This is a genomic window from uncultured Ramlibacter sp., from assembly GCF_936925435.1.
Taxonomy (GTDB): domain Bacteria; phylum Pseudomonadota; class Gammaproteobacteria; order Burkholderiales; family Burkholderiaceae_C; genus Ramlibacter.
Map to the genome: position 1 here is coordinate 1 of NZ_CAKZHQ010000025.1, position 54,347 is coordinate 54,347.

At 68.2% G+C, this 54,347-nt stretch carries 54 protein-coding genes and 1 pseudogene (1 of these 55 running past the window's edge); 23 read left to right on the plus strand and 32 right to left on the minus strand.

All coding sequences use genetic code 11. From position 1 onward, the window contains the following. The 5 genes and pseudogenes from Q0632_RS13400 to Q0632_RS13420 all read right to left on the minus strand — a co-directional run. Positions 1-386: pseudogene (locus tag Q0632_RS13400) on the minus strand (DUF898 family protein); the annotation flags it as partial. A 1-nt stretch (position 387) separates the two neighbouring features. Continuing rightward, a complete protein-coding gene (locus Q0632_RS13405; RefSeq protein WP_298930719.1) occupies positions 388-1,401 on the minus strand; it encodes an ABC transporter permease subunit in 1,014 nt (337 codons plus the stop codon). Positions 1,402-1,455: 54 nt separating this feature from the next. Beyond that, entirely contained in the window at positions 1,456-3,132 is a 1,677-nt protein-coding gene (locus Q0632_RS13410) for a long-chain-fatty-acid--CoA ligase (RefSeq protein ID WP_298930722.1), read from the minus strand. 247 nt (positions 3,133-3,379) lie between these two features. Next, positions 3,380-4,792 carry a Re/Si-specific NAD(P)(+) transhydrogenase subunit beta gene (gene pntB / locus Q0632_RS13415; protein ID WP_298930727.1) on the minus strand — a complete coding sequence of 471 codons (1,413 nt, stop codon included), beginning with the start codon at positions 4,790-4,792 and terminating at the stop codon, positions 3,380-3,382. Between the two features lie 11 nt (positions 4,793-4,803). Further along, entirely contained in the window at positions 4,804-6,381 is a 1,578-nt protein-coding gene (locus Q0632_RS13420; RefSeq protein ID WP_298930730.1) for a Re/Si-specific NAD(P)(+) transhydrogenase subunit alpha, read from the minus strand. A 140-nt stretch (positions 6,382-6,521) separates the two neighbouring features. Here Q0632_RS13420 and Q0632_RS13425 point away from each other — a divergent pair, with 140 nt between their 5' ends. Both Q0632_RS13425 and Q0632_RS13430 read left to right on the plus strand, forming a co-directional pair. After that, entirely contained in the window at positions 6,522-7,661 is a 1,140-nt protein-coding gene (locus Q0632_RS13425; RefSeq protein ID WP_298930733.1) for a metallophosphoesterase, read from the plus strand. A gap of 85 nt (positions 7,662-7,746) precedes the next feature. Then, positions 7,747-8,469 (plus strand): hypothetical protein, encoded by a 723-nt coding sequence (locus Q0632_RS13430; RefSeq protein ID WP_298930736.1) that lies wholly within the window; start codon positions 7,747-7,749, stop codon positions 8,467-8,469. Here the strand turns inward: Q0632_RS13430 and Q0632_RS13435 are convergent. The 3 genes from Q0632_RS13435 to Q0632_RS13445 are packed head-to-tail and all read right to left on the minus strand — an operon-like array spanning position 8,466 to position 10,166. Then, a complete protein-coding gene (locus tag Q0632_RS13435; protein WP_298930739.1) occupies positions 8,466-8,894 on the minus strand; it encodes a biopolymer transporter ExbD in 429 nt (142 codons plus the stop codon). The genes Q0632_RS13430 and Q0632_RS13435 overlap by 4 nt on opposite strands. 7 nt (positions 8,895-8,901) lie before the next feature. Next, positions 8,902-9,321: a biopolymer transporter ExbD gene (locus Q0632_RS13440; RefSeq protein ID WP_298930741.1), complete on the minus strand. Its 420-nt coding sequence runs from the start codon at positions 9,319-9,321 to the stop codon at positions 8,902-8,904. After that, positions 9,318-10,166: a MotA/TolQ/ExbB proton channel family protein gene (locus Q0632_RS13445; RefSeq protein ID WP_298930744.1), complete on the minus strand. Its 849-nt coding sequence runs from the start codon at positions 10,164-10,166 to the stop codon at positions 9,318-9,320. The genes Q0632_RS13440 and Q0632_RS13445 overlap by 4 nt, the downstream gene beginning before the upstream one ends. 42 nt (positions 10,167-10,208) lie before the next feature. Here Q0632_RS13445 and Q0632_RS13450 point away from each other — a divergent pair, with 42 nt between their 5' ends. After that, positions 10,209-10,700, plus strand: a complete 492-nt coding sequence (locus Q0632_RS13450) for an NUDIX hydrolase (protein ID WP_298930747.1) — start codon at positions 10,209-10,211, stop codon at positions 10,698-10,700. A gap of 63 nt (positions 10,701-10,763) precedes the next feature. Here Q0632_RS13450 and Q0632_RS13455 read toward each other — a convergent pair whose 3' ends face one another. The 10 genes from Q0632_RS13455 to Q0632_RS13500 form a co-directional block, all read right to left on the minus strand. Next, positions 10,764-11,750 (minus strand): tripartite tricarboxylate transporter substrate binding protein, encoded by a 987-nt coding sequence (locus tag Q0632_RS13455; protein WP_298930750.1) that lies wholly within the window; start codon positions 11,748-11,750, stop codon positions 10,764-10,766. A 12-nt stretch (positions 11,751-11,762) separates the two neighbouring features. Further along, entirely contained in the window at positions 11,763-12,740 is a 978-nt protein-coding gene (locus Q0632_RS13460; protein WP_298930753.1) for a tripartite tricarboxylate transporter substrate binding protein, read from the minus strand. Positions 12,741-12,821: 81 nt separating this feature from the next. Next, positions 12,822-13,577, minus strand: coding sequence for an SDR family oxidoreductase (locus Q0632_RS13465; RefSeq protein ID WP_298930756.1), 756 nt, complete (start codon positions 13,575-13,577; stop codon positions 12,822-12,824). A gap of 22 nt (positions 13,578-13,599) precedes the next feature. Then, entirely contained in the window at positions 13,600-14,586 is a 987-nt protein-coding gene (locus tag Q0632_RS13470; RefSeq protein ID WP_298930759.1) for a D-2-hydroxyacid dehydrogenase, read from the minus strand. Beyond that, a complete protein-coding gene (locus tag Q0632_RS13475; protein WP_298930962.1) occupies positions 14,583-15,518 on the minus strand; it encodes a tripartite tricarboxylate transporter substrate binding protein in 936 nt (311 codons plus the stop codon). The genes Q0632_RS13470 and Q0632_RS13475 overlap by 4 nt, the downstream gene beginning before the upstream one ends. A gap of 47 nt (positions 15,519-15,565) precedes the next feature. Continuing rightward, entirely contained in the window at positions 15,566-16,354 is a 789-nt protein-coding gene (locus Q0632_RS13480) for a class II aldolase/adducin family protein (protein ID WP_298930762.1), read from the minus strand. Between the two features lie 18 nt (positions 16,355-16,372). Next, a complete protein-coding gene (tcuB, locus tag Q0632_RS13485; protein ID WP_298930765.1) occupies positions 16,373-17,533 on the minus strand; it encodes a tricarballylate utilization 4Fe-4S protein TcuB in 1,161 nt (386 codons plus the stop codon). Next, positions 17,520-18,923 carry an FAD-dependent tricarballylate dehydrogenase TcuA gene (gene tcuA, locus Q0632_RS13490; RefSeq protein ID WP_298930768.1) on the minus strand — a complete coding sequence of 468 codons (1,404 nt, stop codon included), beginning with the start codon at positions 18,921-18,923 and terminating at the stop codon, positions 17,520-17,522. The genes tcuB and tcuA overlap by 14 nt, the downstream gene beginning before the upstream one ends. A gap of 58 nt (positions 18,924-18,981) precedes the next feature. Then, complete coding sequence (locus Q0632_RS13495) at positions 18,982-19,920, minus strand: LysR substrate-binding domain-containing protein (protein WP_298930771.1); 939 nt, start codon at positions 19,918-19,920, stop codon at positions 18,982-18,984. Positions 19,921-19,950: 30 nt separating this feature from the next. Beyond that, positions 19,951-21,039 (minus strand): hypothetical protein, encoded by a 1,089-nt coding sequence (locus tag Q0632_RS13500; protein WP_298930774.1) that lies wholly within the window; start codon positions 21,037-21,039, stop codon positions 19,951-19,953. 32 nt (positions 21,040-21,071) lie between these two features. On the opposite strand from Q0632_RS13500, the gene mnmA reads away from it, so the two are divergent. Further along, positions 21,072-22,184 carry a tRNA 2-thiouridine(34) synthase MnmA gene (gene mnmA / locus Q0632_RS13505; protein WP_298930777.1) on the plus strand — a complete coding sequence of 371 codons (1,113 nt, stop codon included), beginning with the start codon at positions 21,072-21,074 and terminating at the stop codon, positions 22,182-22,184. A gap of 43 nt (positions 22,185-22,227) precedes the next feature. Here mnmA and Q0632_RS13510 read toward each other — a convergent pair whose 3' ends face one another. From Q0632_RS13510 to Q0632_RS13530, 5 genes are all read right to left on the minus strand, one after another. Further along, positions 22,228-23,097, minus strand: a complete 870-nt coding sequence (locus tag Q0632_RS13510; protein ID WP_298930780.1) for an amino acid ABC transporter substrate-binding protein — start codon at positions 23,095-23,097, stop codon at positions 22,228-22,230. A 48-nt stretch (positions 23,098-23,145) separates the two neighbouring features. Then, positions 23,146-23,787 carry a DUF2238 domain-containing protein gene (locus Q0632_RS13515; RefSeq protein WP_298930783.1) on the minus strand — a complete coding sequence of 214 codons (642 nt, stop codon included), beginning with the start codon at positions 23,785-23,787 and terminating at the stop codon, positions 23,146-23,148. A gap of 23 nt (positions 23,788-23,810) precedes the next feature. Further along, positions 23,811-24,200 (minus strand): VOC family protein, encoded by a 390-nt coding sequence (locus Q0632_RS13520; protein WP_298930786.1) that lies wholly within the window; start codon positions 24,198-24,200, stop codon positions 23,811-23,813. 77 nt (positions 24,201-24,277) lie between these two features. Then, positions 24,278-24,802 (minus strand): single-stranded DNA-binding protein, encoded by a 525-nt coding sequence (ssb, locus tag Q0632_RS13525; protein ID WP_298930789.1) that lies wholly within the window; start codon positions 24,800-24,802, stop codon positions 24,278-24,280. Between the two features lie 36 nt (positions 24,803-24,838). Beyond that, positions 24,839-26,047: an MFS transporter gene (locus tag Q0632_RS13530; RefSeq protein WP_298930965.1), complete on the minus strand. Its 1,209-nt coding sequence runs from the start codon at positions 26,045-26,047 to the stop codon at positions 24,839-24,841. 172 nt (positions 26,048-26,219) lie between these two features. Here Q0632_RS13530 and uvrA point away from each other — a divergent pair, with 172 nt between their 5' ends. Then, positions 26,220-29,240 carry an excinuclease ABC subunit UvrA gene (uvrA, locus tag Q0632_RS13535; protein WP_298930792.1) on the plus strand — a complete coding sequence of 1,007 codons (3,021 nt, stop codon included), beginning with the start codon at positions 26,220-26,222 and terminating at the stop codon, positions 29,238-29,240. A 19-nt stretch (positions 29,241-29,259) separates the two neighbouring features. Here uvrA and pyrF read toward each other — a convergent pair whose 3' ends face one another. Beyond that, positions 29,260-30,084, minus strand: a complete 825-nt coding sequence (gene pyrF, locus Q0632_RS13540) for an orotidine-5'-phosphate decarboxylase (RefSeq protein ID WP_298930795.1) — start codon at positions 30,082-30,084, stop codon at positions 29,260-29,262. A gap of 48 nt (positions 30,085-30,132) precedes the next feature. Between pyrF and Q0632_RS13545 the strand changes: the two genes are divergently transcribed. Beyond that, on the plus strand, positions 30,133-31,020 hold the full coding sequence (locus Q0632_RS13545) for a DMT family transporter (RefSeq protein ID WP_298930798.1): 888 nt from the start codon (positions 30,133-30,135) through the stop codon (positions 31,018-31,020). Between the two features lie 210 nt (positions 31,021-31,230). Next, complete coding sequence (locus tag Q0632_RS13550) at positions 31,231-32,988, plus strand: DUF4214 domain-containing protein (RefSeq protein WP_298930800.1); 1,758 nt, start codon at positions 31,231-31,233, stop codon at positions 32,986-32,988. A 1-nt stretch (position 32,989) separates the two neighbouring features. Here the strand turns inward: Q0632_RS13550 and Q0632_RS13555 are convergent, their stop codons facing one another. Beyond that, positions 32,990-33,826, minus strand: coding sequence for a M48 family metallopeptidase (locus Q0632_RS13555; protein ID WP_298930803.1), 837 nt, complete (start codon positions 33,824-33,826; stop codon positions 32,990-32,992). A gap of 31 nt (positions 33,827-33,857) precedes the next feature. Between Q0632_RS13555 and Q0632_RS13560 the strand changes: the two genes are divergently transcribed. Further along, positions 33,858-35,246 (plus strand): MFS transporter, encoded by a 1,389-nt coding sequence (locus tag Q0632_RS13560; RefSeq protein WP_298930806.1) that lies wholly within the window; start codon positions 33,858-33,860, stop codon positions 35,244-35,246. On the opposite strand, the gene Q0632_RS13565 is transcribed toward Q0632_RS13560, so the two are convergent. Further along, entirely contained in the window at positions 35,243-36,715 is a 1,473-nt protein-coding gene (locus Q0632_RS13565; RefSeq protein ID WP_298930809.1) for a class I adenylate-forming enzyme family protein, read from the minus strand. The genes Q0632_RS13560 and Q0632_RS13565 overlap by 4 nt on opposite strands. Before the next feature lie 95 nt (positions 36,716-36,810). Here Q0632_RS13565 and Q0632_RS13570 point away from each other — a divergent pair, with 95 nt between their 5' ends. From Q0632_RS13570 to Q0632_RS13580, 3 genes are all read left to right on the plus strand, one after another. After that, complete coding sequence (locus Q0632_RS13570; RefSeq protein WP_298930817.1) at positions 36,811-37,524, plus strand: response regulator transcription factor; 714 nt, start codon at positions 36,811-36,813, stop codon at positions 37,522-37,524. Further along, entirely contained in the window at positions 37,521-38,702 is a 1,182-nt protein-coding gene (locus tag Q0632_RS13575) for an ATP-binding protein (RefSeq protein WP_298930820.1), read from the plus strand. Before Q0632_RS13570 ends, Q0632_RS13575 begins: the two co-directional genes overlap by 4 nt. A 660-nt stretch (positions 38,703-39,362) precedes the next feature. Next, positions 39,363-39,836, plus strand: a complete 474-nt coding sequence (locus Q0632_RS13580) for a helix-turn-helix domain-containing protein (protein ID WP_298930823.1) — start codon at positions 39,363-39,365, stop codon at positions 39,834-39,836. 22 nt (positions 39,837-39,858) lie between these two features. On the opposite strand, the gene Q0632_RS13585 is transcribed toward Q0632_RS13580, so the two are convergent. The 6 genes from Q0632_RS13585 to radA all read right to left on the minus strand — a co-directional run bounded on the left by Q0632_RS13585 (position 39,859) and on the right by radA (position 44,595). Beyond that, positions 39,859-40,470, minus strand: a complete 612-nt coding sequence (locus tag Q0632_RS13585) for a carboxymuconolactone decarboxylase family protein (protein WP_298930825.1) — start codon at positions 40,468-40,470, stop codon at positions 39,859-39,861. 13 nt (positions 40,471-40,483) lie between these two features. Beyond that, positions 40,484-41,479 carry a lipopolysaccharide heptosyltransferase II gene (gene waaF, locus Q0632_RS13590; RefSeq protein WP_298930828.1) on the minus strand — a complete coding sequence of 332 codons (996 nt, stop codon included), beginning with the start codon at positions 41,477-41,479 and terminating at the stop codon, positions 40,484-40,486. 81 nt (positions 41,480-41,560) lie between these two features. Then, positions 41,561-41,770 carry a zinc-finger domain-containing protein gene (locus tag Q0632_RS13595; protein WP_298930832.1) on the minus strand — a complete coding sequence of 70 codons (210 nt, stop codon included), beginning with the start codon at positions 41,768-41,770 and terminating at the stop codon, positions 41,561-41,563. Positions 41,771-41,774: 4 nt separating this feature from the next. Continuing rightward, positions 41,775-42,710: a branched-chain amino acid transaminase gene (locus Q0632_RS13600; protein ID WP_298930835.1), complete on the minus strand. Its 936-nt coding sequence runs from the start codon at positions 42,708-42,710 to the stop codon at positions 41,775-41,777. A gap of 38 nt (positions 42,711-42,748) precedes the next feature. Then, positions 42,749-43,171 (minus strand): glycerate kinase, encoded by a 423-nt coding sequence (locus tag Q0632_RS13605; RefSeq protein ID WP_298930838.1) that lies wholly within the window; start codon positions 43,169-43,171, stop codon positions 42,749-42,751. A 47-nt stretch (positions 43,172-43,218) separates the two neighbouring features. Continuing rightward, positions 43,219-44,595, minus strand: coding sequence for a DNA repair protein RadA (gene radA, locus Q0632_RS13610; RefSeq protein ID WP_298930841.1), 1,377 nt, complete (start codon positions 44,593-44,595; stop codon positions 43,219-43,221). 112 nt (positions 44,596-44,707) lie between these two features. Here radA and hpaR point away from each other — a divergent pair, with 112 nt between their 5' ends. The 12 genes from hpaR to Q0632_RS13670 all read left to right on the plus strand — a co-directional run. After that, on the plus strand, positions 44,708-45,139 hold the full coding sequence (gene hpaR / locus Q0632_RS13615) for a homoprotocatechuate degradation operon regulator HpaR (protein WP_298930844.1): 432 nt from the start codon (positions 44,708-44,710) through the stop codon (positions 45,137-45,139). Next, positions 45,136-45,780, plus strand: a complete 645-nt coding sequence (locus Q0632_RS13620; RefSeq protein ID WP_298930847.1) for a fumarylacetoacetate hydrolase family protein — start codon at positions 45,136-45,138, stop codon at positions 45,778-45,780. Before hpaR ends, Q0632_RS13620 begins: the two co-directional genes overlap by 4 nt. Next, positions 45,777-46,523 carry a fumarylacetoacetate hydrolase family protein gene (locus tag Q0632_RS13625; protein ID WP_298930849.1) on the plus strand — a complete coding sequence of 249 codons (747 nt, stop codon included), beginning with the start codon at positions 45,777-45,779 and terminating at the stop codon, positions 46,521-46,523. Before Q0632_RS13620 ends, Q0632_RS13625 begins: the two co-directional genes overlap by 4 nt. A 3-nt stretch (positions 46,524-46,526) precedes the next feature. Then, positions 46,527-47,984: a 5-carboxymethyl-2-hydroxymuconate semialdehyde dehydrogenase gene (gene hpaE, locus Q0632_RS13630; RefSeq protein ID WP_298930852.1), complete on the plus strand. Its 1,458-nt coding sequence runs from the start codon at positions 46,527-46,529 to the stop codon at positions 47,982-47,984. 2 nt (positions 47,985-47,986) lie between these two features. Further along, positions 47,987-48,859: a 3,4-dihydroxyphenylacetate 2,3-dioxygenase gene (gene hpaD, locus Q0632_RS13635; RefSeq protein WP_298930855.1), complete on the plus strand. Its 873-nt coding sequence runs from the start codon at positions 47,987-47,989 to the stop codon at positions 48,857-48,859. Between the two features lie 23 nt (positions 48,860-48,882). After that, positions 48,883-49,290 (plus strand): 5-carboxymethyl-2-hydroxymuconate isomerase, encoded by a 408-nt coding sequence (locus Q0632_RS13640; RefSeq protein WP_298930858.1) that lies wholly within the window; start codon positions 48,883-48,885, stop codon positions 49,288-49,290. Positions 49,291-49,294: 4 nt separating this feature from the next. Then, entirely contained in the window at positions 49,295-50,095 is an 801-nt protein-coding gene (gene hpaH / locus Q0632_RS13645) for a 2-oxo-hept-4-ene-1,7-dioate hydratase (protein WP_298930862.1), read from the plus strand. Between the two features lie 12 nt (positions 50,096-50,107). Further along, positions 50,108-50,920 carry an HpcH/HpaI aldolase/citrate lyase family protein gene (locus Q0632_RS13650; protein ID WP_298930864.1) on the plus strand — a complete coding sequence of 271 codons (813 nt, stop codon included), beginning with the start codon at positions 50,108-50,110 and terminating at the stop codon, positions 50,918-50,920. A 74-nt stretch (positions 50,921-50,994) separates the two neighbouring features. After that, positions 50,995-51,990: a Bug family tripartite tricarboxylate transporter substrate binding protein gene (locus Q0632_RS13655; RefSeq protein ID WP_298930867.1), complete on the plus strand. Its 996-nt coding sequence runs from the start codon at positions 50,995-50,997 to the stop codon at positions 51,988-51,990. A gap of 23 nt (positions 51,991-52,013) precedes the next feature. Then, positions 52,014-52,781, plus strand: a complete 768-nt coding sequence (locus Q0632_RS13660; protein WP_298930869.1) for a class II aldolase/adducin family protein — start codon at positions 52,014-52,016, stop codon at positions 52,779-52,781. 44 nt (positions 52,782-52,825) lie between these two features. After that, positions 52,826-53,800, plus strand: a complete 975-nt coding sequence (locus Q0632_RS13665) for a 2-dehydropantoate 2-reductase (protein WP_298930872.1) — start codon at positions 52,826-52,828, stop codon at positions 53,798-53,800. Then, positions 53,801-54,347 carry the 5' portion of a DMT family transporter gene (locus tag Q0632_RS13670; RefSeq protein WP_298930876.1) on the plus strand. The gene runs 356 nt beyond the window's last position, so only the first 547 of its 903 coding nucleotides appear in the window; the start codon lies at positions 53,801-53,803; the stop codon falls past the right edge of the window.

Genomic DNA, 54,347 nt, shown 5'->3' on the forward strand with positions numbered 1-54,347 from the left:
AGGCCGCGCCAGCTGGTGTTGGCCATGCGAAAGGCCATCGACGAGCGCCACAGGGCGGGCCAGAGCGCCGCCAGCGCCACAAAGATCGTGACCTGCGCGCCGTAGATCAGGCGCGACAGGATGTCGCGGCCGATGGCGTCGGTGCCCAGCAGGTAGGAGGCCGAGCCGCCCTCCTGCCAGGCCGGTGGCTTGAGGAAGATGGCGGGGTTGGTCTGGTCCGGCAGGTGCGGCGCCAGCAGCGGCGCGAACAGCGCCACCAGCAGCAGGCCAACCACCACCACCAGGCCGGCCACCGCGCCCTTGTTGGCCGAGAACGCCAGCCAGAATTCGCGCAGCGGGCCAGGCGGCGCGGCGGCCACCACAGGGGTGTTCAGGGTCTGGGCCATCTCAGTGACCTCCTTGGCGGATGCGCGGATTGATGATGCCGTAGGTCACGTCGACCAGCAGATTGACCAGCATCACCACCACGCCCAGCAGCAGCATGCCGCCTTGCAGCACAGGGTAGTCGCGCCGGTTGATCGCCTCGATCAGCCACTTGCCCACGCCCGGCCAGGAAAAGATGGTCTCGGTCAGGATGGCGCCGGTGAACAGCACGCCCACCTGCAGGCCGATGACCGTGACCACCGGGATCAGCGCATTGCGCAGCGCATGCACGCCGACCACGCGCAGCGGCGGCAGGCCCTTGGCGCGGGCGGTGCGGATGTAGTCCTCGCCCAGCACCTCCAGCATGGCCGAGCGCGTCATGCGCGCCACCACCGCCAGCGGGTTGGTGCCCAGCACGATGGTCGGCAGGATCAGGTGCTGGGCGGTGGACCAGAAGGCGCCCTTGTCGCCCGTCAGCAGCGAGTCGATCAGCAGGAACCCCGTGGTCGGCTCGATGTAGTGCTGCACCGAGATGCGGCCCGACACCGGGGTCCAGCCCAGTTGCACCGAGAACAGCAGGATCAGCAGCAGGCCCCACCAGAAGATCGGCATGGAGTAGCCGGTCAGCGAGGTCGCCATCACCCCGTGGTCGAAGACCGAGTTGCGGCGCACGGCGGCGATGATGCCGGCCGGGATGCCCAGCAGCAGCGCGAACACGATGGCGCACAGCGCCAGCTCGATGGTGGCCGGGAACAGCGTCAGGAATTCATGCAGCACCGGCTCCTGGGTGATGATGGATTTGCCCAGGTCGCCCTGCAGCACGCGGCCGATGTAGATGCCGTACTGCACCAGCACGGGCTTGTCCAGGCCGTACTCCTTGAGCAAGGTGGCGTGGCGCTCGGCATCGATGCCGCGCTCGCCGGCCAGGGTCTCGATGGGATCGCCCGGCACCAGGCGGATGAGAAAGAACGCCAGCAGCGTCATCCCGAAGAACGTCGGGATGACCAGGGACAGGCGCGTCAGCAGAAAACGGAACATACGGAAGTCAATGCAAGAAAAGTACCCGGCCGCTGACGGCCAGTTCAGCGCGCCTTACTTCTTGTCCCGAAGTTCGCGCCGCAGGATCTTGCCGACCGGCGTCTTGGGCAGGTCGGTGCGGAACTCGATCACCCGCGGCTGCTTGTAGCCGGTCAGGTTGGCGCGACAGAACTCACGCACCTGTGTCTCCGTCAGCTCGGGCGTCTTCCTGACGATCACCAGCTTGACCGCTTCACCGGTCTTGTCGTCGGCCACGCCCACGACGGCGCACTCGAGCACGCCGTCGAGGCCGGCCACCACGTCCTCGACCTCGTTGGGATAGACGTTGAAGCCCGAGACAAGCACCATGTCCTTCTTGCGGTCGACGATCTTGAAGTAACCACGCTCGTCCACCGTGCCGATGTCGCCGCTCTTGAAGAAGCCGTCCGGCGTCATGACCTTGGCGGTCTCGTCGGGCCGCTGCCAGTAGCCGGCCATCACCTGCGGGCCCTTGATGGCGATCTCGCCGGGCTGGCCGTGCGGCACTTCATTGCCGTCGTCGTCCAGCAGCTTCATGTAGGTGCTGGGCAGGGGCAGGCCGATCGAGCCGGTGTACCCGGTGTTGGTCACCGGGTTGCAGCTGGCCGAGGGCGAGGTCTCCGACAGGCCGTAGCCCTCGCAGATCGGGCAACCGGTCTTGTCCAGCCAGAGCTTGGCCACCGCGCCCTGCACCGCCATGCCGCCGCCGACCGAGACCTTGAGGTTCTTCCAGTTGACGGTGAGGAAGTCCGGGTGGTTGGCCAGGCCGTTGAACAAGGTGTTCACGGCCGGGAAGCTGTGGAAGGTGTGCTTGCTCAGCTCCTTGAGCACGGCCGGCAGGTCCCGCGGATTGGGGATCAGGATCAGCTTGCCGCCGGTGCGCAGCGACAGGAACATGCCCACCGTGAAAGCGAAGATGTGGTACAGCGGCAGCGCGCAAACGCCGGTGGGCTGCTCGCCCGCGGGCACCTTGCCCATGGCCGGATGGTTCCAGGCCTCGGACTGCAACACGTTGGCGATGACATTGCGGTGCAGCAGCACGGCCCCCTTGGAGACGCCGGTGGTGCCGCCGGTGTACTGCAGCACGGCCACGTCGTCGGGTTTGATGTCCGGCTTCTTGAGCGTGCCGCGCGTGCCCTGGGCCACGGCGTCGTTGAAGCGCACCGCGCCGGGCAGTTTGTAGGCCGGCACCATCTTCTTGACGTTGCGCACCACATAGTTGACAAGCGCGCCTTTGAGCAGGCCCAGCTGGTCGCCCATGGCGGTGAGCACCACGTGCTTGACCGGCGTGTTGGCGATGCACTGCTCCAGCGTGTTGGCGAAGTTCTCGATGATGACGATGGCCTTGGCACCCGAGTCCTTGAGCTGGTGCTCCAGTTCGCGCGGGGTGTACAGCGGATTGACGTTGACCACCACCATGCCGGCGCGCAGGATGGCGGCCACGGCCACCGGGTACTGCGGCACGTTAGGCATCATGATGGCCACGCGGTCGCCCTTGGCCAGGCCCAGGCCCTGCAGGTAGGCGGCGAAGGCACGGCTGAGCGAATCGGTCTGGCCGAAGCTCACCTCCTTGCCCATGAAGCTGTAGGCGGTGCGGTCGGCGTTCTTCTGGAAGCTTTCTTCCATCAGCTGCACCAGCGACGCGTACTGCGACGCGTCGATGTCGGCCGGCACGCCGGGCGAATACGAACTGAGCCAGGGGCGGTCCATCATCTTTGTCTTCTCCAGGTCCATACTTTTTTGCTTGAGGCTGCGGATTGTGTCGCCCGTGCCGCGGCGGGGTGATTGTGTTTTCCCTAGGGTTTGCCAGGGGACTGCCTCTAACGAAACGGGTGGCGAAAAGGAAAAACGCGGCCATGAGGCCGCGTTCCTTGCACCGGACACCGGGGGTGAATTTTATTCCATCGCCCCGGCCTGGTCCCCGGCCGCCTTTTTCGCGCCGCGCCAGGCCATCAGGCCTTCAGGCCTTCAGGGCAGTCAGCACTTCGTCCAGCATTTTCTTGGCGTCGCCGAACAGCATGCGGTTGTTCTCCTTGTAGAACAAGGGGTTGTCGACCCCGGCATAGCCGGACGCCATGCTTCGCTTCATGACGATGGAGGTCTTGGCCTTCCACACCTCCAGCACCGGCATGCCGGCGATGGGGCTGGCCGGATCGTCCTGGGCGGCGGGGTTGACGATGTCGTTGGCGCCGATGACCATGGCGACGTCGGTGGCCGGGAAATCGTCGTTGAGTTCGTCCATTTCCATGACGATGTCGTAGGGTACCTTGGCTTCGGCCAGCAGCACATTCATGTGGCCCGGCATGCGGCCGGCCACCGGGTGGATGCCGAAGCGGATGTTGACGCCCTTGTCGCGCAGCAGCCTGGTGATCTCATACACCGTGTGCTGGGCCTGGGCCACGGCCATGCCGTAACCGGGAACAATGATCACGCTCTTGGCGTCCTTGAGCAGCTCCGCGGTTTCCAGGGCGCTGATGGGCGCCACTTCGCCGACCGGTTGCGCCGCCTCACCCTTCTTGGCCGCCACCGGCGCGCCACCGCCGAAGCCGCCGGCAATGACGCTGATGAAGTTGCGGTTCATCGCCCTGCACATGATGTAGGACAGGATGGCGCCGGAGGATCCGACCAGGGCGCCGACCACGATCAGCAGGTCGTTGGACAGCATGAAGCCGGTCGCCGCCGCCGCCCAGCCCGAATAGCTGTTGAGCATCGAGACCACCACCGGCATGTCGGCTCCGCCGATCGCCATCACCATGTGGACGCCGAACAGCAGCGCGATCACGGTCATGACGATCAGCGGCGTCATGCCCGCTTCGATGCTGGGCGCGTTGATGAATTCGCGGCCGAACCAGACCACGGCCAACAGCCCGGCCAGGTTGAGCCAGTGGCGCGCCGGCAACAACAGCGGCTTGCCGCCGATCTTGCCGTTGAGCTTGCCGAAGGCGATGAGCGAGCCGGCGAAAGTCACGGCGCCGATCAGGATGCCAACATAGATCTCCAGCTCGTGGATGGTCTTTTCGACGCCGGTCAGTGGATGCGAGGTGTCGATGTAGCTGGCGAAGCCGACCAGGCAGGCGGCCAGGCCGACCAGGCTGTGCATCAGCGCCACCAGCTCGGGCATCTGTGTCATCTTGACGACGCGGGCCGCATACAGGCCGATGCCGCCGCCGGCCACGAGGGCAGCAACGATCCACGGAATGCCGGCCGCCGTCACGCGCGGGCCAAACACCGTGGCCAGCACGGCCAGGGCCATGCCCAGCATGCCGAACAGGTTGCCGCGCCGTGCGGTCTCGGGATTGGACAGCCCGCCCAGGCTGAGGATGAAGAGGATGGTGGCGCCGATGTAGGCGCCGATGGCCAGGTTTGCAGACATGAATCGAATTCCTACTTGCGGAACATGGCCAGCATGCGCTGCGTCACGGCGAAGCCGCCGAACATGTTCACCGCTGTGAGCACGATGCCGCCGACAGCCAGCCAGCGTATCCATTGGTCGGGCGCCGCGCCGCCCGCGAGCGGCGGCGCGATCTGCACCAGGGCGCCGATGGCGATGATGCTGGAGATGGCGTTGGTCACGCTCATCAGCGGCGTGTGCAGCGCCGGTGTCACGTTCCACACCACCATGTAGCCGACAAAGCAGGCCAGCACGAAGACCGTGAAGTGGCCCAGGAAGGCCGTGGGCGCGTTGGCGCCGACAAACCAGAACAGCGCCGCCGCGACACCGAACATGATGGCCAGCTTGTTGTTCGACATCGGCTCGCTGGGCGCGCCGTGGCCATGGCCCTTCTTCGCAGCAGGCGCTGCTGCAGCCGGCTTGGCTGCCGGCACGGCTGCCGCCTTGATCGGCGGCGCGGGCCAGGTGATGTCGCCCGCCTTGACCACCGTCAGGCCGCGGATCGCGTCGTCGTCCATGTTGACGTCGATCACGCCGTCCTTGGTCTTGCAAAGCTCTTCGCTCAGGCGGAACAGGTTGCTGGAGTACAGCGTCGAGGACTGGCGCGCGAGCCGGCTGACCAGGTCGGTGTAGCCGACGATGGTCACGCCGTGCTTGACCACGGCCATGCCGGGCTCGGTCAGCTCGCAATTGCCGCCCTGCTCGGCCGCCATGTCGACGATCACGCTGCCCGGCTTCATGCTTTGCACCATCTCTGCGGTGATCAGCCGCGGCGCGGGCTTGCCGGGAATCAGGGCCGTGGTGATGATGATGTCCACCTCACGGGCCTGTTTGGCATACATCTCGCGCTGGGCGTGCTGGAAGCCCTCGCTCATGACCTTGGCGTAGCCGCCGCCGCCCGAGCCCTCCTCCTCGTAGTCGACCTTGACGAATTCACCGCCCAGGGACACGACCTGGTCGGCCACTTCGGCGCGGGTGTCGTTGGCGCGCACGATGGCGCCCAGGCTGGCGGCCGTGCCGATCGCCGCCAGGCCGGCGACACCGGCGCCGGCGATGAACACCTTGGCCGGCGGCACCTTGCCCGCGGCCGTGATCTGGCCGCTGAAGAAGCGGCCGAAGGCGTTGGCCGCCTCGATCACGGCGCGGTAGCCGGCAACGCCGGCCTGCGAGGTCAGGGCGTCCATCTTCTGGGCGCGCGAGAGCGTGCGCGGCAAGGCGTCGATGGCCAGCACGGTGGCCTTCTTCGCGGCCAGCTGCTGCATCAGCTCGGGGTTTTGCGCCGGCCAGACGAAGCCGATCAGCGTGCCTCCTTCGCGCATCAGCGCCACTTCCTGCGGGCTGGGCGGACGCACCTTGAACACGATGTCCGACTGCGCCCAGAGCGCGGCGGCGGTCGGCACGATGGCGGCGCCGACAGCGCGGTAGGCCTGATCGTCGAAGTTCGCGCCATCGCCGGCGCCAGTTTCCACAGCCACCGAGAAGCCCAGTTTGATGAGCTTTTCCACCACATCGGGGACGGTCGCGACGCGTTTTTCGCCCGCCATGGTTTCGGCAGGTACACCAATCTGCATGGAACTCGTCTCCTCGAGTGAATGAAATGCTTGTAGCTTGTAATTTGGAAGCTGAACACAAGCTTACATGAAGAGCCTGCCGGCGCCGCTTGACGGCGGACAAGGTTTGCGAACTTCTGTTTTGCTCCCAAGTGAAGGCCATGTCCCTGTCTTTCCTGTACGGCCTGTCCGCCCTGCTCCATCTCTACCTGGCAGCGCGCCTGCTGCCGGCCCAACCCGGCACCTGGCCGGGCGTCACGCTGGCGGCCGTGCTGGCGCTGTCGGCGCTGGCCATGCCGCTGGGCCTGGTGGCGCGCCGCTTTGCGCGCGGGCCGCGGGCCGACGCGCTGGCCTTTGCCGGCCTGCTGTGCATGGGCCTGTTCTCCTCGCTGCTGGTTCTGACCCTGGCGCGTGATGGGGTGCTGCTGCTGGCGTGGCTGGCCGGCTGGCTGGCCGCCGCGCCCTGGCCCGGCCCGCAGCTGGTGCAGGCCACGGCCGTCGGCGTGCCCCTGCTGGCGCTGGCCGTGACGGCGCTGGGCTACCTTAACGCGCGGCGCACGGCCCGCGTGGTGACGGTGGACATCCCCGTGGCCGGCTTGCCGGCCGGCCTGCACGGCTTTCGCATCGCCCAGATCAGCGACATCCACGTCGGCCCGACCATCAAGCAAGCCTACCTGGACGGCATCGTCGACGCCGTCAACGCCCTGCGGGCCGATCTGGTGGCCATCACCGGCGACCTGGTGGATGGCACGGTGGCCGAGCTGGCGTCCCATGTGGCGCCGCTGGCCCGCTTGCAATCGCGCGAGGGCAGCTTCTTCGTCACCGGCAACCACGAGTACTACTCGGGCGCCGGGCCCTGGCTGGCCGAGTTGGCGCGCCTGCAGGTGCGCACGCTGATGAACGAGCATGTGCTGATCGAGCGCGACGGCGCCACCCTGGTCCTGGCCGGCGTGGCCGACTGGGGTGCCCACCATTTCGACATCTCCCACAAGAGCGACGCGGCTGCGGCCTTGCACGGCGCGCCGGCCGGTGCGGCGCTGCGCATCCTGTTGGCCCACCAGCCACGCTCCGCGCCCGCGGCGGCCCAGGCCGGTTTCGACCTGCAGCTGTCGGGCCACACCCATGGCGGCCAGTTTCTGCCCTGGAACCTGTTCGTGCGCTTCCAGCAGCCGTTCACGGCCGGGTTGCACAGGCTGGGCCGGCTGCAGGTTTATGTCAGCCGCGGCACCGGCTATTGGGGCCCGCCCAAGCGGCTGGGCGCACCCTCGGAAATCACCCTGCTGCGCCTAGTGTCGGTTTAAAGCGACTCAGCGCCAGCCCTGTCCTACAGGCAGGCAAGGCCAAGTCCCACATGGCTGAGCTTGCCCGCGGCGAAAGACTGGCTGCATGGCCCGCCCTGCATCACTGTCCTCCCCCCTGACCGGCGCGCGCGCCAGCAACGTCAGTTACCTGGGCGCAGCGCGCTGCCGCCGCAAATTCGAGCTGTACTACCCCGAAGGCTTTCGCGACGAGACCTATCTGGTGGCCGAGCGGTCCTCGCGCGAGCGCGCCCACCTGGAATGGCAGGCCGAGTTGGGGCCGGTGGCCTTGCGCAAGCTGTTGGCGCGCGGTGAGTTCCGCAGCATCGCCGACGCAGCCGTGCGCATCGAGTCGCGCACCAACCTGCTGTCCTCATTCGAGAAGATGGCCTTGCGCGATGCGCTCAAAAGCACGGCCGGCGCCAGGCTGTTCGCCCATGAGCTCTATGCCTTTTTGTACGGCCGGGGCGCGCCGGCGACGCGCTTTGCCGACTGGGTCCAGGCCCTGGCGGAACTGCCCAGCCAGCGCAGCCGGCTGCTGACCTGGCCGGTGGCCACAGTGTTCGGCTTCCTGGCGCGGCCCGACCGCCACATGCTCCTGAAGCCGCGCGTCACCCGCAAGGCCGCGCAGGACTATGGCTTCAACTTCCGCTACAAGAGCACGCCGTCCTGGCCGGTCTACCAGGAACTGCTGACCTTCGCCGCCATCTTGCGGCGCGACCTGGAGCGCCGCAGCACTTTCCGGGTGCGCGATCTGATGGACCTGCAGTCCTTCATCTGGGTGCAGGGCGCGCCAGAGTACGCGGACTAGTTGGCGAACTGCTCCGAGCCCACCAGCCCCAGTTTGACCAGGCCCAGGCGCTGGGCGCTGGTCATGGCGGCGGCCACGGCCTCGTACCTGGCGCCGCTGGCCGGCCGCAGGTGGATTTCCGGCTGCTCGGCCTGGCGCGCCGCCGCCAGCAGCCGCGCCTCCAGCGCTGCGCGATCGGCCAGCGGCTCGCCGTTCCAGACGAACTGGCCGGCAGCGGTCACGTCGACGCGCACGACCTCCGGTTCCACCAGCGACGGCGGCGCGCTGGCGCCGGGCATCTCGATGCTGACCGAATGCAGCTGGACCGGGATGGTGATGATGAGCATCACCAGCAACACCAGCAGCACGTCCACCAGCGGCGTGGTGTTGATGTCGACCATGGGCTGGGCGTCGCCCTCGTCCTCGTCGCGGATGTGGATTGCCATGGCAGATTCAGTTCGCCGGCGGTTCGGTGATGAAGCCGATGCGGGCGATGCCCATCTGCTGGGCCGCGTAGACCACGCGGCCGATCGGCGCGTAGTCGGCACGGGCGTCGCCGCGGATGTGCAGTTCGGGCTGGGGCTGCTGCTGCGCCACCGGGCCCAGGCGATCGAGCAGGGCCTGCTGGCTGGCCAGGGGCGTGTCGAACCAGTAGAGGCCGCCCTGGGCATCGACGGTGACGATGATGTTCTCGGGACGGCTCTCGCGCACCTGGTTAGGCTCGCGCGGCAGGCTGACCGCGATCGAGCTGTTGACCACCGGAATGGTGATCAGGAAGATGATCAGCAGCACCAGCATCACGTCCACCAGGGGCGTGGTGTTGATGGACGCGACCAGCGGGTCCTCGTCGGGATCGCTCTTGTAGCGGATCATGCTTCCCGCGCCGGCGCCTGGCTCTGCTTGGCCACGGCGGCCAGCAGCACGGTGTGCAGGTCGGAGCCGAAGTTGCGCACCGTGTCCATCGCCACCTTGTTGCGCCGCACCAGCCAGTTGTAGCCCAGCACCGCCGGCACCGCCACGGCCAGGCCCAGGGCCGTCATGATCAACGCCTCGCCCACCGGGCCGGCCACCTTGTCGATCGAGGCCTGGCCCGAGGCACCGATGCGCACCAGGGCGTTGTAGATGCCCCAGACCGTGCCGAACAGGCCGACGAAGGGCGCGGTCGAACCAACCGTGGCCAGCACCGCCAGCCCTTCCTGCGTCCGGCTGTGCACCGTGCCGACGGCGCGCTCAATGCTTTGCGTGACCCAGGTGTTGAGGTCCACCTGGCCGATCAGGCCGGTGTGCTTGCGCGTGGCTTCCAGCGCCGACTCGGCGATGAAGCGGTAGGGACTGGCCTTGACCAGGGTGTCGGCGCCCTGGCGCACGGTGTCGGCCTTCCAGAAGCTGTCGTTGGCGGCGCGGCCCTGGCCGCCCATGCGCGACTGCGCGACCAGCTTGCTCACCAGCACATACCAGCTGGCCAGCGACATCAGGGCCAGCACGGCCAGCGTGCCCCTGGCCACGGCGTCGCCCTCGGCCCAGATGGCGCGCAGGCCATAGGGATTGGCGGCGGGCGCAGCCGGCCTGGCCAGCTGCACCGCGCCCAGTGCCGGCGAGGCCGCCAGCGCCGGCGCGCTGGGCTCGCTCTGGCCTTGTGCCATGGCCGGCGCCAGGACTGTTGCAAGAACCACGGAAGCCGCCAGCGCGGCACGTCGAAGCGGGGTGGGCAGGTGCATGCGGCACATTGTGGAGCATCCCGGCCCGCCCATAATCGGGCGATGCAAGCACGATGGAAACCCAGCGTCACGGTGGCCGCGATCATCGAGCGCGATGGCCGCTTCCTGCTGGTGGAAGAACAGACCGCCGAGGGCCTGCGCCTGAACAATCCCGCCGGCCACCTCGACCCCGGCGAGTCGCCGGCCCAGGGCTGCGCACGCGAGGCCCTGGAAGAAACCGCCCAGGCCTTCACGCCGACAGCGCTGGTGGGCATTTACCTCTCGCGCTTCCAGCGCGCGTCCACCGGCGAAGACGTGACCTATCTGCGCTTTGCCTTTTGCGGCGAACTCGGTGCGCGCGAGCCGGGCCGCGTGCTGGACACCGGCATCGTGCGCACGCTGTGGATGACGCCCGAGGAAATCCGCGCCAGCGTGGCGCGGCACCGCAGCCCGCTGCTGCTGCGCTGCATGGAGGACTACCTGGCCGGCGTGCGCCTGCCGCTGTCGGCCATCACCACCGACCCCAGCGTGGTCGATCCGCTCCCGATTTCATAGCGCCTCAGGTCCACTGGCCGGGAGCTACTGGCCGATTTCCTTTGAAAAGCGGGCCGCCGGGCCTCAGTCGGCCTTGATCTGGGCGCGCTTGACGATGTCGCTCCAGGTCTTCTGCTCGCGGCCGATGAAGGCGGCGAACTCGGCGGAGGGGCCGCCGCCGCCCACCGCGCTGTCATGGGCGAAGCGCTCGGTCACCGCGCTGGAGCGCAAGGCCTTGAACGACTCCTCCTGCATCTTCCTGACAACGTCGGGCGGCGTGCCCGCCGGCGCCAGGATGCCGTACCACTGCGAGGTTTCGAAGTCCTTGAAACCCATCTCGGCCACCGTCGGCACATCGGGCAGGGCGGCGATGCGCTGCTGCGTGCCCACGGCGATGGCGCGCAGCTTGCCCGCGCGGATGTGGGCGCCCAGGGCCGGCAGGCCGGCCGACGAGGCCTGGGTGCGGCCGGCCAGCAGATCGGTCAGCTGCGGACCCGTGCCGCGGTAGGGGATGTGGGTGATGAACATGCCGGTCACCAGCTTGAGGTACTCCATCGCCAGGTGGCCGGCACTGGCGTTGCCGGCCGAACCGTAACTGAGCTTGCCGGGGTTTGCCTTGGCATAGGCGACGAACTCCTTGAAGTTCTTCGCCGGCACGTCGGGATGGATGACAAAGACGTTGGGCACCTTGGCCAGCAGCGTGACCGGCACGAAGTCCTTGTTCACGTCGTAGGGCTGGTTGGCCAGCATGTAGGGATTCACCGCCAGCGTGCCCACGTGGCCCAGGATGATGGTGTGGCCGTCCGGCGGCGCCTTGACCGCCTCGACCATCGCCACCACGCCGGCGCCGCCGGGCTTGTTCTCCACATAGACGCTCTGGCCCAGCTGCCTGGTCAGCTCCGCCGCCACCGAGCGGGCGACGATCTCCGAGGTGCCGCCCGGCGCGAAGGGCACGAGAAAGCGCACCGACTTGCTTGGCCAGGCGGTCTGGGCGCGCAGCGAAGGCAGGGCGACGGCGGCCGCCGCGCCCAGGACCAGTCGACGGGTGATGCTGGTGGACGCGAGCGGCATGGTGAGGTCCTTCTATTCGGGCTTGATGTTGCGCTCGCGCACGATCTTTTCCCACTTGACCGACTCCTTGTGCATGAAGTCGTTGAGCTCGGCACGGGTGGTCGGGTGCGCGCTCAGACCGTGCTTGGTCAGCGCCTCGCGGATCGCCGGGTCGTTGAGCACCTTGACGATCTCCAGGTTGTAGCGGTCCAGCAGGGCCGCCGGCATCTTGCTGGAGCCGACGAAGGCATACCAGTTGAGCGCCTCGAAGCCCGGATAGCCCGACTCGGCCACCGTCGGGATGTTGGCCAGGTAGGACGGCCGGGTCAGGCCTGTGGTGGCCAGCGGGATGAGCTTGCCGGCCTCGATGTGCGGCAGCGAGGTCGGCGGCGCCGAGAAGTAGCCGGTGAAGCGGCCGGCCAGCAGGTCCTGCATGGCGGGCGCGCCGCCGCGGTAGGGCACGTGCAGCATGTCCACGCCGGCACGCGAGGCAAACAGCTCGCCGGCCAGGTGCGAGGCCGAGCCGTTGCCGGTGGACGCGTACGAGACGTTGTTGGGCGCCTTCTTCACCGCGGCCGTGAAGTCCGCCATGGTCTTGATGCCCGCGCCCGGATGCACGACCAGCAGGTTGGGGAAGTAGACGCCTCCCGTGATGGGCGCCAGATCCTTGAAGGGATCGTAAGGCAGCTTCATCATGTGCGGCGCGATGGTCAGCGGGCCGACCGAGCCCAGCAGCAGCACCGTGCCATCGGCCAGGCCGGCCGCCACCTGCTGGTGGGCGATGTTGCCACCGGCGCCGGCCTTGTTGTCCACCAGGATGGTCTGGCCGATGTTCTCGCCCAGCTTCCTGGCGATCAATCGGGCCGCGGCATCGGCCGCGCCGCCGGCGGCAAAGCCCACCACCAGGGTGATGGGCTTTTTCGGCGGGAAGTCTTGCGCCTGGGCTGTTCCGGCGAGCAATAGCGACGACAGGGCCAGGACGGTGGTGCGCAGCAGGTGGCGCTTGTTCATGCGGAAATCTCCAGGAAGTAGGTCAAGGGTGCCCGATGGCGGGGTGTGGTGCCATAGGGGAAACAACGGGAAGCGGCCCGCTCAGAACTGGTAGCGGCGCAGGCCGCCGTCCACCGGGATGACGGCGCCTGTGATGTAGCTGGCCTTGGGCGAGGCCAGGAAGCACACCAGGTTGGCCAGGTCTTCGGGCTCGCCGTAGCGGCCCATGGGGATCTCGTTGTCGGCCTGCCACTGGCGGTACTCGGGCGTGTAGTTGCGCAGGATCTGCTCGGAGTGGATGCGCCCGGGCGGGATGCAGTTGACCGTGATGCCGTGCGTGCCAACCATGCGCGACAGGCCCTTGGCCCAGCTGTGGATGCCGGCCTTGGCGCAGAAGGCGCCGTTGACATGCTCGGGTTCGCTCTTGCCTGTGATGTTGACGATGCGGCCCCAGCGCCCGGCGATCATCTGGTCGATCAAGGCGTCGGCCAGCTGGCGCGGCCGGTGGAAGTTCAGCGTCATCGCCTCCTGCCACTGGGCATCGCTCACATGCAGGTCCTTGAAGCTGCGCGAACCGCCGGCGTTGTTGATCAGGATGTCGACCCGGCCCAGGCCGGCGACGGCGGCGGCGGCCAGCGACTGCGAGGCCTGTTCGGCATACAGGTCCGACTCGATCACCACCGGCCGGTGGCCGCCCGCGGCCACGATGGCGTCTGCCACTTCCTCGAGCAGGTTCACACGGCGCGCCGAGATCGCCAGCCGCACGCCCTCGGCCGCCAGGGCGACGGCAATGCCGCGGCCGATGCCAGTGCTGGCGCCTGTGACCAGGGCGGTCTTGTCGGCAAGTTGCAGGTCCATGGTGTCTCCTTTTTTGTGCGGATCAGGGGATGCGGTTGGCCAGCGGCACGCAGTCGCGCCAGCGGGCCAGGTTGTCCAGGAACATGGCGGCCACCCGCTGCGCGTTGGCATCGGAATGGCCGGCCGCATGCGGCGTGACGATGACGTTGTCCAGCATCCACAGCGGCGAGGCCGCAGGCAGGGGCTCGTGCGCGAACACGTCCAGGAAGGCGCCGGCCAAGCTGCCTTCTTGCAGCGCCGCGACCAGGTCGGCCTCGACCACCACTTCGCCGCGTGCCACATTGACCAGACGCGCGCCCGGCGCCAGCGCGGCCAGGGCGGCGGCATCGACCAGGCCGCGCGTGCGCGCACTGAGCGGACAGGCCAGCACCAGCCAGTCGGTGCGCGGCAGGGCCTGGGCCAGGTCTTCGTAGGCGATGGCGGGCACGGCCGCGGTGGCATCGGCCTGGCGCCGCACGGCCGTGCAATGCAGGCCCAGGGCCTGCAGCAGGCGGGCGATCTCCTGGCCCACAGGCCCCCAGCCGACGATGAGCGCGCGCTGGCCGCGCAGGTCGCGCGGCAGCACGCCGCCGGTGGGCGGTGCCCAGCGCCGCTCGCGCTGCGCCGCCATGTACTGCGGGAAATGCCGCGCCAGCGCCAGCACGCCGGCCACGGCGGTTTGTGCCACCACGTCGGCATTGGCGCCGGAGGAGGTGGTGACCTCGACCCCGCGCGCGCGCAGCTCGCCGAAGATGGCACGGTCGGCGCCGGCCGAATGGATGTGCACCCAGCGCAGGCTGGCTGCGCTGCGCAGCGCGTCGTAGAAGCGCTGGGTCGCCGGCAGGATCTCGTGCTTGGTGGAACGGCCGGTGATGTCGCGCGAGACGAAAGCCAGGTCCGCATCGGTGGCGGCGTCCTCGTCCGTCACCAGCAGGTGGGCGCGGCCGGCCAGCACGGCGCCGATCTGCGGCGCCAGCTGCGGCGCAGCGGCGGCCGAGACCAGGATGCGCAAGAGCTGCGGGGAACTCACTCCGCCGTCGCGCCCGAGTCGCGCACGATCACTTTCCACTTCTCGTACTCCTTCTGCACGAACTGGCCGAACTGCGCGGGCGAGCCGCCCACCGGGTCGGCGCCCTCGCGCACCATCTGCGCCTCCAGCGCGGGCAAGGCCTCGTTCACCGCCTTGTTCAACTGCGCGATCACCGGCTCAGGCGTGCCCTTGGGCGCGAAGAAGCCAAACCAGGAGCCGGCCTCGAAGCCGGGAAAGCCACTGTCGGCGATGGTGGGCGCATCGGGCAGCGAGCGCGAGCGCTTGGCGCTGGTGACCGCGATCGCGCGCAGCTTGCCCGCCTGGATGTGCTGGATCACCGACGGGATGGTTGCGAACATGAACTGCAGGCGGCCGGCCAGCAGATCGTTGAGCGCGTCCGCGCCCTTGTAGGGCACATGAACGGTTTCCACCCCCACACGCTTGCTCAGCATGAAGCCCGAGAGGTGGGACGAGGTGCCCACGCCAGTCGAGCCGTAGTTCAGCTTACCGGGATTGGCCTTGGCGTAGGCCAGGAACTCCTCGACGGTTTTGGCCGGCAGGGAGGGATGGACCACCAGGACGTTGGGCACGTCGGCGATCTGCACCACAGGCACCAGGTCGACCAGGGGGTTGATGTTGAGCTTCTTGAACAACGAAGGGTTGACAGCCATCGGCCCGACCGAGTTGACGATCAGGGTGTAGCCGTCCGGCGGGGCCTTCGCGGCCAGCTCGGTGCCGATGTTGCCGCCGCCACCGGGCTTGTTGTCGATCAGGAAGTTCTGCTTGAAGCGCTCGGTGAGCTTCTGGCTCACGGCACGCGCCAGGATGTCGGTGGTGCCGCCGGCGGTAAAGGCCACCACCACGCGCACCGGCTTGTTGGGGTAGTCGGCCGCCTGGGCCAGGGCGTTGCCGGCGGCGCAGGCCAGCAGCATGGCTGCGAATTGGAATCTCATTTTTTGTCTCCTTGCTTTGTCTCTGTTCAGTCGCGAAAACCCGGGTCCATGCGATCGAGTTTGCGCAGCAGGGCCGGCCATTCCATCAGACCGTAGGGCCGGCGCGTGCCGGGCTGGTAGTTGTTCCAGGTCTCTTCCAGCACCTCGGGCGGCACCGGGCGCAGCGGCGTGTTGCAGGACATGGCGCCGATCTGCGAGCGGCAGGCCAGCTCCAGCCTGTGGGTCCAGTTGAAGGCCTCGCCCACGCTGCGGCCAACCACCATGGCGCCGTGGTTGCGGAAGATCACCGCCTCCTTATCGCCCAGGTCGCGCAGCAGCGACTCCTGTTCGGCCGTGTCCAGCACCACGCCCTGGTAGTCGTGGTAGCCGACCTTCAGGAAGCGCATCGCCGTCTGCGTGATGGGCAGCAGGCCACAGTCCAGCGCCGACACCGCCATCGAGGCCCAGCTGTGGGTGTGGATGACGCAGGCCACCTCAGGCCGCGCAGCATGCACCGCGCTGTGGATCACGTAGCCGGCCTTGTTGATGCCGTAGTTGAGGTCGCCGAAATCCGGCTTGGACAGGATCTCGCCCGCCAGGTTGACCTTGATCAGGCAGGAGGCCGTGATCTCCTCGTACATCATCCCGTAGGGGTTGATGAGGAAGGCGCCGGGCTCGCCCGGCACGTGGGAGGAGATGTGGTTGGCCATCATGTCGGACATGCCGAACAGGTCGACCAGCCGGTAGCAGGCCGCCAGGTCGATGCGGGCCTGCCACTCGGCTTCGGAGCAGCGGTCTTTCATGGAGGGGATGGTCAGGACGCCGGGCTTGTGCATGTGGGTTTCTCCTTCAGGTCAGTCCGAGCCCAGTGCCAGCCGGTTGGGCTGGCGCTTCTCGATCGCGTTTTTCAACAGGGCCGCGCTGCGGAAGATGCCGTGCGCGAACTTGCCGTAGGGCAGTGTGAGGAACAGCGCCATCACCACGCCCAGGTGCACCGCCAGCAGCAGGGCCATGGCGCCGGTGTCGCGCCAGGCCAGCAGGGCCAGACCGGTGGCACTGGTCAGCAGCAGCAAGGCAATGAAGCCGCGGTCCATCGGCCGCTGCGCGATGTCGCCGTGCTGCGGGTCACGCCGGAAGTTGAGCCAGAGCAGGCCGGCCGGGCCGACCAGCAAGCCGATGCCACCCAGCGTGCCCAGGATGACGGGCGCGCTGGTCAGCGGGTACGGCGCCTGCTGGCCCAGCAGGTAGTGGTACAGCGTGGCCACGCAGGTCGCGGCAAAGCACAGCATGAAGCCGTAGAAGGTGGCGTGGTGCAAGTGCCGCCGCGCCAGCGAGTAGCGGTCGTCCTCGTTGTTGCAGCCCTCGCCGTGACCGCCTCCAAGGTATTTGAGCCGCAGCGCGTCGTGCGCGGCTTCAGCCACGGCCGCGCCCGGCACACCTTGCGCCGGCGAGACCTCGCGCCAGAAACGCGCCACCCCCATGGCCAAGGCAAGGATGGCCAGGCCGAACACCAGGCCGAACACGGCAGCCAGGAAGTTGTGCGGGAAGATGGCGTAGAAGTTGCCGGCCAGCGGCGCGTGCCACAGGCGCCCGGTCATCGCTACGGCCAGCACAAGGAACAGGGCCAAGCCGCCGGCCAGGGCCAGGGCCACCGTCAGGCCGGCCCGCTTGTAGAGCGCGCCCAGGGCCGGCGGCCAGGCGTAGTCGTGGTAGGTCTGCATGCGCACCTGGGCCATGGCCTTGGGCACGTTGACCGCGAACTCGTGCGGCGGCGCGTACTGGCAGGCGTGCAGGCAGGCGCCGCAGTTGTGGCACAGATTGGCCAGGTAGTGCACGTCGGCCACGCCGAACTCCAGCCGCCGGGTCATGGCCGGGAAGACCGCGCAAAAGCCCTCGCAGTAGCGGCAGGCATTGCAGATCTGCATCTGGCGCGCCACCTCGGCCTCGGCGCCACCCCCAATCCCGCCTTCGGCCAGGGCCACGGCCTCGCGGGCGAGCGCTTCAAGCTGCTGCATGGGCAGCCTCCTTGCGCGCGGCAGCCGCCGCCTGCGTGCCGGCGATGCGGCCGAAGGCCGTACCGATGCTCATGCCCACGCCGGCCGTGTAGCCCTTGCCCAGCACATTGCCGGCCATCATTTCGCCGGCGACAAAGAGATTGTCCGAGGGCTGCCCGCCGAAGCGCACGGCCGCGGTCTCGTCGGTCTTGAGGCCCAGATAGGTGAAGGTGATGCCGGGCCGCAGCGCATAGCCGTAGAAAGGCGCGGTGTCGATCGGCCGGGCCCAGTGGGTCTTGGCCGGCGACAGGCCCTCGGTATGGCAGTCGTCCAGCACCGTGTGGTCGAAGCTGCCGGGCCGGCAGGCGGCGTTGAAGTCGTTCATCGTCTGCATGAAAGTGGTTTCGTCCAGGCCGAGCTGGCGCGCCATCTCGGGCAGCGTGTTGGCCTTCACGCCGGGGAAGACCGGCGGCATGAAGCGGCCGATGGCCTTGCTGTCGATGATGCAAAAGCCGGTCTGGCCAGGCTGCTGGGCCACCAGGCGGCCCCAGATCGCATAGCGCTTGGGCCAGAAGTCCTCACCCTCGTCGTAGAAGCGCTTTCCTTCGCGGTTGAGCATCACGCCCAGCGAGACGCAGTCCACCCGGGTGCAGATGCCGCCGTCGTACAGCGGGGCGCGCGCATCGATGGCCACGCAATGGCCTTGCGAGGGGTCGCCGATGGTGTCGGCGCCGGCGTCCATCATGGCCTTGAGCAACACCCCGCGGTTGAAGCGCGTGCCACGGATCAGGAAGTTGTCGGCCGGCCATTCGCCGCGCTCGTTCTGGCCCCAGGCCTCGCGCAGCCATTCGCGGTTGGACTCGAAGCCGCCGGCCGCCAGCACGCAGGTCTTGGCCTCGATGCGTTCGCTGCCGATGTGCGCGGCGATGAAACGGCCATCGCGGACCTCCAGGCTGTCGACGGTGGCGCCGTAGCGCACCTGCACGCCCAGGGCCTGAGCACTGCGGTAGTAGGCGTTGACCAGGGCCTTGCCGCCGCCCATGAAGAAGGCATTGGTGCGCGACAGGTGCAGGGTGCCGGCCAGCGAGGGCTGGAAATGCACGCCGTGCCTGCGCATCCAGTCGCGGCAGCTGGACGAGGCGCGAATCACCAGCCGGGCCAGCTTCTCGTCGGTGGCGCCGCCGGTCACCTTGAGCAGGTCCTGCCAGAACTCTTCTTCGGGATAGGCTTCCAGCAGCACATCCTGCGGCGCATCGTGCATGCAGCGCAGGTTGCGGGTGTGCTGCGAATTGCCGCCGCGCCACTCTTTGGGAGCCGACTCCAGCAGCAGCACGCTGGCGCCCGCCTCGCGCGCCATCAGCGCGGCGCACAGCGCGGCATTGCCGCCGCCAATCACCAGGACATCGATCATGGGCGCGACTCTAGGCCGCAACGCGGGCGCAGGGAAGCCTGCGCCGCTCACTGGGGTATCACGAATCGTGATGGCTGAGTTTGGCCCCAGCCCAGCGGCCGGTGCGCACCAGCTCGCGCGCCAGCCCAGCCAGCACCACCCGCACGGCCAGCGCCGCCGGTGACAGCTCGTCATCGGACAGGCTGCACAGCGAGTTCAGGCGCCGTGCCTGGGCATCGCCAATCTCCGACATGCGAAAGCGCTCGGCCGCGTCGGCAAAGCGGCCGATGGCGGCCCAGGGCTGCAGCGTGCAGCCCAGGCCGGCGTCCACCGCGTCCATCAGCATGGCCAGGGAGTCGATCTCCGAGGCCAGAGTGGGCTTGAAACGGGCCCGCGCGAACGCCGCATCCAGCGTGCTGCGCAGGCCATGGGGGCCGCTGGGCAGGATCAGCGGCAGGCCCTTGAGCTGGGCCAGCCGGGTGCGCGCCGGCAGCTCGCGCGCCGGATGGCGGGCCGACTGGATCAGGAACAGCTTTTCCTCCAGCAGCGGCGTCACGCTCCAGCGCCGCGCCGGATGGGTGTCGAACAGCACGGCCAGGTCGAGCTGGCGCGCGTTGAGCATGGTCGACAGATGGCCCGACAGGCTCTCCACCATGTGCAGGCGCACGTCGGGATAGCGCTCGTTCATGGCCTGCATCAGCGGCAGGCCCAGCACCGAGGCCGTGGTCGGCGCCAGACCGACCGTGACACTGCCGGACAGCCGCGCCTGCTGGGCCACGCGGCTGGCCTGTTCGGCATGGCGCAGGCTCAGCTGGGCTTCGCGGAAAAAGGCCAGGCCGGCCTCGGTGGGCGTGACGCCCTTGGCGCTGCGTTGCAGGAGGCGCGTTGACAGCTCGCCTTCGAGCCGGCTGATCTGCTGGCTCAGGGCCGACTGCACCACGCCCAGGTCGATCGCGGCGCGGCTCATGCTGCCCATCTCGACGACGCGAACGAAATAGCGTAGCTGGCGTAACTCCATGCGGGCGAGGTTACACCGCTGCGCAGGCCGCTACTTCGCGCAGCGCCCCGACAGCGCGCGCAACGCCAGACCGGGCGCGGCCAGCAGGCCGCCGACGGCGGGTGTGCCTTCGGGCGCATGCAGGCAGTCGTCGACACCCGCGCCCTCGATGCCCTGGGCCAAAGGGTCCTTGCGGTTGCGGCGCAGCTGCTCGTTCGCCATCTCCGCCAGGCTGCGCTGCTGGTTGCGGTAAGGGCCGGGGTGCGGCGCGATCAGGGGCGGGATGGGCGGGATCACCACCGGTGGCCGGGCCACGGGCGGCGTGGCAGGCGCAACAGCCGGCGCGCCCCAGCCCGGCGGCGCCGGCACCAGCACCGGTGTGGCGCTGCCGGCCGCCGGCGAGCCGGCCGGCACAGGCACATCGAGCACCGGGCCTTGCAAGCGTTGCACCGGTGCGGGTGCCGGAGGCGCCGGCGGCGCGGGAGCTGGCGCCGGCGGGGCCGGTGATGCAGGTGCAGGTGACGCCACCGGGGCGGGCGGCGCGGGCACAGGCGCTGGTGCGGGTTCGGTCACAGGCGCGGGCGCTGTTGCCGGCGCAGGAACCGGCGCCGGTGTGGGAACGGGGGCCGGCGCTGGAACGGGCGCAGGTGCGGGCACCGGCACAGGAGCAGGCGGTGGCGCCTCCTCGGGGACGGGCGTGGGCGCAGGCGGGGCGGGCGCCACGGGCACAGGCGCCGGGGGCACCGGCACAGGCAGAGGCGGCGACGCCTCCCTGGGCGGCTGGGGCGCGGGTGCTTCGGCCGGCGCGGGCCGCGGCGCCGGGCTGGGCACCTGCACCGTGTCGGGCAGTTGCGTGGTGGTTTTCAACGGCACGCTGGACTCCGGCACCTTGGAAAACACAGACAGGTTGTCGGTGGAGCGCAGCGCCACCTGGGGCCGCGGCGTGATGGCGCGGCTGGCGTCTGCCCCCGGGCTGATCGCCTGCACGTACTGCACCACCACATAGCGAATGGCCTGCTGCACCGGCGAGTACTGCAGCAGCAGCCATAGCAGGCCCACATGCAGCGCGCCGGCCGTGGCCAGCGCCGCGGGCGACAGGCGTTGCGGCGGCAGGGCGGGTGGAGTGGGCCGGTCAAGCATGGGGGCAAGCTTCCCTTGGGATAATCGCACACATGGATCTCAAGCAACGTGTCGTCGTCGGGTTGAGCGGAGGGGTGGACTCCGCGGTGACCGCGCACCTGCTCAAACAGCAGGGCCATGAGGTGGTCGGCATCTTCATGAAGAACTGGGAAGACGATGACGACAGCGAATACTGCTCGTCCAACGTCGACTTCGTGGATGCCGCCAGCGTGGCCGACGTGCTGGGCATCGAGATCGAGCATGTCAACTTCGCCGCCGATTACAAGGACCGCGTCTTTGCCGAGTTCCTGCGCGAGTACCAGGCCGGCCGCACGCCCAACCCCGACGTGCTGTGCAACGCCGAGATCAAGTTCAAGGCTTTCCTGGACCACGCCATGCGGCTGGGCGCTGAAAAGATCGCGACGGGTCACTATGCGCGGGTGCGCGAGCGCGAGGGAAGATTCGAGCTGCTCAAGGGCCTGGACGAAACCAAGGACCAGAGCTACTTCCTGCACCGCCTGACCCAGGCGCAATTGAGCAAGACGCTGTTCCCCGTGGGTGAGCTGCGCAAGACCGAGGTGCGGCGCATCGCCGAAGAGATCGGCCTGCCCAATGCCAAGAAGAAGGACTCCACCGGCATCTGCTTCATCGGCGAGCGGCCGTTTCGCGAATTCCTCAACCGCTACATCCAAAAAGAGCCCGGCGCCATCAAGGACGAGCGCGGCCGCACCCTGGGCCAGCACCAGGGCCTGAGCTTCTACACCCTGGGCCAGCGCCAGGGCCTGGGCATAGGCGGGGTGAAAGCCAAGGGAGCACAGCGTGGCGCGGGCGATCACGCGCCCTGGTTCGTCGCGCGCAAGGACATGGAGAGCAACACTTTGTGGGTGGTGCAAGGCCATGACCATCCCTGGCTGCAGTCGCTGGCGCTCGATGCCGACGACGTGAGCTGGACCGCGGGCGTTGCACCGCGTGAAGGCAACTACGCTGCCAAGACGCGCTACCGCCAGACCGATGCCGCCTGCATCTTGGCGCCCAACGCCAACGGGGCTTTCCATCTGGACTTCAGCGATGCCCAGTGGGCCGTCACGCCGGGCCAGTCGGCCGTGCTCTATGACGGCGAGATCTGCCTGGGTGGCGGCGTGATTTCGGGCAAAACAGGGCTCTAGCCCCCGGCAAGCCTGCCTGAGAAGCTATCAAATCAGGAGCGTCTCACTCGGGCAGGCCGCCCAGCCCGTACATGATTTCCAGCATGGGACTGGGCTTGCCCATGGCGGCGAACCAGCGGGCGTACAGCTCGGGCAGGGCCGGGCTCTGGAAGATTTGCGACAGCGCCGCATTGACCGCCTGCTGCAGGGCCCAGTCGCCGCGCGGCAGCACGATGGCATAGGGTTCGTAGGACAGGGCATCGACCATCAGCGCCAGCCCCGCCGGGTTCTTCGAGGCGGCAGCCAGCCCCATCAGCAGCACCCTGTCGCTGGCAAAGGCGTCGATGGCGCCGGACTCCAGCTGCGCCAGTCCTTCCTCGCGTGTCTTGACCGGCACGACGGTGGCCGTCACGACCAGCGCCTTCAGCGCACGGTCCAGGGCGCGCTCGTTGCTGGTGCCGGCGATGACGCCGATTTTCTTGCCGGCCAGCGCGCTCAGCGAGTAGCCGCCCGTGGCGCTGCGCACCAGCAGGCCTGTGCCGTCGAGGAAGGTGAGCGAGGAAAAGCCGACTTCCTTCATCCGGCCCAGGGTCACCGTGGAGGCGCCGCATTCCATGTCGGCCTGGCCATTGGCCACGGTGGTGAAGCGGGTCTGCGTGCTCACCGCCACCCACTTGATCTGCAGATCGGGCACGCCGATCTGGCGCCCGATGGCGCCGGCGGCCGTGCGGCACAGTTCCACCATGTAGCCGGCCGGCTGCTTGTCGCTGCCTTCATAGGAGAAGGGCGCGGCGTCCTGGCGGTAGGCCAGCGCGATGCTGCGGCTGTCCTGGATCTTCTTCAGGCGGCTCTCCGCCGGTGCGGCGCCGGTCTGGGCCAGGGACACCAGGGGCACAAGGCACAGTGCGGCGAGCAGGAGGATGTGTTTTCGCATGGCAGGACTGTCGCCCCATGCCGGACCCCGAAACATTGGACGAAAGGCCTAGGCAGGCCGCGCCTGTTGCGATGGCTGCTGCAGCCGCGCGATTTGCCGGTCCTGCAGCCGCGCGAACAGCAGCAGCGCGCTGACGGCGCCGAGGAAGGCGCAGAACATGTCCGACTGCGTGTCCCAGGGATCGCCCTGGGTGCCCAGGAATTCGTCTGCGCCCTGGCCCAGCGCCAGGGCCGCGGCCCATTCGATCAGCTCGTACCAGGCGCTGATGGCCATCACCACGCAGACCACCAGAAAGGCCAGCATGCGGCGCCCGCTCACGCTGGCGGTGCGCAGCAGGATCTCGCGCGCCACCAGGGCCGGCACGAAGCCCTGGAAGAAGTGGCCCAGCTTGTCATAGGGGTTGCGCTGCAGGCCCAATAGCTGTTGCACCTCGAAGCCCGCCGGCACGCGCGCATAGGTGTAGGCCCCGCCGACCATCAGCACGATGCAGTGCAGGAAGATGCACACATACAGCAGCGTGGTCAGCGGGAAGCGCTCATAGGTCAAAGCGAGCAAGGGCAGCGCGATCAGCACCGGCAGCACCTCCAGCAGCCAGGTGCCGCGCTCGTAAGGGTGCAGGCCCGAGACAAGCAGCAGGCCGGCCAGGATGGCGGCGGCGATGAGCAGCGGTGCGGTGCGCGGTGATTGCATTCAGGTTTCCTGTGGGCGGTGGATCAGGCCGGCTGGCGCGCGTAGCTCACGGTGAGCATTTCCCACTGGTGGCCATCGGGCTGGTTCCAGTAGACCATGCGTCCGCCCCAGTCCCTGCCCACCTGCATGTCCACCGGGCCACGCACGGTGCTGCGCCAGGGGATGGCGGCGGCCTGCAGGCGGCCCAGGATGGCGTCGAAGTCCTGCTCGCTGACGCGAAAGCAGAAGTGATAGACCTCGAAGGGCTCGTCAGTCTCGATGAAGCCCAGCGTCAGGCCGGCGTTCACATACACAGGGGAGAAAGGGCCCGGTCCGGTCTCCGACCAGGGCACGTCCAGCAACTGCGCCAGCAATCTGGCCGAGGCCAGCTTGTGGCGCGAGGGGACGATGGTGTGGTCCAGCTCGATCGCCATGCGCACTCCGGCCGCTCTCCTTTTGAGAGCGGCTCAAGCTTGCTTCATGCGGGCTCGGGCCATTATTCTTCTTGAACTCAGAATGGAATGTCGTCGTCCATGTCGTCGAAGCCCGAGGAGGGCTTGGACGCGGCAGGCGCCGGGCGTTGGGCCGGAGCCTGTGCCGGGGGGCGCGCAGCAGCGGGCGCCGGGGCGCGGCGCTGGTAGCCGGCACCGCCGCCACCACCACCGCCCTCTTCGTCGCCGCCGCCGGGGCCGCCCATGCCCTGGCGCGCGCCGAGCAGCTGCATTTCACTGGCGACGATGTCGGTGGCGTTCTTCTCGATGCCGTCCTTGTCGGTGTACTTGCGGTAGGTCAGGCGGCCTTCGATGTAGATCGGGCTGCCCTTCTTCACGTACTCGCCCACGATCTCGGCCAGGCGCTCGAAGAAGGTGACGCGGTGCCATTGCGTCTCTTCGACCATTTCGCCGGAGGTGCGGTCCTTGCGGCGGCTGGTGGTGGCGATGCTGACGTTGGCCACCGCCTGGCCCGAGGGCAGGTAGCGGATTTCGGGGTCGCGGCCGCAGTTGCCGACCAGGATGACTTTGTTGACGGATGCCATGGCTTGTTCCTCTCGAATCTCGGGTCTATGGGACGATTATGTCGCCTGTGCCTCGTTGGCCAGAACCTCCTCGGCCGATTTGGGCGGCGCGGGCGCGCGCATGGGCCAGGCCACCACCAGCCAGAGGAACATCAAACCGGCACAGGCGGCGAACAGGCCCTGCATCCCAACGTTCTTGGCCAGCCAACCGCCGACCGCCCCGCCTGCGAAGAAACCCAGGGATTGCAAGGTGTTGTAGACGCCCAGGGCGGCGCCGCGGGCGTGCGGCGGGGCCACGCGCGAGGCGATGCTCGGCTGGGTGGCCTCCAGCACGTTGAAGCCGCAAAAGAACACGAACAGCAGCAGGGCCAGCGCGACCACGCCGGGCTGGGGCGCCACCAGCAGCAGGCCCAGCTGCACCAGGGCCACCAGGCCGATCGCCACCAGGAAGACGGCGCGCAGGTAGCCGCGCCGCTCCAGCGGGAACACCGTCAGGCCCATGACCAGGAAAGAGGCCAGCACGCCCGGCAGGTAGACCTTCCAGTGGTCGGCCTTGTCCAGGCCGGCCTGCACCAGCAGGGCCGGCACGGCCACCCACATGGCCAGTTGCACCGCATGCAGGACGAAGACGCCCACGTCCAGCCGCAGCAGGGCCGGGTGGCGCAGCACCTCGGACAGCTTGCCGCGCGGGGCATTTTGGGGCTGGGCCGGCGCCGGCGGCGTCCACCAGACCACCACGGCGATGCAGCCCAGGGCCAGCCCACCGGTGACGGCAAACAGGCCCGACAGGCCGATCTGCGCCGCCAGCAGGGGCGCCGCCACCAGGGACAGGGCGAACATCAGGCCGATGCTGGCGCCCACCAGGGCCATGGCCTTGGTCCGCACCGCGTCGCGGGTCTGGTCGGCCAGCAAGGCCGTGACGGCGGCCGAGACGGCGCCGGCGCCCTGCAAGGCCCGGCCGGCGATCAGCCAGCCCAGGCTGTCGGCGGCGGCGGCCATGAAGCTGCCGGCCGCGAACACCAGCAGGCCGGCGACGATGACCCGCTTGCGGCCCAGCCGGTCCGAGGCCATGCCAAAGGGGATCTGCAGCAGGCCCTGGGTCAGTCCGTAAATGCCCATGGCCAGGCCGACCAGGGCCGGGTCGCCGCCACCGGGGTAGCGGGCGGCTTCCAGGGCGAACACCGGCAGCACCAGAAAGAGGCCCAGCATGCGGGCGGCAAAGACGGTGGCCAGCGAGCCGCTGGCACGGCGCTCGGCGGCGCTCATGCGGCTGGGATCGGCGAAAACTGGGGGTTGGGTCACGGAACTGTCAGCAGGCAAGGGACGGGCCGGCGAAAAGCGCCGGCGAGGCCTGCATTGTCCGGTATTCCAGGGCCCCGGCCTTGGCCGGCCCGGGCTTGCCGGTCTATCATGTCCGGTTTCCCTGAGTGGTCCCGCATTGAACTCTCCCGACGGCAAGTATTTGGAGCACGGCGAAGGTGGCAAGTACCTCGCCACGGCGCTCCAGCACCAGCGGATCGCGATCCGAGGGGCGCGCACCCACAATCTCAAGAACATCGACCTGGACATCCCGCGCAACCAGCTGGTGGTGATCACCGGGCTGTCGGGATCGGGCAAGTCGTCCCTGGCCTTCGACACCCTGTATGCCGAGGGCCAGCGCCGCTACGTGGAAAGCCTGTCGGCTTATGCCCGGCAGTTCCTGCAGCTGATGGACAAGCCCGACGTGGACGTCATCGAAGGCCTGTCGCCGGCGATTTCCATCGAGCAGAAGGCCACCAGCCACAACCCGCGCTCCACCGTCGGCACGGTCACCGAGATCCACGACTACCTGCGCCTGCTGTTCGCCCGCGCCGGCACGCCCTACTGCCCCGAGCACAACATCCCCCTGGCCTCGCAGACTGTCTCGCAGATGGTCGACGCCGTGCTGGCCCTGCCGCAGGACACCCGCATCATGGTGCTGGCGCCGGTGGCGCGCGAGCGCAAGGGCGAGTTCGTCGAAGTCTTCGCCGAGATGCAGGCCAAGGGTTATGTGCGCTTTCGCGTCGGCGGCCAGCTCCATGAGTTCGACGACCTGCCCAAGCTGAAAAAGACCGAGAAGCACGACATCGACGTGGTGATCGACAGGCTCAAGGTGCGGCCGGACATGCAGCAGCGCCTGGCCGAGAGCTTTGAGGCGGCGCTGCGCCTGGCCGACGGACGCGCCATTGCGATGGAGATGGATGGCGGGCAAGAGCACCTCTTCAACGCCAAATTCGCCTGCCCCATCTGCAACTGGTCCATCGCCGAACTCGAGCCGCGCCTGTTCTCCTTCAACTCGCCGGTGGGCGCCTGCCCCTCCTGCGACGGCCTGGGCCACATGGAGTTCTTCGATCCCACGCGGGTCGTGGCCTTTCCCTCGCTGTCGCTGGGCAGCGGCGCCATCAAGGGCTGGGACCGCCGCAACGGCTACTACTTCAGCCTGCTCGAAAGCCTGGCCAAGCACTACAAGTTCAGCATCGACACACCCTTCGAGGAACTCGAGCTGCCAGTGCAAAGCGCAGTGCTGCACGGCTCGGGCGAAGAGGAGATCAAGTTCAGCTATGTCATGGACTCAGGCAACTTCGCCGGCAAAAAGCTCAACAAGAAGCACCCCTTCGAGGGCATCATTCCCAACATGGCGCGGCGCTACCGCGAGACCGATTCGGTCGCGGTGCGCGAAGAGCTGGCGCGCTACCGCAGCATGCAGTCCTGCCCCGACTGCGGCGGCACACGGCTGCGCAGCGAGGCCCGCCACGTGCGCATCGGCGAGGGCGAGCAGTCCCGGGCCATCTATGAGATCAGCCACGACACGCTGCGCGACGCGCTGGCCTATTTCAGCGGCCTGAAGCTGCAGGGCGCCAAGGCCGAGATCGCCGACAAGGTGGTGCGCGAGATCGGCCTGCGCCTGAAATTTCTCAACGACGTCGGCCTCAATTACCTCAGCCTGGACCGCAGCGCCGAGACCCTCTCGGGCGGTGAAGCGCAACGCATCCGCCTGGCCAGCCAGATCGGCTCGGGCCTGACCGGCGTGATGTATGTGCTGGACGAGCCCAGCATCGGCCTGCACCAGCGCGACAACGACCGCCTGATCGACACCCTGCGGCACCTGCGCGACATCGGCAACAGCGTGATCGTGGTCGAGCACGACGAGGACATGATCCGCGCCGCCGACCACGTGATCGACATGGGGCCGGGCGCCGGCATCCACGGCGGCCGCATCATGGCCCAGGGCACCTACCAGCAGGTGCTGGACACGCCCGGCTCGCTGACCGGCCAGTACCTGTCGGGCGCGAAGAAGATCGAGGTGCCGGTGCACCGCACGGCCTGGCTGCCGGTGCTGCAGGGCGCCGAGGTCTACACGCCCAAGCCCTCGCGCTTCGCGCCCAGCCCCGCGGCGGAGCGGCGCGCCGCGCGCGAGGCAGCGCACCGCGCCAGCCTGGGCAAGCTGCAGGAGATCCGCATCGTCGGCGCCAGCGGCAACAACCTCAAGAAGGTCAATGTGGGCTTTCCGGTGGGCCTGCTCACCTGCGTGACCGGCGTCTCCGGATCGGGCAAGTCCACCCTGGTCAACGACACGCTCTACACCGCCGTCGCCCGCACGCTCTACCGCGCGCACGAAGAGCCGGCGGCCCACGAGGCCATCGAAGGCATCGAGCATTTCGACAAGGTCATCAACGTCGACCAGTCGCCCATCGGCCGCACGCCGCGCAGCAACCCGGCCACCTACACCGGCCTGTTCACGCCGATCCGCGAGCTGATGGCCGAGGTCAACACCGCCAAGGAGCGCGGCTACGGCCCCGGCCGCTTCAGCTTCAACGTGGCGGGCGGCCGCTGCGAGGCCTGCCAGGGCGACGGCGTGGTCAAGGTGGAGATGCACTTCCTGCCCGATGTCTATGTGCCCTGCGACGTCTGCAACGGCCAGCGCTACAACCGCGAAACCCTGGAAGTGCAGTGGAAGGGCAAGAACATCGCCCAGATCCTGGATATGACGGTGGAGGACGCGTCCAAGTTTCTCGAAGCCGTGCCGACCATTTCGCGCAAGCTGCACACGCTGCTGGACGTGGGCCTGAGCTACATCAAGCTGGGCCAGTCGGCGACCACGCTCTCGGGCGGTGAGGCGCAGCGCGTCAAGCTGGCGCTGGAGCTGTCCAAGCGCGACACCGGCCGCACGCTCTACATCCTGGACGAACCCACCACCGGCCTGCACTTCGCCGACATCGCCCTGCTGCTGAAGGTGCTGCACCAGCTGCGCGACGCCGGCAACACCATCGTGGTCATCGAGCACAACCTGGATGTCATCAAGACCGCCGACTGGGTGATCGACATGGGCCCGGAAGGCGGCGCCGGCGGCGGCACCGTGGTCGGCATGGGCACGCCCGAAGACATCGCCGCCAATCCGGACAGCCACACCGGCCGCTACCTGCAGCGGCTGCTGACGTGATGCCCTTCGCAGCGCGGCGCTAGGCCGGCCGGGCCGCCTGCAACAGATCCCGCGTCTGCAGGGTCACACCACGCGCAGCTTGCGCAAAGTCGTCACCGGACGACGCATAGAGGATGGCGCGCGAGGAGCTGACGACGATGGGGCCATCGGCGCGCCAGCCCGCTTTGACCGTCGCCACCGCATCGCCGCCTTGCGCGCCGACACCGGGGATGAGCAGGGGCACGGTGGGTGCAAGCTGGCGCACGCGCTCGATCTCCGCCGGGTAGGTGGCACCCACCACCAGGCCCAGCTGGCCGTTGAGGTTCCAGGGGCCTTGCGCGAGTTGCGCCACATGCTCGTACAGCAGCGGCTCGCCGGGGACGGACGACAGGCGCTGGTTTTGCAGGTCGTCGCCGCCGGGGTTGGAGGTGCGGCACAGGAGGAAGGCGCCCTTGCCCTGAAACTTCAGATACGGCTGGACCGAGTCGAAGCCCATGAAGGGTGAGAGCGTGACGGCATCGGCGCCATAGCGCTCGAAGGCTTCACGTGCGTACTGCTCCGCGGTGGAGCCGATGTCGCCGCGCTTGGCATCCAGGATCACCGGCACGTTGGTGTTGCGCCGCATGTGCTCCATCAGCTTTTCCAGCTGGTCCTCGGCGCGCAAGGCGGCGAAGTAGGCGATCTGCGGTTTGAAGGCGATGGCCAGGTCGGCAGTGGCATCGACGATGCGGGCGCAGAAGTCGTAGATCTTGCCGACATCGCCACGCAGGCCGGCAGGAAAGCGCGTGGGCTCGGGATCCAGGCCCACACAGAGCATGGAGCCATTGCGTTGCTGTGCGGCCAGCAGCATCTCGATGAAGGTCATGGCCCCGATTGTAAAGAGGGCCCCGGCGGCGGGCACAATCGCAGGCCCATGCACCAGCTCACGCCGCGCCAGATCGTCCTGCTCGTCCTGCTCACCGTCGTCTGGGGCGTCAACTGGCCAGTGATGAAGCTGGGCGTGACGCAGTATCCGGCCCTGAGCTTTCGCGCCCTGTCCATGCTGATGGGTCTGCCTGTGCTGGCGCTGGGGCTGGTGGTGCTCAAGGTGCCGTTTCGCCTGCCGCGCAAGGACTGGCCCGAGCTGTTGCTGCTGGCCACCACCAACATGTTCGTCTGGCACGTCTGCATCATCCTGGCGGTGCGCACCCTGTCGAGCGGGCGCGCCGCCATCCTGGGCTACACCATGCCGATTTTCTCGGCGCTGATCGGCGCGCTGTTCTTCTGCGCCGTGCTGGCACGGCGCGCCTGGCTGGGCGTGGGCGCGGCGGCCCTGGGCGTGCTGCTGCTGCTGTGGCACGAGTTCAGCCAGCTGGCGGGCCGGCCCGGCGGCGTGGCCCTGGCCCTGTTGGGCGCAGCCGCCTGGGCGCTGGGCACGCAGCTGCTGCGGCGCACGCGCATCGCGGCGGCGACGCTGACCATCGCGTTCTGGATGACGGCGCTGACCACCGTCGTCATGTGCGTCCTGGCCACGGTCTTCGAACGCGATCAATGGGCCATGCCGAACTTCACGGCCTGGTGGACCATGGTGTTCAACGCGCTGCTGATCTTCGGCTTCGCCCATGCGGCCTGGTTCTCGCTGGCACGCTCATTGCCGCCGGTGGCCTCCACGCTCAGTGTGATGTTCATTCCAGTGCTGGGCGTCTTCAGCGGCGCCGCGTGGCTGGGCGAGTCCGTCCACTGGCAGGACTGGACCGCCGTGGCGCTGATGGTCGCGGCCATCGCGTCCGTGCTCTGGCCTGCGCGGCCGGCACACGCCTGACCCCCTTGGGCAGCAAGACCCCCTTCGGCAGCAAACGGAAAAACTTGATAGGGCGCTGCGCTAACGCCCTTACGCAAGCTACGCAGGCCCTCTAGTCGAAGCGCCTAGAGCGCACGCGCCTTTCGCTTAACGCGCGAATCACCCCCGCTGGTCTCATCAATCCATGCCTCAACGCATGGTGCGACGGGGCCAGTTTTCCGGGTGATTGTCATGATTTTTTCCAACCTCCGCGCGAGTGTGCCGGCCAGCGAAATGGCCCCCTCGTCGCAAGCGCTGTACCACTGCGCATGCTCGGCCTGCGCAGGCTCATCGGATGATGCAGGCCAGGGCGGATCGCTGCCCGGCCAGGACCTGACGGCGGTGGCCTCGGGCGGCCGCGTCGATGCAACCGCTGCGCTGCTGGCAGGCACCCGCTGGGACTCGGGCACGACCGGCAAGACCGTGATCAGCTACTCGTTCGCCACCGCCGCCTCGCAGTACCTGGACCAGGAGTGGATGTTCAGCGCCAGCCTGTCGGCGTTCTCGGCCGCCGACCAGGCCACCACGCGCGCCGTCCTCAAATCCATCGAGGCGGTCTGCAACGTGCAGTTTGTTGAAGTGGCCGACAGCGGCGCCGATGCCGGCGTGGTGCGCTATGCCTACTCGGCCTACCCCAATGCCATGGGCTACGCCGGCTACGCCTTCTTCCCCGACAACAGCACCACCGGTGGCAATGTCTGGATCGGCGCGGCCCAGGCCAGCGCGGATTGGGCCTACTACCGGCCCAACCTGATCCTGCACGAGACCCTGCACGCGATCGGGCTCAAGCACCCCTTCGACGGTGCGGCCGTGCTGCCCGCCGAGAGCAACACCATCCCGAACACGGTCATGAGCTACTCGCCCGCCGCCGGTGCCTCCAGCGGCTCCCTGTCGCGCTACCCGGGCGAGCCCATGGAGCTGGACGTGCTGGCGCTGCAGGCGCTGTATGGCGCGGCCACCAACAACACAGACAACACGGTCTACAACCTGGCCGACGCCGCGTTCAAGAATTTCCGTGTGCTGTGGGACACAGCCGGCACCGACACGCTCGACGCCAGCGCATGCAAGAAGGCAGTGCAGCTGGACCTGGCCAGCGGCGCGCACAGCGACGTGGGCAGCAGCATCACGGCGTACTCGTATTTCGGCACCGGGGCAGGCCGCAACTACGTCAGCAGCAGCTACACCGACACCCTGACGATCGCGTCGGGCAGCGTCATCGAGAACGCCACCGGCTCGGCCTATGCCGATCTGCTGCTGGGCAATGACGGCGACAACATCCTCAGTGGCGGCAGCGGCAACGACGTGATCGACGGCCGTGGCGGCAACGACCAGCTGTTCGGCGGCAAAGGCAACGACATCATCCGCGTGACCATCGGCAACAAGCAGATCGACGGTGGCGACGGAGACGACACGGTGGCCTTCTCCGGCAGCGTCAATGAATTCTCGGTTACCCAAAGCGCCGGCATCTACACGGTCAACCGCCTGTCCAACCCAACCAGCGTGATCACGTTGCGCAGCGTCGAACACCTGGCGTTCTCCGATATCAACGTGGCGCCGCAGCAGGCCTTGAACACGGCCACGACCGAAGCCTTGACCGGTCAGGCCTTCCGCCTCTACAAGGCCGCGCTCAACCGGCTGCCGGACAAGTCCGGCCTGGAGTTCCAGGCCGATGCGCTGAAAAGCGGCTTGTCGCTGGCCCAGCTGGCCGGCAACTTCATGGCCAGCCCGGAATTCACCACGCGCTTCAACGTGGCGGAGAACAGCAGATTCGTCACCCTGCTGTACAACAACGTGCTGGGACGCGCGCCGGAGGCGCCTGGCCTGCAATACCACCTGAGCCATCTGGACAGCGAACTCACGCGTGCCCAGCTGCTGGTGAACTTTTCCGAGTCGCCCGAGAACCAGGCGGCGGTGGTGGTGGGCGTCGGCGGGGTCTGGCCGACGTTGTGACCTAGCGACGCGCGATGGCCTGCTGGTACAGGCCGCGCACCTTGGGCACATTGGCGCGCAGGCGCTCGATGCGGTCCGGCCCCTGCGGATGGGTGGACAGGAAGCCTGGGCCACCTCCGCCGCCCGAGGCCCGGCCCATCTTTTCCCACAGCGTGATGGAGGCATCGGGGTTGTAGCCGCCGCGTGCGGCCAGCTCCAGGCCGACGAGGTCGGCCTCGACCTCGTCCTCGCGGCTGAACTTGAGGGTCAGCAACTGCGTGCCCACATTGGCCGCCAGGTCGCCCAGCTGGCCCAGGCCGAACAGCTGCGCGCCGATCGATAACAAGGCACCCGTGCCCTGGCTCTTGGCGATGCGTGCACGCGCGTGCTCGCGCAGGGCGTGGGCCATCTCGTGGCCCATCACCATCGCCGCCTCGTCGTCACTGAGCTTGAGCTGGTCCAGGATGCCGGTGTAGAAGGCGATCTTGCCGCCGGGCATGCAAAAGGCGTTGATCTGCTTGCTGCCGATCAGGTTGACCTCCCAGCGCCACTGGCGGGAGCGGTCGTTCCACTGCGCGCTCTGCGGAATCAGCCGGCCGGCGATGGCGCGCAACCGCTGCAGCTGCGCATGGCCCTCGGGCGCCAGCGCACCCTGCTGGCGCGCCTGCGCCAGCATCTTGGCGTATTCCTGGGTGGACGCGGCCTCGATCTCGTCGGCCGGCACCAGGCTGCGCAGCCTGGAAGCTTCACCGACATTCACCTGGGCCAGCACCGGCGTGGCGGCCGCAGCGGCCGCCGCGAGCAGAAAACCGCGTCGGGGCATCCAGGCTGATGAGGCGGAGGGGCAGGACAGGCACATGGGCCCATGATAATGAGCCACCCGAGCGCCCATGTCAGACAACACCACCTCCGCACACCAGCCGCCGCCGCGCGCCAGCGCCGTCCCCACCTGGGGCCAGACCTTGCGGGTCTACCGGGAGCCGGCCACCCTGCGCATGCTGTTCCTGGGCTTTTCCGCCGGCCTGCCCCTGCTTCTGGTGCTGGGCACCCTGAGTTTCTGGCTGCGCGAGGCGGGCGTGGACCGCACCACCATCGGCAAGCTGTCCTGGGTGGGGCTGGCCTATGGCTTCAAGTGGGCCTGGGCTCCACTGGTCGACCGCCTGCCCCTGCCCTTGCTGACCCGCTGGCTGGGCCGGCGCCGCAGCTGGCTGCTGGTGTCGCAGCTGGCCATTGCCGCCGGCCTGGTGGGAATGGCGCTGAGCGACCCCAAGCTCGCACTCAACACCATCGTCTGGTGCGCCCTGGCCGTGGCCTTCGGCTCGGCCACGCAGGACATCGCACTGGACGCCTTTCGCATCGAGTCGGCCGACATGCGCCGCCAGGCGGCGCTGGCCGCGGCCTACCAGACGGGCTACCGCATGGCCATGATCTGGGCCGGCGCCGGCGTGCTGTGGATCGCCGCTTGGGCCGAGCTGCCCGGCCAGGCGGGCTATCAGCAGGGCGCCTGGCAGGCGGCCTATCTGGTGATGGCGGCCTCGATGGCCGTGGGCGTGCTCACCGTGCTGCTGTCGCCCGAGCCGGCGCGGCGCGAACTGCCGCCGGCGAAGAACGCCGCCGACTGGCTGCGCAGCGCCCTGGTCGAACCCTTCGCCGACTTCCTGCGCCGCTACCGCTGGCAGGCAGCGCTGGTGCTGGGCCTGATCGCGGTCTACCGCATCAGCGACGTGGTGATGGGCATCATGGCCAACCCTTTTTACGTCGACATGGGTTTCACCAAGACCGAGGTGGCCAATGTCACCAAGGTCTACGGCGTCATCATGACCCTGGCCGGCGCCTTCCTGGGCGGCGTGCTGGCCCTGCGCGTGGGCGTGATGCGGGTGCTGATGCTGGGCGCCATCCTCAGCGCCGCCAGCAACCTGCTGTTCGCCTGGCTGGGCACACGCGGCCACGATGTGGGGGCTCTGGTCTTCGTCATCTCGGCCGACAACCTGGCCTCGGGCATCGCCTCGGCGGCCTTCATCGCCTACCTGTCGGGCCTCACCAACGTCAGCTACTCGGCGACGCAGTACGCCTTGTTCAGCTCGTTGATGCTGCTGCTGCCCAAGTTCCTGGCCGGTTATTCGGGCCAGTATGTGGACGCCTACGGCTACGCCAGCTTCTTCACCAGCACCGCCTGCCTGGGCCTGCCCGTGCTGCTGCTGGTCTGGCTCGCTTCCAGAATGAAACCGGTCGCCAGCCCCCGTCCAGTGGACGCAGAGCGCTCCCAAAACGATAGCTAGAGGGCGGCTGCAAGGGCGGCCAGGGCGTGGCGCTGCAGCTTGCCCAGGGCGGTGCGGGGCAGGGCTGCCACGCGCAGCCAGCGCCGCGGCAGCTTGTAGCGGGCCAGCCGCGCCGCCAGGAAGTCCTGCAGTTCCTGGTCGCCGGCCAGCGCGCCCGGCCGCAGCACCACCGCCACGGCGACGATCTCGCCCCACTGCGCGTCTGGCAGGCCAAAGGCGGCGCACTCGGCCACCGCCGGATGCGCCGCCAGCGGGCTCTCAATCTCGGCCGGGTGGATGTTCTCGCCGCCGCAGATGATGATGTCCTTGGCCCGTCCCACCACGCTGTAGCTGCCGTCGGCCGCCTGGCTGGCCAGGTCGCCGCTGTGGAACCAGCCCTGGCTATCGCAGGCCGGCTGCTGCGGCCAGTAGTACCGCACGACGTTCGGGCCGCGCAGCAGCAGCTCACCGACGCCGTCGCGCACCTGCGCCAGCCGCACCTCCACTGCGGGCGCCGGCCAGCCGCAGGAGCCCACATGGCTCAAGGCATGGTCCGGCGGCAGGGCGATCGAGAAGGGTCCGGTCTCGGTGGCACCATAGACATTGCACACCGGAACACCGCGCACATGGAAGGCCTGCACCAGCGGCGCCGGCAGCAGGCTGGAGCCGGCCCAGACCGCGCGCAGGCAGGACAGATCGGTGCCCGGCCACAGGCCATGCTCGGCCAGCGCCTTCATGGTGGCGGGCACCTGCAGCGTCAGGCTAGGGCGCTGCTGCGCGATCACCTGCAAGACGGCTTGCGCTTGAAACCGCGCATGCAGCAGCACCTGGGCGCCGGCATACAGGGCCGGCAGGGTCTGGATGCACAGGCCGCCCACATGGAACAGCGGCAACACCGTCAGCACCACATCGGCCGGCGTCATCTGCTGCACGGCGCTGGCCATGCGCATATTGGCCAGCAGCATGGCCTGGGTGTGGACCGCGGCCTTGGCCTGGCTGGTCGTGCCCGAGGTATAGACCAGCAGCGCCGGCGCATCGGCGTCGTCCTGCACCGGCGCCGCCGGATGCGCGTGCGCCGCCTGCAGGTCGTGCACACCATGGGCCGGCAGGCCGTGGCGGCGCGCCAGATCCTGCGCAGCAGCCGCCCATTGGCCGTCGTGCACGATGCGGCAAGGCGCGCAATCGGCCAGCAGGACATCCCACTCGGCCGGCGCCAGCCGGAAGTTCAGGGGCAGCAGGATGGCGCCGATGCGCGCCAGCGCGAACAGCAGCAGCAATTGACTGGGATGGTTCAGGCCCAGCCATGCGACGCGGTCGCCGGGCCGCAGGCCCCAGCCATGCCAGAGCAGACAGGCCAGGGCATCGGCCTGGCGGGCCAAAGCGCCATACGTGAGCTGCCGGCCCTCGAAGCACAGCGCGCTCGCATCGTGCCGGCTGGCCGCGTGCCGGGCCAGCATTTCGGCGAACGTGAGCGGGGGATGCGGCGCCATTGCCATTTACCTAACTTTACCGCCGCTTCAAGCCCTGGCGATCTGCGGCACCCAAGATGGTCCCCATGGACGCCTCAAGTCATTACCATCCGCTCATGCAGCAACTTCTGATGATCGAGGACGACACGCGGCTGGCCCAGATGGTGGGTGAGTACCTGGAGCGCTCGGGCTTCGGCGTCACCCACGCCATCGACGCCAAGGCCGGCCTGGCCCTGCTGCAGGCCCCGCCCACGGGCAGCGCGCCCGACCTGGTCATCCTGGACCTGATGCTGCCCGACATGGACGGCCTGGAGGTCTGCCGCCGCGTGCGCGCCATGCCCGACGAGACCGGCAAGGTGCCGGTGCTGATGCTCACCGCCAAGGGCGACCCGATGGACCGCATCGTCGGCCTGGAACTGGGCGCCGACGACTACCTGCCCAAGCCCTTCGAGCCGCGCGAGCTGCTGGCGCGCATCCGCGCCATCCTGCGCCGGCGCGGCGAGGGCGCGCCGCCGGCCGCCAAGACAATGCGCTTCGGCAGCCTGGAGATCGACCGCGACGCCCGCACTGTCACCGTGGCGGGCCAGAACGCCGAGCTGACGTCCTACCAGTTCGACCTGCTGATCGCGCTGGCCGAGCGCGCCGGCCGCGTGCTCACGCGCGATCAGATCATGGAAGCCGTGCGCGGCCGCGAGCTCGAGGCCTTCGACCGCTCGATCGACGTCCATATGGGCCGCATCCGCGCCGCGATCGAGGCCGACCCGAAAAGCCCCAAGCGCATCCTCACAGTGCGCGGCGTAGGCTACGTCTTCGCGAAACAGCAAGAATGAACGCCCCCCCGTTGCGCAGATTCCAGCTGCCCCTGTATCTGCGCATCTGGCTGGCCGTGGTGCTGGCGGTGGTGGTGCTCACTGTCGCTTTCGGCTGGCTCTGGCGCGTCAACAGCGAACAGGGGCCGATGCGCGAGCTGCTGGTGCGCAACGAGGCCGGCGACATCCTGGGCCAGACCCGCGGCCGGCCGGTGCGCGTGCCCGGCCAGGGCGTGGAGTTCGAGGTGCCCATGAAGGACGGCAGCACCCTGATCGTGCAATTGCCGCCGCGCCAGCGTGCGCCTGGTGAGGGCCCGCCCAGCCGGCCCTGGCTGCGCGGCACCAGCGGCTTTTTCTGGATGCTGGGCATCGTGGCGCTGGCCGTGGCAGTCGGCACCTACCCCATCGTCCGCCGGCTGACCCTGCGGCTCGAAGACCTGCGCCGCGGCGTCGAACGCTGGGGCGAAGGCGAACTGGGCACACGGGTGCCCGAGTCCGGCTCGGACGAGGTGGCCTTTCTCGCGCGGCGCTTCAATCACGCTGCCGAACGCATCGAGACGCTGGTCAAGAGCCACAAGTCGCTGCTGGCCAATGCATCGCACGAGCTACGCTCGCCGCTGACGCGCATCCGCATGGGCCTGGAACTCATGGAAGGGCAGCCGTCTGCCACGTTCAAACAGGAGATCACCCGCAACATCGCCGAGCTGGACCAGCTGATCGACGAGATCCTACTGGCCAGCCGCCTGGACGCGCGCGAAGCCGACATGGGCACGGTGGAGACTGTGGACTTGACCGGGCTGGCCGCCGAAGAATGCGCGCGTGCCGGCGCCGAGCTGGTGGAGAGCAGCCACGACCAGGCCGTGCTGGTGCAGGGCGTGGCCAAGCTGCTGCGCCGCGCCATCCGCAACCTGCTGGAGAACGCCCGCCGCTACAGCGACGGGACGGTGACGATGGAAGTGCGGCAGGAAGGCGCACAGGCCGTGGTGCGCGTGCGCGACCGCGGCCCCGGCGTACCGCCGGCGCAGCGCGAACGCATCTTCGAGCCCTTCTACAGATTGCCCGGCGCCAGCGAACGTGCCGGCGGCGTGGGCCTGGGGCTGGCCCTGGTGAAATCCATCGCGCAGCGCCATGGCGGCAGCGTGCGTTGTGAAGGGCAGGAAGGCGGCGGCGCCTGCTTCGTGCTCGGCATGCCGCTGTGACCAGATGTAATGCGGAGTAAAAGACTTTCGCAAGGCTCGCCAGCCGTGCCAAAAGTCACCAATATTCCGCTGCGAAAGCGCCGCAGCGGCTGCACCCTCCCTCAAATAGGGGATGCGCGGGGATGCGGGCCCACCTACAGTTCATCCATTGCTGTCACGCACGACAAACCAGATCCGCCGCAAGGCTCCAAGTCTCCCAACGACGTCCTTCTCTCAAGGACTTTACACAGCCACCGCGAGGTGGCTGTTTTTTTGGCCGCGAGGTCTTGACCCTCAAGTGGCTTGAGGTCTTATCTTTGCGGACGTGGGCGCTTTGCCCATGCATCAAAGGAAGTCGGCCCATGAAACCCTGGAAACTCGTTCTCGGCGCCACAGCGGCCTGTGCAGCTTGCTGCGCGGCGCCCATCATCAGCGCGATGGCCGCCCTGGGCATTGGCACAGGGCTGTTCGCCGGCGGCGCAGCCTCACTCGGCGCGTACACGCAATCGTGGTTGCCACTGGCGGCCGCAGGCGCCGCCCTCGCTGCTGTGGCCGGCGTGGCCGTCTGGAGGCGCAGGCGCCCCGCAGAGCGCACGAGCGGATGCGACTGCTCGCACGCGTGTGGCACCAAGGGAGTCTGAGCGGTGCGGCCGCCTTTGCGCACCTGACTAAGATGGCGCCATGAGCGCTGTCTTGCCCTTGTCCATTGGTGCCGCATCCAGGCAGAGCGGCTGCAGTGTGCCGACGATCCGTTACTACGAAGAGGTCGGCCTGCTGGCGGCCGCTGCGCGCACCGATGGCAACCAGCGGCACTACGACGATGCGGCCATGCGGCGCCTGAGCTTCATCCGCCGCTGCCGCGACTTCGGGTTCAGCATCGAACAGGTGCGCGGGTTGCTCGGCCTGGTGGACCAGCCGGGCCGGGACTGCGCCGAGGTGCGTGACATCGCCCAGGTGCAGCTGCAGGAGGTGCAGACAAAGCTCGCGCAACTCCAGTCCCTGGAGGCCAGCCTCGCCGCCTTTGTGAACAGCTGCAATACGGGATGCGCCGGCGGGCCGGCGCTAGCCTGCACCATCCTGGAGGACCTGACGCTGCCCGCGAGCGCTGGGCAGCAAAGCCCGGCAACTCGCGCGGCGCGGTCCTGTTGCTCCTGATTCGCGCCTCTGGCGCGCCGCCTCAGAGCGGAAAAGCGGGCAGCGGCGCCGCAGTCCCGGGCCGCGCCGGTGTGCGGGCCACATTCATCAGCCACGAGACCATCACGAAGTAGCCCAGCAGGGTCGACAGTTCGACCACACCTTGCTCGCCGAACTGCGCCAGCGCACGCTGCCAGGTCGGTTCGCTGACGCCGTGCGACTGCAACTGTTCGCGGGCAAAGTCCAGCGCGATCTCCTCGTCCGCCGCCAGCGGCTGCGCACGCGCGCCCAGGCGCAGGGCCTCGACCGCCTCGGCCGCAACACCGGCCTGCACGGCCAGAGGCGCATGCATCTGCCATTCGAACTGGTTGCCCACGTGGCGCGCGGCGGCGCAGGTGGCCAGCTCGCGGATGCGCGGCTGCAGCACGCTGTCAAAACGCAGGTACTCGCCGACTTTTGCCACGCGCTCGAGCAGCTCGGGGCTGCGCAGCAGCGGCAGGAAGGGGCCATAGACGCCCTTGCGCGGCCCGTCGATCAGGGCCTGCGCGGCGGCGCGCTGGGCTGCATCCATGCTGTCGGCAGCCGGCATCGGCAGGCGCTCGCGCGCCGGCAGGCCGGAGCCCTGGACGGTGCTGGAAGAGGTGGTGTCGGCCATGGAGAGTTTCCTTTCAGGCGTACAGCGCCTGCAGCACGCGCTGCGGCGTGATGTCGAGCAGGCAGCGCGTGTGGCCCAGCGGGCAGTCGCGTTCGAAGCAGGGAGCGCAGTCCAGCGGCGGCTGGTAGGCCGGATCGTCCTTGAGCCAGAGCACGCGGGCCTTGTCGTTGAGCGGTGGTGTGTGCAGCGGACTGGACGAGCCATAGACCGCCACCTGCGGCACGCCAAAGGCGGCGGCCACGTGCATCAGGCCCGAGTCGTTGCTGACCACGGCGCGCGCGCCGGCGATCAGGGCGAAGGCTTCCATCAGTGAGGTCTTGCCCGCCAGGTTCAGGCACTTGCCCGGACCGGCCTGGGCGGCGATCTCCTCGCACAGCGGCGCTTCCTTGCCCGAGCCCAGCAGCACGGTCGGCTGGTCCAGCAGGCCAGCCAGCTGCGCGAAGTGGGCGGCAGGCCAGCGCTTGGCCGGGCCGTACTCGGCGCCCGGGGCGAAGACCGTATAGCCCTTCGCCACCAAGCCCTGGCGGGCCAATGCCGCGGCGATGTCGGCATCTGCGATGCGCAGCTGCGGCCTGTCCTGGTCCAGCCCCTCCTTGTCGCCGCTGAGCGCCGAATAAAAAGCCACCATGGGCGGCTTGTTCTTCGGGTTCTTCAGCCTGTGCGTGAGCAGGCCGACGCGGGCCTCGCCCAGGTAACCCACGCGCCGCGGGATGCTGGCCAGAAAGGGCAGCAGCGCGCTCTTGAGGGAATTGGGCAGCACATAGGCCGCATCGAAACGGCCCTCGATCTGGCGCGCGATGGAACGCCGCGCCTTGAACTGCAGGCCGCCGTGCTGGAAGGGGAACTCGATGACCTCGGCCACCTGGGGCATGGCCCGGTAGACCGGCGCCACCCAGGGCAGCGCGCCCACGGTGAGCCGCTCACCGCGCGCATGGAGCCGCCGCATCAGCGGCTCGGTCATCACCGCGTCGCCGATCCATTGCGGCGCGATGACCAGGGAGTTGCTCAAAGGATGTCATTGCGGGCTCGACCCGCAATCCATGGCTGGCACGCCGCGATGGATGCCGGATCAAGTCCGGCATGACAGACCTTAGTGGCCAGCACCAAAATGCTCGCCGGCCTTGAGCTTGTACACCGTGCCGCAATAAGGGCACTTGGCTTCGCCTGTCGCAGCCACGTCCAGGTAAACCTTGGGGTGGCTGTTCCACAGCTTCATGTCGGCCATGGCGCTGGGGCAGTAGACCCCGCCGTGGCTGTTCAGGTCCTTGGCCAGCAGTTCGATCGGTGCGTTGGTGCTCATGGGATCAGACCTTGGCCAGCCAGTGGGCGTATTTGGGATTGCGGCCGTTGACGATGTCGAAAAAGGCGCTCTGGATCTTCTCGGTGATGGGGCCGCGCGAGCCGGCGCCGATCTCGATGCGGTCGAGTTCGCGGATGGGCGTGACTTCGGCGGCGGTGCCGGTGAAGAAGGCCTCGTCGGCGATGTAGACCTCGTCGCGGGTGATGCGCTTTTGCACCAGCTCCAGGCCCAGGTCCTTGCAGATGTGGGAGACGGTGTTGCGGGTGATGCCGTTGAGCGCGCCGGCCGACAGGTCGGGCGTGTAAACCACGCCGTCCTTGACCACGAAGATGTTCTCGCCCGCGCCTTCGCTGACGAAACCCGAGGCGTCCAGCAGCAAGGCCTCGTCGTAGCCGTCGTCCAGGGCTTCCATGTTGGCCAGGATGGAGTTGCTGTAGTTGCTCACCGCCTTGGCCTGCGTCATGGTGATGTTGACGTGGTGGCGCGTGTAGCTGGAGGTCTTGACGCGGATGCCGCGCTTCATGCCCTCTTCACCCAGGTAGGCGCCCCAGGCCCAGGCCGCGACCATCAGGTGGATGGTGTTGCCCTTGGGGCTGACGCCCAGCTTTTGCGAGCCGATCCAGGTCAGCGGGCGCAGGTAGCAGCTCTCGAGCTTGTTGGCGCGGACCACGGCCTTCTGCGCCTCGTTGACTTCTTCCTTGCTGAAAGGAATCTTCATGCGCAGGATCTTGGCGCTGTTGAACAGGCGCTCGGTGTGCTCTTCCAGGCGGAAGATCGCCGTGCCATCGACGGTGTTGTAGGCGCGCACGCCTTCGAACGCGCCGCAGCCGTAGTGCAAGGTGTGGGTCAGCACGTGGATCTTGGCGTCGCGCCAGTCCACCATCTCGCCATCCATCCAGATCTTGCCGTCGCGGTCGGCCATGGAAGGTACAACGCTCATGTCTCGTCCTTTGGGGTCAGGGAAGCAAAGGCTGGATTTTAAGGCGCGGGCGCGTCGCCGGCTTCCGGCTCGGCCGGCGGCCGCACCAGGGCCCATTTCACCAGCTTGCCGTTGACGAACTCGCAGCTCACGCTCGACTCCGTGCCGTCGGTCCAGCGGAAGATTTCGGGCTGGCTGTCCTTGGGCGAGACCAGCTCGCCCAGCGAGCGGGTGATGGCCATGACGTGCAGCAGGTTGACGCCGGGCCTGAGCTTGGCGTTGAGCATGACAGCGCTGCCCACCCAGCCCACAGGCCGATCAGAGGACCGCTTGAGCACGGCCATCATGCGGGTGAAGTGCAGCAGCATCCACATGACGATGCCGCCGACCACGATGGCCACGCCCTGCCAGCCGGCGGCGTTCCAGGCGCCGGCGATCAGGGCCACGCCGGCGATGGGGACAAGGATTTTCTGCCAGTTCATGGCGCTATTGTCGGCGCTCGAGCGCGCGGCCGGCCTGCGGGGATTGCTTAGCCCAGACCGCGCACGATCTCCATGGCCTCGTCGATGCGGTCCACCGCATGGATGCTCAGGCCTTCGATCTCGCGGCTGCCCTTCTTGGGCGCATTGGCCTTGGGCACGATGGCGACGGAAAAGCCCAGCTTGGCGGCCTCGCGCAACCGCTCTTGGCCTCGCGGCGCTGGCCGCACCTCGCCCGCCAAGCCGACCTCGCCAAAGGCGATGAAGCCCTTGGGCAGGGGCTTGCCACGCAGCGAGGAGGTGATGGCCAGCATCACCGCCAGGTCGGCCGCCGGCTCGCTGATGCGCACGCCGCCCACGGCGTTGACGAAGACATCCTGGTCCATGCAGGCCACGCCGGCGTGGCGGTGCAGCACGGCCAGCAGCATGGCCAGGCGGTCCCGGTCCAGGCCCACCGACAGGCGCCGCGGGCTGGGGCCGCCGCTGTCGACCAGGGCCTGGATCTCCACCAGCATGGGCCGCGTGCCTTCCAGCGTGACCATCACGCAGCTGCCGGGCACAGGCTCGGCGTGCTGCGACAAGAAGATCGCGCTGGGGTTGGACACGCCCTTGAGGCCCTTTTCCGTCATGGCGAAGACGCCGATCTCGTTGACGGCGCCGAAGCGGTTCTTGATGGCCCGCACCAGGCGGAAGCTTGAATGCGTGTCGCCCTCGAAGTACAGCACCGTGTCCACCATGTGCTCGAGCACGCGCGGGCCCGCCAGGGTGCCTTCCTTGGTGACGTGGCCGACCAGGATGACGCAGGTGCCACTGGCCTTGGCGGCGCGGGTGAGGTGGGCGGCGCATTCGCGCACCTGGGCCACCGAACCCGGCGCCGAGGTCAGCTGCTCGGAATACACGGTCTGGATGGAGTCGATCACCGCCACCGCCGGCCGGGTGGCCGCCAGCGTCGCCAGGATTTTGTCCAACTGGATCTCGGCCAGCACCTGGACCCGGGAGTTGTCCAGGCCGAGCCGGCGCGAGCGCAGCGCGACCTGGGCGCCGGACTCTTCGCCGGTGACATAGAGCGTGGGCACATTCAGGCGTTGCAAGCCGTCCAGGGCCTGCAACAACAGCGTCGACTTGCCGATGCCGGGATCGCCCCCGATCAGCACCACGCCGCCTTCGACGATGCCGCCGCCAAGCACGCGGTCGAGCTCGGCGATGCCGGTGGCCGTGCGCTCCACCTCGCTGGCCTCGATGTCGGCCAGGGCGACCACGGCAGCGGTCTTGGCCAGCGAGGCAAAGCGGTTCTTCGCCGGGCCGGCGCCTTCCGCCACGCTTTCGATCAGCGTGTTCCAGGCTTCGCAGTGCGGGCACTTGCCCAGCCAGCGCGGGCTGCTGCCGCCGCACTCGCTGCAGGTGTAAACGGTTTTTTCCTTGGCCATCGCGGCCGACTCTAGCAGGCCCCAAGGGTTATCCCCAGGACCTGCGTGCGGCCGGCAGCGCCAAAGACATTTAACATGTTAATTAACAGGCCGCCCCACCCTCTCGCACCCCGTGCCCACGCCCTTCGTCCACCGCAACCTGCCCCGCCTGCTGCTGCAGGCGCGTGAATCCGTCATGGCCCACACCCGGCCCAGCCTGCGCGAGCACGGCCTGTCGGACCAGCAGTGGCGCGTGCTACGGGTGCTGGGCGAACACGGAACGGTGGAGACCGGCCGGGTGGCGCGCGAGGCCTACATCCTGGGCCCCAGCCTGACCGGCGTGCTGGCCCGCATGGAGCGCGACGGCCTGGTGCGGCGCGAACGCGATGGCACAGACCAGCGCCGCACCGTGGTCGAGGCCACGGCCAAGGGCCGCCGCCTGGTGGGCAAGCTCTCGCGCAGCATCGAGGACCACTACGCCTGGATGGAAGCCTCTTTGGGCAAGCAGAAGCTCTCGCAACTGTACCTGCTGCTGGACCAAGTGATCGAACTGGAGCAGCCATGAGTTTCCTGTCCATGGGCACGGTCTACGGCACGCTGATGAATTTCCCTGCCGAGCACGCGGCCCTGGCCGCGCAGATGACCGAGCCTCCCTACAAGGCGTCGCCCAAAGCGCCCATCCTCTACATCAAGACGGCCAACACCCGCAGCGCCGCCGGCGCCGCCATCAGCGTGCCGGCCCATGTGCCCCAGGTCGAGGTCTGGGCCAGCATCGCCATGGTGATGCAGGCGCCGGGCGAGCTGGCCGGCTACCTGCTGGTCAACGACCTGACGGTGCCGCACACCAGCTTCTACCGGCCGCCCGTCAAGAGCAAATGCCTGGACGGCTTCCTGGGCGTGGGCAGCCAGCTGCTGGCGCCGGGCCCACAGGTGGACCCGGCGCAGTTCAAGCTGGAGGTGCGCATCAATGGTGAGCTGCGCCAGACGGTGGACTTCAGCCAGCTGTTGCGCAGCGCGCCGCAGCTGCTGGCTGAGGTGGGCGAGTTCACGAGCCTGGGCGCGGGCGACCTGCTGATGCTGGGCAGCGACGTGCTGGCCGGCGGGGGCCGGCCGCTGGCCCGCCCTGGCGACAACATCGAGATCAGCGCGCCCGGCCTGGGCAGCCTCGCCAACACCCTGGTGGCCGCCACAGGGGCCAGCACATGAAGCTCGCCCGTGTCATCTACCAAGGCGTTACGCAGAACGCCGAAGAGCGCGACGGCCAGCTGCTGCTGGCGGGCGCGCGCCTGGTGCCCTGTGACGCCGTCACCTGGCTGCCGCCCCTGAATCCCGCGCCGCAGCCTCGCACCATCCTGGCCCTGGGCCTGAACTACGCCGACCACGCCAAGGAGCTGGCCTTCAAGGCGCCGGAAGAACCCCTGGTCTTTCTCAAGGGCGAGAACGCGCTCACCGGCCATCGCCAGGTGACGCGCCGCCCCGAGGGCGTGGACTTCATGCACTACGAGTGCGAACTCACCGTCGTCATCGGCCGCACCGCGAAGAACGTCAAACGCGACGACGCCTACGGCTTCATCGCCGGCTACACCGTGGCCAACGACTACGCCATCCGCGACTATCTGGAAAACTGGTACAGGCCCAACTTCCGCGTGAAGAACCGCGACGGCGCCACGCCGCTGGGCCCCTGGTTCGTCGAAGCCGCCGACGTGCCCAACCCGATGGCGCTGGCACTGCAGACCACGGTCAACGGCAAGCTGACCCAGTCGGGCAACACCAGGGACATGATCTTCGACGTGCCCTACCTGATCGAGTACTTCTCCAGCTTCATGACGCTGCGCCCCGGCGACCTGATCCTGACCGGCACGCCCGACGGCGTGGTCGACTGCCGGCCCGGCGACGTGGTCGTGACCGAGATCGAGGGCCTGGGCGCCCTCATGAACACCATTGGATAGCGCATGCAGATCGACCACCTGATTGGCGGCAAGGCCGTCGCCGGCAACAACTACTTCGAGACCGTCAACCCGGCCACGCAGGAGGTGCTGGCCGAGGTCGCCGCTGGCGGCGAGACGGAGGTCCATGCCGCCGTCGCCGCCGCCAAGGAGGCCTTCCCCAAATGGGCCGGCATGGCGGCGCCGGCCCGCGCCAAGATCATCCGCAAGCTGGGCGACCTGATCGCCGCCCATGTGCCGGAGATCGCGCAGACCGAGACCAACGACTGCGGCCAGGTGATCGCCCAGACCGGCAAGCAGCTGGTGCCACGTGCGGCCGACAACTTCTATTACTTCGCCGAGATGTGCACCCGGGTCGATGGCCACACCTACCCGACCGAAACCCATCTGAACTACACCCTGTTCCATCCGGTCGGCGTCTGCGCCCTGATCTCGCCCTGGAACGTGCCCTTCATGACGGCCACCTGGAAGGTCGCGCCCTGCCTGGCTTTCGGCAACACGGCGGTGCTCAAGATGAGCGAGCTCTCGCCCATGACGGCCGCGCGCCTGGGCGAGCTGGCGCTGGAAGCCGGCGTGCCGCCCGGCGTGCTCAACCTGGTGCACGGCTACGGCAAGGACGCTGGCGAGCCCCTGGTCAAGCATCCCGACGTGCGCGCCATCTCCTTCACCGGCTCCACGGCCACGGGCAACCGCATCGTGCAGCAGGCCGGCCTGAAGAAGTTCAGCATGGAGCTGGGCGGCAAGTCGCCCTTCGTGATTTTTGAAGACGCGAATCTGGAGCGCGCGCTCGATGCCGCCGTCTTCATGATCTTCAGCAACAACGGCGAGCGCTGCACGGCCGGCAGCCGCATCCTGGTCCAGCAATCGATCTATGCCGACTTCGCGCAGAAGTTTGCCGAGCGGGCCAAGCGCATCGTGGTGGGCGACCCGCTGGATGACAAGACCATCGTCGGCCCCATGATCAGCCAGGCGCATCTGGCCAAGGTGCGCAGCTACATCGAGATGGGTCCGCGCGAAGGCGCCACCCTGCTGTGCGGCGGCCTGGAGGCACCGGTGCTGCCGGACCGGGTGAAGAAGGGCAACTACGTGCTGCCCACGGTGTTTGCCGACGTCGACAACCGCATGAAGATCGCGCAGGACGAGATCTTCGGGCCGGTGGCCTGCCTGATCCCCTTTGCCGACGAGGCCGAGGCCATCCGCCTGGCCAACGACACCCAGTACGGCCTGTCCAGCTATGTCTGGACCGAGAACATCGGCAAGGCCCACCGCATGGCCGCCGCCGTGGAAGCCGGCATGTGCTTCGTCAACAGCCAGAACGTGCGCGATCTGCGCCAGCCTTTCGGCGGCACCAAGGCCTCGGGCACGGGCCGCGAGGGCGGCAGCTGGAGCTACGAGGTGTTCTGCGAGCCGAAGAACGTGGCGGTGTCACTGGGCAACCACCACATCCCTCACTGGGGAGTCTGAGCATGGGCACCCTCGCTCTCGCCGCCAAAATCACCCACGTGCCTTCGATGTACCTGTCGGAGTTTCCGGGGCCCAACTTCGGCTGCCGCGACGCCGCCATCAACGGCCACAAGGAGATCGACCGCCGCTGCCGCGCCCTGGGCGTGGACACCATTGTGGTCTTCGACGTGCACTGGCAGGTCAACAGCGAGTACCACATCAACTGCGGGCCGAAGTTCGAAGGCACCTACACCAGCAACGAGCTGCCGCACTTCATCAAGAACATGCCTTATGCCTACCCTGGCAATCCTGGGTTGGGCCATTTGATCGGCGACATGGCCAACGCCATGGGTGTGAAGAGTCGGGCGCATTCCGACACCACGCTGGAGCTGGAGTACGGCACGCTCGTGCCCATGCGCTACATGAACGCTGACCAGCACTACAAGGTGATCAGCATCAGCGGCTGGTGCGACTGGCACGACCTGCATGAGTCGGGCCGCTTTGGCCTGGCGGTGCGCAAGGCCATCGAGGAACAGTACGAGGGCACGGTGGCGGTCTTCGCCAGCGGCTCGCTGTCGCACCACTTTGCCGACAACGGCCGCGCGCCGGAGTTCATGCACAAGGTCTACGACCCCTTCCTGGAGCAGGTCGACCAGCGCGTGGTGGAACTGTGGAAACAGGGCGACTGGAAGACCTTCCTGGGCATGCTTCCCATGTACGCCGACAAGTGCTGGGGCGAGGGCGACATGCACGACACCGCCATGCTGCTGGGCCTGCTGGGCTGGGACAGCTACACCGCGCCGGTGGAAATCGTCACGCCTTACTTCGGCAGCTCGGGCACAGGCCAGATCAATGCCATCTTCCCGGTCACGCCGCTGCCCGCTTCCGCCTCTTAATTGGAATCTGACCCCAATTTCTTATGCCACATCTCGTCATCCTCTACACACCCAACCTCGAAGCCGAAGCCGACATGACGGCGCTGTGCCGCAGCCTGGCCGACATCATGCTGGCCACGCGCGACGAGGAGGGCAAGCAGGTCTTTCCCACCGGCGGCACACGGGTGCTGGCCTACCCGGCGGCGCACTTTGCGGTGGCCGACGGCAAGGCTGACTACGGCTTCATCTACCTGAACGTGCGGATGGCAACCGGACGCTCGTCCGCTACGATAAAGAGAGCAGGAGACGCCCTGTTGGCGGGGGCCAGAGCCCATTTCGGCACCTTGTTCGAGCGCAAGGCCGTGGGCATGACACTGCAGATCGACGAAAGCCCGGGCCAGGCCTACGACGGCAAGCACAGCAGCCTGCATCCGCTGTTCAACAAGGCCTGAAGCCATGTTCTCGCAGGACCTCATCGCCCAGCTCGCGGACGAACTGCAGGCCAGCGAACAATTGCGCGTGCAGCTCGAGCACTTCAGCAAGCGCTTCCCCGGCATGACCATCGAAGACGGCTATGCCATCTCGCGTGCCTGGGTGGCCAGGAAGATCGCCGCTGGTCGCGTCAAGCGCGGCCACAAGATCGGCCTGACCTCGCGTGCCATGCAGCTGTCCAGCCAGATCGACGAACCCGACTACGGCACCTTGCTGGACGACATGTTCTTTGAGCCCGGCGACATCCCGTTCACGCGCTTCATCGCACCGCGGGTCGAGGTCGAACTCGCCTTCATCCTCAAGAAGAAAATCGAGGGCACGCACATCACGGTCCAACAGGTGCTGGACGCCACCGACTACGTGCAGCCGGCCATCGAGATCATCGATGCGCGCATCGAGCAGTTCGACCGCCACACCAAGGTGATGCGCAAGGTCTACGACACCATCAGCGACAACGCCGCCAACGCCGGCATCGTGCTCGGTGGCCGCAAAGTGGGGCCGCGCGAAGTCGACCTGCCCTGGGTCGGCGCCATCCTGCGGCAAAACGGCGTGGTCGAAGAGACCGGCCTGGCCGCCGGCGTGCAAGGCCACCCCGCCATCGGCGTGGCCTGGCTGGCCATGAAGCTGGCGCCCTGGGGCGAATGCCTGGAGGCCGGCGAGGTGGTGCTGGCCGGCTCCTTCACCCGGCCCGCCATCGCCAGGCAGGGCGATGTGTTCGACGCCGACTATGGCCCGCTGGGCCGCTTCGAGTTCAAGTTCGTCTAAAGGAAAAACGCCATGCAGACTCCCGTCAACCCCTTCAAGCAGGCCCTGGCCGACAAGCGCGCGCAGATCGGCCTGTGGGTCGGCCTGGCCGACCACTACACGACCGAGATCTGCGCCGGCGCCGGTTTCGACTGGCTGCTGCTCGACGGCGAGCATTCGCCCAACGACCTGCGCACCCTGCTGCAGCAGGCCCAGGTGGTGGCGGCCTACCCGGCCTCGCACGCCATCGCGCGCGTGCCCATGGGCCACGGCAACGTCGGCCAGATGCTGCTCAAGCAGTACCTGGACTTGGGGCTACAGACCCTGCTCGTGCCCATGGTGGACACGGCCGACCAGGCGCGCAACATCGTGCGCGACATGCGCTACCCGCCCGACGGCGTGCGCGGCATGGGCGGCGCACGCGGCTCGCGCTGGGGCCGCTACCCCAACTACGCGAAAGAGGCGAACGAGCAGATCTGCCTGCTGGTGCAGGCCGAGTCGCAGCTGGCGCTGGACAACATCGAGGCCATCGCCGCGGTCGATGGCGTGCACGGCATCTTCATCGGCCCGGCCGACCTCTCGGCCTCGCTGGGCTACGCCGGCAACTCCGGCCATCCCGAGGTGCAGAAGGTCATCGACGAGACGATCAAGCGCATCGTCAATACCGGCAAGGCCGCCGGCATCCTCACACCCGATGAAGCCTTGGCCCGCCACTACCTGGAACTGGGCGCGACCTTTGTCGCCGTCGGCCTGGACAACAACCTGCTGGCCCGCGCCACCACAGCCCTGGCCGCCAAGTTCAAGAGCGGAGTGACGCTCACATCGCAGCAAGGCAAGACGTATTGACCCCACGCGGCTGCGCGTCGAATCCTGATACCTTCCCGGTTCCGCATTTTTTCAACAAAACGGAGACAAACCAAATGAGCATTTCACGTCGCAACGTTCTGCAGTCCGCCGGTGCTTCCGCCCTGCTGGCCGGCATCGGCCAATCGGTCTGGGCCCAGGCCCAGGCCCCGCTGGAGAACGCCAAGCTGATCACCGGCTTCGCCGCCGGCGGCACCTCGGACACCCTGTGCCGCCGCGTCGCCACCCGCCTGCAGCCCGACTACGCCAAGGCCGTGGTGGTGGAAAACAAGACCGGCGCCGGCGGCCAGATCGCCGTCACCACGGTCAAGGCCGCCGCGCCGGACGGCGCCACCATCCTGCAGACGCCCACCTCCATCCTCACCATCTACCCGCACATCTACAAGAAGCTGCCGTATGACCCGCTGGTGGACCTGACGCCGCTGAGCGTGGCCTGCGTGTTCGACTTCGGCTTCGCCGTCGGCCCCATGGTGCCCGCGAGCGTGAAGACCGTGCCCGAGTTCCTGGCCTGGGCCAAGGCCAATCCGCTGGGCGCCAACTTCGGCTCGCCGGCAGCCGGCTCCACGCCCCACTTCATCGGCGCCCTGCTGGGCAAGAATGCCGGTGTCGACCTCAAGCACGCGGCCTACCGCGGCACCCAGCCGGCCATGCTGGACCTGCTGGGCGGCAACATCGCCGCCGTGTCGGGCCCGATCGGCGACCTGACCCAGCACCTGCCCACCGGAAAGATCCGCATCCTGGGCGTGTCCGGCGCCAAGCGCAACCGCTTCGCCCCCGACGTGCCGACCTATGAAGAACAGGGCATCAAGAACGCCACCCACAGCGAGTGGTTCGCCTTCCTGCTGCCGCCCAACACGCCGGCGCCCATCGTCGCGCGCCTGAACGCCGCCATGAAGAACGCACTGGCGCAAAAGGACGTGATCGACGGCCTGGCCGGCTTCGGGCTGGAAGCCCAGTCGTCCACCCCGGCCGAACTGACCGAGCTGCTCAAGAAGGACATGGCCAAGTGGGCCCCCATCGTCAAGCAGGTCGGCTTCACCGCCGAGGCATAGGCCCACCGCCGAAGGAGTTGCCCATGAACGCCGTCCTCAAATCCAGCATGCATCCCGACGAGTGGAAGGCGCGGCTGGAACTGGCCGCCTGCTACCGCGTGTTCGCGATGCTGGGCTGGACCGAGATGATCTACAACCACATCACGGTGCGGCTGCCGGGCAGCGTGAGCGGTGGTCAAAAGCAATTCCTCATCAACCCCTTCGGCCTGCACTACAGCGAGGTGACGGCCAGCAACCTGCTCAAGATCGACGTCCAGGGCAACAAGCTGGACGCCAACCCCTGGCCGGTGAATCCGGCCGGCTTCACCGTGCACGCGGCCATCCACGAAGGCCTGGCCGGCGCGCACTGCGTCATGCACACCCACACCACGGCCGGCCTGGCCGTGGCCTGCACCCAGGGCGGCCTGGCGCAGAACAATTTCTACTCGGCCCAGCTGCACGGTCTGGTGGCCTACCATGACTTCGAGGGCATCACCATCCATGCCGACGAGGCGCCGCGGCTGTTGAAGAACATAGCCGACAAGCCGGTGGTGATCCTGCGCAACCACGGCCTGCTGTCCTGGGCCAGCACCTTGCCGCTGGCCTTGGTGCGCCTGTGGACCCTGCAGCGCGCCTGCGAGGTCCAGGTGGCGCAGGCGGCCATGGGCCCCGCCATCGCCGTGCCCGAGGCCGTGGCCCGAAAGACCACGCACGACTCCTTCCAGTTCGACGCCCAGTTCGGCGCCGGCCAGGACGTCTTCGACGCCCTGGTGCGGCAGGTCGACAAGCTCGACGACAGCTACAAAAACTAGAGCGCCCGAGGTCCATTTCACGGGGGCCAGAGGCCAATTCACCAATGAAAACTTGCATTTACGGAGCCGGCGCCATCGGCGGCTGGCTGGGCGTCCGGCTGGCCCAGGTGGGCAATGAAGTCAGCGTGGTGGCGCGCGGCGCGACGCTGCAGGCCTTGCAGGAACACGGCCTGCGCCTGCAAAGCGGTGAACAGACTGTCTCGGTGCCGGTGCGCGCCAGCGCCGACCCCGCGCAGCTGGGTGTGCAGGACCTTGTGGTCGTCGCCGTCAAGGCGCCGGCGATGGCCGAGGTCGCCAAGGCCATCGCACCGCTGATCGGCCCGGACACCATGGTGCTGACCGCCATGAACGGCGTGCCCTGGTGGTTCTTCGAGGGCTTCGGCGACAAGTACGCCGGCACGCGGCTCAAGGCTGTCGATCCCGAAGGAGCGATCGCCCGCGCCATTGCCGCGAAACACATCATCGGCTGCGTGGTCCACGCCAGCTGTTCGCTGATCAGCCCCGGCTTCGTCAAGCAGCACTTCGGCAACAAGCTGATCATTGGGGAGCCCTCGGGCGAGCAGAGCGGCCGCGTGCAACGCCTGGCCGCCTTGCTGCACAAGGCCGGCCTGGAGGTGGTGCTGTCCGAGCAGATCCAGAAGGACGCCTGGTTCAAGCTCTGGGGCAATATGACGGTCAACCCGGTCAGCGCCATGACCGGCGCCACCACCGACCTGATCCTGGACGACGACCTGGTGCGCAGCTTCATCTCCAGCGTGATGTTGGAAGCGCGCGAGATCGGGGCGCGCATCGGCATCCCCATCGAGCAGCAGCCGGAGGACCGGCACCAGCTCACGCGCAAGCTCGGCGCCTTCAAGACCTCGATGCTGCAGGACGTGGAAGCCGGCAAGCCGGTGGAGCTGGATGCTCTTGTCACCGTCGTCAAGGAGCTGGGCGAGCTGACCGGCGTGCCCACGCCCTTCACCGATGCCTTGCTGGGCCTGTCCCGCCTGCACGCACGCGTGCGCGGTCTGTACTAGATGGCAGACAGCAAAGCCATCAGCGGCACGGCCTTCGCCACCCTGCTGCTGATCGCCCTGATGATGGGCGCCAACCATGTGGCGGCGCGCATCGCCTTCAACAACGGCGTGGATGTCGCGACGGCCGTGGTCTTTCGCAGCGCGGTCACGGCCGGCGTCATCGTGCTGATCCTGGTCTCGCAGGGCGTGCGGCCGCAGTTCACGGCGCGCCACAAGCGCATGTTGCCGCTGATCGGCCTGCTGATCGGCATCCAGAGCCTGTGCCTGTATTCAGCGGTGGCGCGGCTGCCTGTGGCCCTGGCCCTGCTGGCCTTCAACACCTACCCGATCTGGACCGCCCTGGGGTCCTTCGTGGTCTACCGGCACAAGCCCGAGAAGGCCATGCTGCTGGCCATGCCAGTGATCCTGGCCGGCCTGGCGCTGGCGCTGGACGTGTTCGGCGCCGCCTCGGGCCTGGGCGCCTCGGGCCAGTGGGCGCGCATCGGCGCCGGCGTGGCCTTCGCGCTGGCGGCGGCCGCCACCTTCGGCCTGGCCCTGGTCATCACCC

What these genes read in the sequence shown, in the direction of transcription:
- hpaD (WP_298930855.1), top strand. Translation starts at nt 47,987, where the DNA reads ATGGGCACCCTCGCTCTCGCCGCCAAAATCACCCACGTGCCTTCGATG.
- Q0632_RS13445 (WP_298930744.1), bottom strand. Translation starts at nt 10,166, where the DNA reads ATGCACCTGCCCACCCCGCTTCGACGTGCCGCGCTGGCGGCTTCCGTG.
- Q0632_RS13595 (WP_298930832.1), bottom strand. Translation starts at nt 41,770, where the DNA reads ATGAGCACCAACGCACCGATCGAACTGCTGGCCAAGGACCTGAACAGC.
- Q0632_RS13405 (WP_298930719.1), bottom strand. Translation starts at nt 1,401, where the DNA reads ATGTTCCGTTTTCTGCTGACGCGCCTGTCCCTGGTCATCCCGACGTTC.
- Q0632_RS13475 (WP_298930962.1), bottom strand. Translation starts at nt 15,518, where the DNA reads ATGCTGCTGGCCTGCGCCGCCGGCAACGCCCTGGCCCAGGCGGCCGAC.
- Q0632_RS13575 (WP_298930820.1), top strand. Translation starts at nt 37,521, where the DNA reads ATGAACGCCCCCCCGTTGCGCAGATTCCAGCTGCCCCTGTATCTGCGC.
- pntB (WP_298930727.1), bottom strand. Translation starts at nt 4,792, where the DNA reads ATGTCTGCAAACCTGGCCATCGGCGCCTACATCGGCGCCACCATCCTC.
- Q0632_RS13660 (WP_298930869.1), top strand. Translation starts at nt 52,014, where the DNA reads ATGAACGCCGTCCTCAAATCCAGCATGCATCCCGACGAGTGGAAGGCG.
- Q0632_RS13570 (WP_298930817.1), top strand. Translation starts at nt 36,811, where the DNA reads ATGCAGCAACTTCTGATGATCGAGGACGACACGCGGCTGGCCCAGATG.
- Q0632_RS13650 (WP_298930864.1), top strand. Translation starts at nt 50,108, where the DNA reads ATGCAGACTCCCGTCAACCCCTTCAAGCAGGCCCTGGCCGACAAGCGC.
- tcuA (WP_298930768.1), bottom strand. Translation starts at nt 18,923, where the DNA reads ATGATCGATGTCCTGGTGATTGGCGGCGGCAATGCCGCGCTGTGCGCC.
- Q0632_RS13430 (WP_298930736.1), top strand. Translation starts at nt 7,747, where the DNA reads ATGGCCCGCCCTGCATCACTGTCCTCCCCCCTGACCGGCGCGCGCGCC.
- Q0632_RS13655 (WP_298930867.1), top strand. Translation starts at nt 50,995, where the DNA reads ATGAGCATTTCACGTCGCAACGTTCTGCAGTCCGCCGGTGCTTCCGCC.
- Q0632_RS13555 (WP_298930803.1), bottom strand. Translation starts at nt 33,826, where the DNA reads ATGTGCCTGTCCTGCCCCTCCGCCTCATCAGCCTGGATGCCCCGACGC.
- Q0632_RS13530 (WP_298930965.1), bottom strand. Translation starts at nt 26,047, where the DNA reads ATGAGCGCCGCCGAGCGCCGTGCCAGCGGCTCGCTGGCCACCGTCTTT.
- Q0632_RS13435 (WP_298930739.1), bottom strand. Translation starts at nt 8,894, where the DNA reads ATGGCAATCCACATCCGCGACGAGGACGAGGGCGACGCCCAGCCCATG.
- Q0632_RS13580 (WP_298930823.1), top strand. Translation starts at nt 39,363, where the DNA reads ATGAGCGCTGTCTTGCCCTTGTCCATTGGTGCCGCATCCAGGCAGAGC.
- Q0632_RS13455 (WP_298930750.1), bottom strand. Translation starts at nt 11,750, where the DNA reads ATGCCGCTCGCGTCCACCAGCATCACCCGTCGACTGGTCCTGGGCGCG.
- Q0632_RS13480 (WP_298930762.1), bottom strand. Translation starts at nt 16,354, where the DNA reads ATGCACAAGCCCGGCGTCCTGACCATCCCCTCCATGAAAGACCGCTGC.
- Q0632_RS13510 (WP_298930780.1), bottom strand. Translation starts at nt 23,097, where the DNA reads ATGCGAAAACACATCCTCCTGCTCGCCGCACTGTGCCTTGTGCCCCTG.
- hpaH (WP_298930862.1), top strand. Translation starts at nt 49,295, where the DNA reads ATGTTCTCGCAGGACCTCATCGCCCAGCTCGCGGACGAACTGCAGGCC.
- Q0632_RS13425 (WP_298930733.1), top strand. Translation starts at nt 6,522, where the DNA reads ATGTCCCTGTCTTTCCTGTACGGCCTGTCCGCCCTGCTCCATCTCTAC.
- tcuB (WP_298930765.1), bottom strand. Translation starts at nt 17,533, where the DNA reads ATGCAGCAGCTTGAAGCGCTCGCCCGCGAGGCCGTGGCCCTGGCCGAA.
- Q0632_RS13640 (WP_298930858.1), top strand. Translation starts at nt 48,883, where the DNA reads ATGCCACATCTCGTCATCCTCTACACACCCAACCTCGAAGCCGAAGCC.
- Q0632_RS13600 (WP_298930835.1), bottom strand. Translation starts at nt 42,710, where the DNA reads ATGAGCGTTGTACCTTCCATGGCCGACCGCGACGGCAAGATCTGGATG.
- Q0632_RS13440 (WP_298930741.1), bottom strand. Translation starts at nt 9,321, where the DNA reads ATGATCCGCTACAAGAGCGATCCCGACGAGGACCCGCTGGTCGCGTCC.
- hpaE (WP_298930852.1), top strand. Translation starts at nt 46,527, where the DNA reads ATGCAGATCGACCACCTGATTGGCGGCAAGGCCGTCGCCGGCAACAAC.
- pyrF (WP_298930795.1), bottom strand. Translation starts at nt 30,084, where the DNA reads ATGACCTTCATCGAGATGCTGCTGGCCGCACAGCAACGCAATGGCTCC.
- Q0632_RS13500 (WP_298930774.1), bottom strand. Translation starts at nt 21,039, where the DNA reads ATGCTTGACCGGCCCACTCCACCCGCCCTGCCGCCGCAACGCCTGTCG.
- Q0632_RS13560 (WP_298930806.1), top strand. Translation starts at nt 33,858, where the DNA reads ATGTCAGACAACACCACCTCCGCACACCAGCCGCCGCCGCGCGCCAGC.
- Q0632_RS13495 (WP_298930771.1), bottom strand. Translation starts at nt 19,920, where the DNA reads ATGGAGTTACGCCAGCTACGCTATTTCGTTCGCGTCGTCGAGATGGGC.
- Q0632_RS13665 (WP_298930872.1), top strand. Translation starts at nt 52,826, where the DNA reads ATGAAAACTTGCATTTACGGAGCCGGCGCCATCGGCGGCTGGCTGGGC.
- Q0632_RS13545 (WP_298930798.1), top strand. Translation starts at nt 30,133, where the DNA reads ATGCACCAGCTCACGCCGCGCCAGATCGTCCTGCTCGTCCTGCTCACC.
- Q0632_RS13605 (WP_298930838.1), bottom strand. Translation starts at nt 43,171, where the DNA reads ATGAACTGGCAGAAAATCCTTGTCCCCATCGCCGGCGTGGCCCTGATC.
- ssb (WP_298930789.1), bottom strand. Translation starts at nt 24,802, where the DNA reads ATGGCATCCGTCAACAAAGTCATCCTGGTCGGCAACTGCGGCCGCGAC.
- Q0632_RS13520 (WP_298930786.1), bottom strand. Translation starts at nt 24,200, where the DNA reads ATGGCGATCGAGCTGGACCACACCATCGTCCCCTCGCGCCACAAGCTG.
- Q0632_RS13420 (WP_298930730.1), bottom strand. Translation starts at nt 6,381, where the DNA reads ATGCAGATTGGTGTACCTGCCGAAACCATGGCGGGCGAAAAACGCGTC.
- Q0632_RS13410 (WP_298930722.1), bottom strand. Translation starts at nt 3,132, where the DNA reads ATGATGGACCGCCCCTGGCTCAGTTCGTATTCGCCCGGCGTGCCGGCC.
- Q0632_RS13585 (WP_298930825.1), bottom strand. Translation starts at nt 40,470, where the DNA reads ATGGCCGACACCACCTCTTCCAGCACCGTCCAGGGCTCCGGCCTGCCG.
- Q0632_RS13550 (WP_298930800.1), top strand. Translation starts at nt 31,231, where the DNA reads ATGATTTTTTCCAACCTCCGCGCGAGTGTGCCGGCCAGCGAAATGGCC.
- mnmA (WP_298930777.1), top strand. Translation starts at nt 21,072, where the DNA reads ATGGATCTCAAGCAACGTGTCGTCGTCGGGTTGAGCGGAGGGGTGGAC.
- radA (WP_298930841.1), bottom strand. Translation starts at nt 44,595, where the DNA reads ATGGCCAAGGAAAAAACCGTTTACACCTGCAGCGAGTGCGGCGGCAGC.
- Q0632_RS13625 (WP_298930849.1), top strand. Translation starts at nt 45,777, where the DNA reads ATGAAGCTCGCCCGTGTCATCTACCAAGGCGTTACGCAGAACGCCGAA.
- Q0632_RS13565 (WP_298930809.1), bottom strand. Translation starts at nt 36,715, where the DNA reads ATGGCGCCGCATCCCCCGCTCACGTTCGCCGAAATGCTGGCCCGGCAC.
- Q0632_RS13450 (WP_298930747.1), top strand. Translation starts at nt 10,209, where the DNA reads ATGCAAGCACGATGGAAACCCAGCGTCACGGTGGCCGCGATCATCGAG.
- Q0632_RS13460 (WP_298930753.1), bottom strand. Translation starts at nt 12,740, where the DNA reads ATGAACAAGCGCCACCTGCTGCGCACCACCGTCCTGGCCCTGTCGTCG.
- Q0632_RS13465 (WP_298930756.1), bottom strand. Translation starts at nt 13,577, where the DNA reads ATGGACCTGCAACTTGCCGACAAGACCGCCCTGGTCACAGGCGCCAGC.
- Q0632_RS13620 (WP_298930847.1), top strand. Translation starts at nt 45,136, where the DNA reads ATGAGTTTCCTGTCCATGGGCACGGTCTACGGCACGCTGATGAATTTC.
- Q0632_RS13515 (WP_298930783.1), bottom strand. Translation starts at nt 23,787, where the DNA reads ATGCAATCACCGCGCACCGCACCGCTGCTCATCGCCGCCGCCATCCTG.